Annotated in this window: 54 protein-coding genes, 1 tRNA gene, 1 rRNA gene and 1 pseudogene (1 of these 57 running past the window's edge); 40 read left to right on the top strand and 17 right to left on the bottom strand. The window is 28.9% G+C overall.

The genetic code is table 11. The annotated features are described in order from the left end of the window. Both rrf and AALI31_RS00010 read left to right on the top strand, forming a co-directional pair. Positions 1–101: ribosomal RNA gene (gene rrf, locus AALI31_RS00005) — 5S ribosomal RNA — on the top strand; the annotation flags it as partial. Continuing rightward, positions 102–177, top strand: a tRNA-Lys gene (locus AALI31_RS00010). Positions 178–206: 29 nt separating this feature from the next. On the opposite strand, the gene AALI31_RS00015 is transcribed toward AALI31_RS00010, so the two are convergent. From AALI31_RS00015 to AALI31_RS00025, 3 genes are read right to left on the bottom strand one after another with little or no spacing between them, the layout of a single operon-like run. After that, complete coding sequence (locus AALI31_RS00015) at positions 207–548, bottom strand: hypothetical protein (RefSeq protein WP_489884475.1); 342 nt, start codon at positions 546–548, stop codon at positions 207–209. A 3-nt stretch (positions 549–551) separates the two neighbouring features. After that, positions 552–1,784: a DUF1576 domain-containing protein gene (locus AALI31_RS00020; RefSeq protein ID WP_489884476.1), complete on the bottom strand. Its 1,233-nt coding sequence runs from the start codon at positions 1,782–1,784 to the stop codon at positions 552–554. Positions 1,785–1,800: 16 nt separating this feature from the next. Beyond that, positions 1,801–2,508: a 5'-methylthioadenosine/adenosylhomocysteine nucleosidase gene (locus tag AALI31_RS00025; RefSeq protein ID WP_489884477.1), complete on the bottom strand. Its 708-nt coding sequence runs from the start codon at positions 2,506–2,508 to the stop codon at positions 1,801–1,803. 125 nt (positions 2,509–2,633) lie between these two features. Between AALI31_RS00025 and AALI31_RS00030 the strand changes: the two genes are divergently transcribed. The 5 genes from AALI31_RS00030 (at position 2,634) to AALI31_RS00050 (ending at position 6,942) form a co-directional block, all read left to right on the top strand. After that, the gene (locus AALI31_RS00030) at positions 2,634–3,392 is read left to right on the top strand and encodes a tRNA threonylcarbamoyladenosine dehydratase (protein ID WP_489884478.1); all 759 of its coding nucleotides are present in this window, start codon (positions 2,634–2,636) and stop codon (positions 3,390–3,392) included. A 342-nt stretch (positions 3,393–3,734) separates the two neighbouring features. Further along, positions 3,735–4,718 carry a mannose/fructose/sorbose PTS transporter subunit IIA gene (locus AALI31_RS00035; protein WP_489884479.1) on the top strand — a complete coding sequence of 328 codons (984 nt, stop codon included), beginning with the start codon at positions 3,735–3,737 and terminating at the stop codon, positions 4,716–4,718. Between the two features lie 26 nt (positions 4,719–4,744). Further along, complete coding sequence (locus tag AALI31_RS00040; protein WP_489884480.1) at positions 4,745–5,554, top strand: PTS mannose/fructose/sorbose transporter subunit IIC; 810 nt, start codon at positions 4,745–4,747, stop codon at positions 5,552–5,554. A 22-nt stretch (positions 5,555–5,576) separates the two neighbouring features. Then, positions 5,577–6,494, top strand: coding sequence for a PTS system mannose/fructose/sorbose family transporter subunit IID (locus AALI31_RS00045; protein WP_489884481.1), 918 nt, complete (start codon positions 5,577–5,579; stop codon positions 6,492–6,494). A 55-nt stretch (positions 6,495–6,549) separates the two neighbouring features. Continuing rightward, positions 6,550–6,942, top strand: a complete 393-nt coding sequence (locus tag AALI31_RS00050) for a DUF956 family protein (protein ID WP_489884482.1) — start codon at positions 6,550–6,552, stop codon at positions 6,940–6,942. 78 nt (positions 6,943–7,020) lie between these two features. Here the strand turns inward: AALI31_RS00050 and AALI31_RS00055 are convergent, their stop codons facing one another. Continuing rightward, on the bottom strand, positions 7,021–8,370 hold the full coding sequence (locus AALI31_RS00055; RefSeq protein WP_489884483.1) for a lipid II:glycine glycyltransferase FemX: 1,350 nt from the start codon (positions 8,368–8,370) through the stop codon (positions 7,021–7,023). Positions 8,371–8,485: 115 nt separating this feature from the next. Here AALI31_RS00055 and rsmI point away from each other — a divergent pair, with 115 nt between their 5' ends. Then, positions 8,486–9,316 carry a 16S rRNA (cytidine(1402)-2'-O)-methyltransferase gene (gene rsmI, locus AALI31_RS00060; protein ID WP_489884484.1) on the top strand — a complete coding sequence of 277 codons (831 nt, stop codon included), beginning with the start codon at positions 8,486–8,488 and terminating at the stop codon, positions 9,314–9,316. Between the two features lie 48 nt (positions 9,317–9,364). On the opposite strand, the gene AALI31_RS00065 is transcribed toward rsmI, so the two are convergent. The 4 genes and pseudogenes from AALI31_RS00065 to AALI31_RS00080 all read right to left on the bottom strand — a co-directional run bounded on the left by AALI31_RS00065 (position 9,365) and on the right by AALI31_RS00080 (position 12,976). Then, complete coding sequence (locus AALI31_RS00065) at positions 9,365–9,604, bottom strand: AbrB/MazE/SpoVT family DNA-binding domain-containing protein (RefSeq protein ID WP_489884485.1); 240 nt, start codon at positions 9,602–9,604, stop codon at positions 9,365–9,367. A gap of 418 nt (positions 9,605–10,022) precedes the next feature. Beyond that, a pseudogene (locus tag AALI31_RS00070) lies at positions 10,023–10,757 on the bottom strand (M15 family metallopeptidase). A 100-nt stretch (positions 10,758–10,857) separates the two neighbouring features. Beyond that, positions 10,858–11,859, bottom strand: coding sequence for an LCP family protein (locus tag AALI31_RS00075; RefSeq protein ID WP_489884486.1), 1,002 nt, complete (start codon positions 11,857–11,859; stop codon positions 10,858–10,860). A 64-nt stretch (positions 11,860–11,923) separates the two neighbouring features. Then, entirely contained in the window at positions 11,924–12,976 is a 1,053-nt protein-coding gene (locus AALI31_RS00080; protein WP_489884487.1) for an acyltransferase family protein, read from the bottom strand. 181 nt (positions 12,977–13,157) lie between these two features. Between AALI31_RS00080 and AALI31_RS00085 the strand changes: the two genes are divergently transcribed. The 3 genes from AALI31_RS00085 to AALI31_RS00095 all read left to right on the top strand — a co-directional run bounded on the left by AALI31_RS00085 (position 13,158) and on the right by AALI31_RS00095 (position 16,849). After that, positions 13,158–14,273 carry a glycosyltransferase gene (locus AALI31_RS00085; protein WP_489884488.1) on the top strand — a complete coding sequence of 372 codons (1,116 nt, stop codon included), beginning with the start codon at positions 13,158–13,160 and terminating at the stop codon, positions 14,271–14,273. A 43-nt stretch (positions 14,274–14,316) separates the two neighbouring features. Beyond that, positions 14,317–15,429 carry a glycosyltransferase family 4 protein gene (locus tag AALI31_RS00090; RefSeq protein ID WP_489884489.1) on the top strand — a complete coding sequence of 371 codons (1,113 nt, stop codon included), beginning with the start codon at positions 14,317–14,319 and terminating at the stop codon, positions 15,427–15,429. Positions 15,430–15,676: 247 nt separating this feature from the next. Next, positions 15,677–16,849: a hypothetical protein gene (locus tag AALI31_RS00095; RefSeq protein ID WP_489884490.1), complete on the top strand. Its 1,173-nt coding sequence runs from the start codon at positions 15,677–15,679 to the stop codon at positions 16,847–16,849. 35 nt (positions 16,850–16,884) lie between these two features. Here the strand turns inward: AALI31_RS00095 and AALI31_RS00100 are convergent, their stop codons facing one another. Together AALI31_RS00100 and AALI31_RS00105 are read right to left on the bottom strand one after the other, a co-directional pair. Then, the gene (locus AALI31_RS00100) at positions 16,885–17,778 is read right to left on the bottom strand and encodes a DUF4214 domain-containing protein (protein WP_489884491.1); all 894 of its coding nucleotides are present in this window, start codon (positions 17,776–17,778) and stop codon (positions 16,885–16,887) included. A 53-nt stretch (positions 17,779–17,831) separates the two neighbouring features. Further along, positions 17,832–18,821: an LCP family protein gene (locus AALI31_RS00105; protein WP_489884492.1), complete on the bottom strand. Its 990-nt coding sequence runs from the start codon at positions 18,819–18,821 to the stop codon at positions 17,832–17,834. A gap of 140 nt (positions 18,822–18,961) precedes the next feature. Here AALI31_RS00105 and AALI31_RS00110 point away from each other — a divergent pair, with 140 nt between their 5' ends. The 9 genes from AALI31_RS00110 to AALI31_RS00150 all read left to right on the top strand — a co-directional run bounded on the left by AALI31_RS00110 (position 18,962) and on the right by AALI31_RS00150 (position 26,986). Next, positions 18,962–19,873, top strand: a complete 912-nt coding sequence (locus tag AALI31_RS00110; protein WP_489884493.1) for a YihY/virulence factor BrkB family protein — start codon at positions 18,962–18,964, stop codon at positions 19,871–19,873. 50 nt (positions 19,874–19,923) lie between these two features. Then, positions 19,924–20,997, top strand: a complete 1,074-nt coding sequence (locus tag AALI31_RS00115) for a glycosyltransferase (RefSeq protein ID WP_489884494.1) — start codon at positions 19,924–19,926, stop codon at positions 20,995–20,997. 12 nt (positions 20,998–21,009) lie between these two features. Further along, positions 21,010–22,317: a lipopolysaccharide biosynthesis protein gene (locus tag AALI31_RS00120; RefSeq protein ID WP_489884495.1), complete on the top strand. Its 1,308-nt coding sequence runs from the start codon at positions 21,010–21,012 to the stop codon at positions 22,315–22,317. Positions 22,318–22,387: 70 nt separating this feature from the next. Further along, positions 22,388–23,065: a sugar transferase gene (locus AALI31_RS00125; RefSeq protein WP_489884496.1), complete on the top strand. Its 678-nt coding sequence runs from the start codon at positions 22,388–22,390 to the stop codon at positions 23,063–23,065. 21 nt (positions 23,066–23,086) lie between these two features. Further along, entirely contained in the window at positions 23,087–24,118 is a 1,032-nt protein-coding gene (locus AALI31_RS00130; protein WP_489884497.1) for a mannose-1-phosphate guanylyltransferase, read from the top strand. 71 nt (positions 24,119–24,189) lie between these two features. After that, positions 24,190–25,044, top strand: coding sequence for a glycosyltransferase family 2 protein (locus AALI31_RS00135; RefSeq protein ID WP_489884498.1), 855 nt, complete (start codon positions 24,190–24,192; stop codon positions 25,042–25,044). A 25-nt stretch (positions 25,045–25,069) separates the two neighbouring features. Next, on the top strand, positions 25,070–25,939 hold the full coding sequence (galU, locus tag AALI31_RS00140) for a UTP--glucose-1-phosphate uridylyltransferase GalU (protein ID WP_489884499.1): 870 nt from the start codon (positions 25,070–25,072) through the stop codon (positions 25,937–25,939). Then, a complete protein-coding gene (locus tag AALI31_RS00145; protein WP_489884500.1) occupies positions 25,940–26,533 on the top strand; it encodes an isochorismatase family protein in 594 nt (197 codons plus the stop codon). Positions 26,534–26,638: 105 nt separating this feature from the next. Continuing rightward, complete coding sequence (locus tag AALI31_RS00150) at positions 26,639–26,986, top strand: single-stranded DNA-binding protein (protein WP_489884501.1); 348 nt, start codon at positions 26,639–26,641, stop codon at positions 26,984–26,986. Positions 26,987–27,118: 132 nt separating this feature from the next. Here AALI31_RS00150 and AALI31_RS00155 read toward each other — a convergent pair whose 3' ends face one another. Beyond that, the gene (locus tag AALI31_RS00155) at positions 27,119–28,375 is read right to left on the bottom strand and encodes an FprA family A-type flavoprotein (protein WP_489884502.1); all 1,257 of its coding nucleotides are present in this window, start codon (positions 28,373–28,375) and stop codon (positions 27,119–27,121) included. 309 nt (positions 28,376–28,684) lie between these two features. Between AALI31_RS00155 and AALI31_RS00160 the strand changes: the two genes are divergently transcribed. The 7 genes from AALI31_RS00160 (at position 28,685) to AALI31_RS00190 (ending at position 34,768) form a co-directional block, all read left to right on the top strand. Then, positions 28,685–29,038, top strand: coding sequence for a DUF6514 family protein (locus AALI31_RS00160; RefSeq protein WP_489884503.1), 354 nt, complete (start codon positions 28,685–28,687; stop codon positions 29,036–29,038). 17 nt (positions 29,039–29,055) lie between these two features. Beyond that, positions 29,056–29,436 carry a holo-ACP synthase gene (locus tag AALI31_RS00165; RefSeq protein ID WP_489884504.1) on the top strand — a complete coding sequence of 127 codons (381 nt, stop codon included), beginning with the start codon at positions 29,056–29,058 and terminating at the stop codon, positions 29,434–29,436. A gap of 69 nt (positions 29,437–29,505) precedes the next feature. Beyond that, positions 29,506–30,108 carry a germination lipoprotein GerS-related protein gene (locus AALI31_RS00170; RefSeq protein ID WP_489884505.1) on the top strand — a complete coding sequence of 201 codons (603 nt, stop codon included), beginning with the start codon at positions 29,506–29,508 and terminating at the stop codon, positions 30,106–30,108. A 20-nt stretch (positions 30,109–30,128) separates the two neighbouring features. Beyond that, complete coding sequence (alr, locus tag AALI31_RS00175) at positions 30,129–31,289, top strand: alanine racemase (protein ID WP_489884506.1); 1,161 nt, start codon at positions 30,129–30,131, stop codon at positions 31,287–31,289. 114 nt (positions 31,290–31,403) lie between these two features. Then, positions 31,404–31,703: a transcriptional regulator gene (locus AALI31_RS00180; RefSeq protein ID WP_489884507.1), complete on the top strand. Its 300-nt coding sequence runs from the start codon at positions 31,404–31,406 to the stop codon at positions 31,701–31,703. Then, entirely contained in the window at positions 31,660–32,013 is a 354-nt protein-coding gene (locus AALI31_RS00185) for a type II toxin-antitoxin system PemK/MazF family toxin (RefSeq protein ID WP_489884508.1), read from the top strand. Before AALI31_RS00180 ends, AALI31_RS00185 begins: the two co-directional genes overlap by 44 nt. Before the next feature lie 70 nt (positions 32,014–32,083). Next, complete coding sequence (locus tag AALI31_RS00190; RefSeq protein ID WP_489884509.1) at positions 32,084–34,768, top strand: alpha-N-acetylglucosaminidase TIM-barrel domain-containing protein; 2,685 nt, start codon at positions 32,084–32,086, stop codon at positions 34,766–34,768. A gap of 28 nt (positions 34,769–34,796) precedes the next feature. Here the strand turns inward: AALI31_RS00190 and bioA are convergent, their stop codons facing one another. The 6 genes from bioA to AALI31_RS00220 are packed head-to-tail and all read right to left on the bottom strand — an operon-like array spanning position 34,797 to position 40,230. After that, entirely contained in the window at positions 34,797–36,140 is a 1,344-nt protein-coding gene (gene bioA, locus AALI31_RS00195) for an adenosylmethionine--8-amino-7-oxononanoate transaminase (protein ID WP_489884510.1), read from the bottom strand. 11 nt (positions 36,141–36,151) lie between these two features. Then, positions 36,152–36,820 (bottom strand): dethiobiotin synthase, encoded by a 669-nt coding sequence (gene bioD / locus AALI31_RS00200; RefSeq protein WP_489884511.1) that lies wholly within the window; start codon positions 36,818–36,820, stop codon positions 36,152–36,154. Continuing rightward, entirely contained in the window at positions 36,820–37,800 is a 981-nt protein-coding gene (bioB, locus tag AALI31_RS00205; protein WP_489884512.1) for a biotin synthase BioB, read from the bottom strand. The genes bioD and bioB overlap by 1 nt, the downstream gene beginning before the upstream one ends. Then, positions 37,797–38,981 carry an aminotransferase class I/II-fold pyridoxal phosphate-dependent enzyme gene (locus tag AALI31_RS00210; protein ID WP_489884513.1) on the bottom strand — a complete coding sequence of 395 codons (1,185 nt, stop codon included), beginning with the start codon at positions 38,979–38,981 and terminating at the stop codon, positions 37,797–37,799. The genes bioB and AALI31_RS00210 overlap by 4 nt, the downstream gene beginning before the upstream one ends. Then, positions 38,974–39,756, bottom strand: coding sequence for a 6-carboxyhexanoate--CoA ligase (locus AALI31_RS00215; protein WP_489884514.1), 783 nt, complete (start codon positions 39,754–39,756; stop codon positions 38,974–38,976). The genes AALI31_RS00210 and AALI31_RS00215 overlap by 8 nt, the downstream gene beginning before the upstream one ends. Before the next feature lie 6 nt (positions 39,757–39,762). Beyond that, entirely contained in the window at positions 39,763–40,230 is a 468-nt protein-coding gene (locus tag AALI31_RS00220) for a hypothetical protein (protein WP_489884515.1), read from the bottom strand. A gap of 172 nt (positions 40,231–40,402) precedes the next feature. Between AALI31_RS00220 and ftsE the strand changes: the two genes are divergently transcribed. The 13 genes from ftsE to AALI31_RS00285 all read left to right on the top strand — a co-directional run. Beyond that, a complete protein-coding gene (gene ftsE / locus AALI31_RS00225) occupies positions 40,403–41,080 on the top strand; it encodes a cell division ATP-binding protein FtsE (protein ID WP_489884516.1) in 678 nt (225 codons plus the stop codon). Beyond that, the gene (gene ftsX / locus AALI31_RS00230) at positions 41,080–41,970 is read left to right on the top strand and encodes a permease-like cell division protein FtsX (protein ID WP_489884517.1); all 891 of its coding nucleotides are present in this window, start codon (positions 41,080–41,082) and stop codon (positions 41,968–41,970) included. The genes ftsE and ftsX overlap by 1 nt, the downstream gene beginning before the upstream one ends. Before the next feature lie 75 nt (positions 41,971–42,045). Continuing rightward, complete coding sequence (locus AALI31_RS00235) at positions 42,046–43,335, top strand: S41 family peptidase (RefSeq protein ID WP_489884518.1); 1,290 nt, start codon at positions 42,046–42,048, stop codon at positions 43,333–43,335. 203 nt (positions 43,336–43,538) lie between these two features. Beyond that, on the top strand, positions 43,539–44,018 hold the full coding sequence (locus AALI31_RS00240) for a hypothetical protein (protein ID WP_489884519.1): 480 nt from the start codon (positions 43,539–43,541) through the stop codon (positions 44,016–44,018). Positions 44,019–44,257: 239 nt separating this feature from the next. Further along, the gene (gene uvrB / locus AALI31_RS00245; protein WP_489884555.1) at positions 44,258–46,207 is read left to right on the top strand and encodes an excinuclease ABC subunit UvrB; all 1,950 of its coding nucleotides are present in this window, start codon (positions 44,258–44,260) and stop codon (positions 46,205–46,207) included. 17 nt (positions 46,208–46,224) lie between these two features. Then, positions 46,225–49,062, top strand: coding sequence for an excinuclease ABC subunit UvrA (uvrA, locus tag AALI31_RS00250; protein WP_489884520.1), 2,838 nt, complete (start codon positions 46,225–46,227; stop codon positions 49,060–49,062). 1,621 nt (positions 49,063–50,683) lie between these two features. Further along, entirely contained in the window at positions 50,684–50,872 is a 189-nt protein-coding gene (locus AALI31_RS00255) for a hypothetical protein (RefSeq protein ID WP_489884521.1), read from the top strand. Between the two features lie 470 nt (positions 50,873–51,342). Continuing rightward, the gene (uvrC, locus tag AALI31_RS00260) at positions 51,343–53,214 is read left to right on the top strand and encodes an excinuclease ABC subunit UvrC (RefSeq protein WP_489884522.1); all 1,872 of its coding nucleotides are present in this window, start codon (positions 51,343–51,345) and stop codon (positions 53,212–53,214) included. A 24-nt stretch (positions 53,215–53,238) separates the two neighbouring features. After that, the gene (murB, locus tag AALI31_RS00265) at positions 53,239–54,156 is read left to right on the top strand and encodes a UDP-N-acetylmuramate dehydrogenase (protein WP_489884523.1); all 918 of its coding nucleotides are present in this window, start codon (positions 53,239–53,241) and stop codon (positions 54,154–54,156) included. 5 nt (positions 54,157–54,161) lie between these two features. Next, complete coding sequence (gene rapZ, locus AALI31_RS00270; RefSeq protein WP_489884524.1) at positions 54,162–55,025, top strand: RNase adapter RapZ; 864 nt, start codon at positions 54,162–54,164, stop codon at positions 55,023–55,025. 19 nt (positions 55,026–55,044) lie between these two features. Beyond that, positions 55,045–56,037, top strand: a complete 993-nt coding sequence (locus tag AALI31_RS00275; RefSeq protein ID WP_489884525.1) for a gluconeogenesis factor YvcK family protein — start codon at positions 55,045–55,047, stop codon at positions 56,035–56,037. A gap of 19 nt (positions 56,038–56,056) precedes the next feature. Next, on the top strand, positions 56,057–56,968 hold the full coding sequence (gene whiA / locus AALI31_RS00280; protein WP_489884526.1) for a DNA-binding protein WhiA: 912 nt from the start codon (positions 56,057–56,059) through the stop codon (positions 56,966–56,968). A gap of 70 nt (positions 56,969–57,038) precedes the next feature. Beyond that, positions 57,039–57,671, top strand: the 5' portion of a protein-coding gene (locus AALI31_RS00285; protein ID WP_489884527.1) for a hypothetical protein. Its footprint extends 252 nt past the window's final position; the window shows 633 of its 885 coding nt (coding positions 1–633); the start codon lies at positions 57,039–57,041; its stop codon lies beyond the right edge, outside the window.

Here is a 57,671-nt window from a genome sequence, read left to right on the forward strand (position 1 = left end):
TGTAGGTAACACTCCTATCCATACCGAACAGGCCAGTTAAGCTACACAGTGCCAATTGTACTGCAGGGTTTCCCCTTCGGAAGATTAGGTCATCGCCAGTTGGTTCGTTAGCTCAGGTGGTAGAGCACATGACTTTTAATCATGGTGTCCGGGGTTCGAGTCCCCGACGAATCACCATTTGTTTTGACTAGTGGAGCATGGTTGCTTCACTTTTTTCTTGTGACTTCTATCTTTAGTGTTTTTGAGCTAGAGTCGATCTTTACTTTGTCGCTCATTACACCAACTAAAGATATCTCTGTATCTGTTTCTGTTTCACCTGCTAGATTCCAATAGTATTCTTCCATTTCTGTACATCTAGGAATATTTAGGAGTCTCGTTATTGTTTCTAATGTTTCATGAGTTATTTCTATATTTGTAGCTGTTATGGATATTGTTGTTTCATTATTATTGTCTTTTATGTTTAAATTTATATCTTTTGCACCATATTTATAGACAAATAATATTAATTCTTCAGCTATTCTTGCATTTCTTTGTCTAACATGTTTCATTTTTCAATCTCCTCTTTTAATTCCATCTATTATTGGTATTAATATCATTGCAACTATACCAGCGATAAATCCATTGTTATACAGATTTATACCACCACCTATATTACCTATGTTGCTTATTAGTATCAGATGTATTGCTCCTGAAAAGACTCCTGTTGTAAAACCAAATTTACCTGCAATTGGTGCAATAGACGTAACACCAATGGTTGATAATATAATTGATGGTTTATTTATTGGTATATTTTTAACTAATGATGCTAGTATTACTCCTAACATTAAAGGTGTAATGTTGAATGGATGCTTTCCCAATGATCCAAACCCTACTACTCCTAGTATCATAGCAGAAACTACTCCATTTAAATCTCCACCGACTATCAATATATAAAGCAGGAGCAAGAACCCTAGTATTCCCATGTTTAAAAATGCTGAACTATCATACATAATATAGTAATCTGTTACTGTCCTACCAGCATGCTTTAAGATTTTATTAAAGTTTGATACTGAGTTTTTGTTTATTCCGAGAATTATTAAAAATGTAAATAGAGAACTTAATAGAATTATGAGTTCAGTTTTGTAATTTGTACTCCATAGGAAATTTGTATTGAACTCGATTCCAAAGTATTTAAATATTGATATTATAGTCAAGGCTATTAATCCGTTAGCAAATCCAATATTATATAGATTGTAACCTTGATGTATTTTTAATGTAAATTTTGCTAAAGGTGGAAGTATTATTCCTAATGAAATTGAGATACCCCATGAAATAATAAATGTAAAATGTATGTTGATACTAAAGGTACTTAATATTTCCAGAGGAAGTGGAGCGAATGCAGTTGAGAGTACAGCTATTAAGATATAATTAGCAAACGGTTCATTTTGAATCTTAGAATAAACATATACACCTATTATTGTTGGCCATATATTTATAAAATTTTTACCCATCATAGAAAATCCTAATATTAACCATAATGATGCTATCATTGAACCATTTGGATTTATATTATTTATCTTGTAAAGATATAAAATGAGCATTGAAGTTATAGAAGAATTTAAAAGTGTTGCACTTATTCCATTAGTGTACATGTAGTCGGTTACTAGTATACTTTTGTTTAAAATTATTCCAACCATTTCTTGAATTATGTTGTCTGATCTGATAGTAAGTATACCAAATAAACCAACGAATAAAAAAATACAAAAATGAATCAGGTATACTTGATTATATTTTTTGGGCAACAATAAATTATTTACCTCTCTAGTTTATATTTTTGATAGTCTCTTTAATTATTAGATATGAATTTTTTGAAGATTCCTTAAGGAATCTACTAAATTCTTCTCCCGCAATAGTTCCACCATTATCAGATATGGATCGTATTATTAAAAATTTTATGTTATTTAGATAACACGTATGGGCAATCGAAGCACTTTCCATTTCACATGCTAAGGCATCAAATGTATTTTTAAGTTTTTCACATTTCAAACTATTTGATATAAATTGGTCTCCAGTCACAATTCTCCCTGTGTGGAATTTAAAGTTATTATTTTTATTAGATATATTTAAACAAATTTTTTCAGCTAATCTTACAAGTCCTTCGTCACTTTTAAATTCACACGTTCCAATATTTGGTATCTCTCCTAATTTATAACCAAAATGAGTTACATCAACGTCGTGTTCTATTAAATCTCTAGCAATTATGACGTCTTTAAAGTTAACCGAAGGATCTATGCTACCTGCAACTCCACTATTTAAAATTATATCGCATTTAAATTCAGATATTAGAATTTGAGTACATATAGCTGCGTTTACCTTACCAATCCCACAAATTACGCTAACAATATTTTTTCCTTCAATATCTCCAATTAAAAATTCTAAACTTGATTTTGTTATACTTTTTTCCAATTTAAATTCTTTTGATACAAGTTCAAATTCCTCTTTCATTGCACAAATTAGACCTATTCTCATATAAGCTTCCCCCATTTGAATAAATTACAACTATAATTATAGTGAAAAATTAACAATGTATACAAGAGAAATATATTTGTGTTACAATTCTATAGGTTAGTTAAATTTGAAAAGGAATGATGTTTATGGTTCAACATGGGCTATCAAGAATGGAGTTAATTGTAGGCACAGAAGCTTTAAATAGTTTGAGAAACAAGAAAGTAGTTGTACTTGGGCTTGGGGGAGTTGGATCTTACACTGCTGAGGCTTTAGTAAGATCTGGTATCGGGAATATAGTTTTGGTTGATGATGATACAGTATGTTTAACTAATTTAAATAGACAACTTCATGCTCTCTATAAAACAATAGGTAAATTTAAAACTACTGTTATGAAGGAAAGAATAGAATCGATAAGCAAAAAGGTAAGGGTCACAGAAATAATAAAGACGGTTACAAAAGATAATGTCGAAGATTTTATAGATAAGGATGTTGATTATGTAATAGATGCTTTAGATACGATATCTGCAAAGATTTCTCTTGCAAGATATTGTTATTTTAATAATGTTAAGTTGATTAGTTGTATGGGAACAGGTAACAAATTAGATCCGACAGGTTTTAAGGTAGCTGATATATATAGTACGAAAAATTGCCCATTGTGTAAAGTTATGAGGTATGAGCTCAGGAGAATAGGAGTTAAAAATCTAAAAGTTGTTTTTTCTGAAGAGATTCCCCAAAAACCTAGATTGAGTGAGGTTGTTAGTTGTATTAATGGATGTGTTTGTAATTTTGATAATGGAAGGAGTTGTACAAATAAGAGACAAATACCTGGAAGTATATCTTTTGTTCCTCCAGTAGCAGGTTTTATATTGGCTGGGGAAGTTGTAAATTCATTTTTAAATCTTTGATACTTAAAATGAATTTATATTTATTACATATACAATTAATATTTGTATTTTTTATAAATTTTTTAGAAATAATACTAAGTGAGAGTTATTTTTTTATTTTCTCAGTATTAAATAAGGGTTATATTAAAAAATTTTATAGCTTTAGTATTTTTGGATTTTTTATATTTATCTCGAAACGTTCTTTAGAGTACCAATTTGATAAAAATATCTTGAAATTACTTTAGTTATCGTTTACACTAAAATCACGTTCAAGTTTAACTTTACTGTACTTTATGTTGTAAGGTATGGGATTTGGTTTTAGGTAACTTTACTTAATAATTTAGATTAGGAGGAAAATTTAAAATGGTGGGAATTATTCTTGCTAGTCATGGTGATTTTGCAAATGGTATTTTACAATCTGGATCCATGATATTTGGTAAACAGGATAATGTTAAGGCTGTTACTCTTAGCCCTGATGAGGGACCCGATGATATTAAGGCGAAGATGGAAAAAGCAATTGCTACTCTAGATCGAACAGATGAGGTTTTGTTTTTGGTAGATTTGTTTGGAGGTACTCCGTTTAATCAAGCTAGCCTTTTGGTTAATGAGAGAGGTCCTAAATGGTCAATTGTAGCAGGGCTCAATTTGCCAATGCTTATTGAAGCTTATGCCGCTAGGTTGTCCATGGAGACATCTAAGGAAATCGCAAAGGGTATCTTGAAATCCGCACGGGAAGGAGTTAAGCCATATCCTGAGGAGCTTGATGAGTTTGAAATATCATCAAATGTGACTAACAAAAATTCATCTTCCATTCCTAAAGGGACAGTTGTGGGCGATGGTAAGATTAAGTTTGTGCTTGCACGAATAGATACTCGCTTGTTGCATGGTCAGGTTGCTACAAATTGGACAAAGTACGTACAGCCGGATAGAATTATTGTGGTTTCTGATTCCGTATCAAAAGATGATCTGCGTAAGAAATTAATAGAACAGGCAGCTCCTCCAGGAGTTAAAGCTCATGTCATTCCCATAGAAAAGATGATTAAAATTTCTAAAGATCCACGGTTTGGTAATACAAAGGCAATGTTGTTATTCGAAACCCCACAAGATGCACTTCGTGCCATAGAAGGTGGAGTGGAGATTAAAACGTTGAATTTGGGTTCTATGGCACACTCAACTGGAAAAGCCTTTGTTACTAAAACCGTTTCTATGGATAAGGATGACGTGAAGACTGTTGAGAAATTAATAAGCCTGGGAATTGATTTTGATGTGCGTAAGGTGCCGAATGATTCAAAAGAGAATATCGATTCTATTTTGAAAAGAGCAAAATCTGAGTTGAGTAGTACTTAGATTTTAAATAAAGAGGAGGATTTATAATGTCAGTTCTAACAATGGTCTTGATTATAATAATTGCTTTTTTTGCTGGTATGGGTGGAATATTAGATCAGTTTCAATTTCACCAACCAATAGTTGCATGTACATTAATTGGTTTAGTAAGTGGTCACTTAACTGAAGGAATTATTTTAGGTGGATCCCTTCAAATGATAGCTCTTGGATGGGCGAATATTGGAGCTGCTGTTGCACCTGATGCCGCTTTAGCTGCTGTTGCTTCTTCGATAATCATGGTTCTTGGTTTATCTGGTGGTTCTACTTCTGTGCCTATAGCTACTGCTATAGCTGTGGCTATACCTTTATCAGTTGCAGGGTTATTTTTGACAATGATTTGTAGAACGATTGCTATACCTATTGTGCATTTTATGGATAAGGCAGCTGAGAGAGGAGATATACGTTCACTTGAGGCATGGCAAATTTCAGGTATATTATTGCAAGGTATACGTATTGCTATACCAGCTGCAGCACTTTGTATAATACCAGCATCAACAGTTACAGATGTTTTAAACCAAATGCCTGCTTGGTTATCTAACGGTATGGCTATAGGTGGGGGAATGGTAGCTGCTGTTGGATATGCTATGGTAATAAATATGATGTCAACTAAAGAAACTTGGCCTTTCTTTGCTATAGGATTTGTTTTGGCAGCGATAGGACAGCTAACTTTAATCGCTTTAGGTGCGATTGGTGTATCACTAGCACTTATATATTTAGGTTTAAAAGGAAATGGTGGCTCTGGTGGAGGTCGTATTTCAGGATCTGGAGATCCATTAGGTGATATTTTAAATGATTATTAAAATATTGTAGGAGGTAATATATATGGCAGGAAAAGTTAAATTAACGAAAAAAGATCGTATGTCAGTTGCTTGGCGTCACCAATTTCTTCAAGGATCTTGGAATTATGAGCGTATGCAAAATGGTGGGTGGTGTTACTCAATAATACCTGCTATTAAAAAGCTTTATACCAAAGAAGAAGATAGAATTAAGGCTTTAAAGAGGCATATGGAATTTTATAATACACATCCATATGTTTCATCACCGGTTATGGGAGTTACATTAGCATTGGAAGAACAAAGAGCAAATGGTTCTAGTGTAAATGATCAATCTATACAGGGTGTTAAAATTGGAATGATGGGACCTTTGGCAGGTGTTGGTGACCCTGTGTTTTGGTTTACATTAAGACCTATATTAGGAGCGTTAGGAGCTTCTTTGGCTCTTAGTGGTAACATAATTGGTCCTTTATTGTTTTTCTTTGCATGGAATATAATTCGTATGGCGTTTATGTGGTATACTCAAGAGTTTGGATATAAGGTTGGTACTTCTATTGCTAAAGATTTATCTGGTGGTGTTCTTGGTAAAATAACAGAAGGTGCATCTATTCTCGGTATGTTTATTATTGGATCTTTGGTACAGAGATGGGTTAGCATTAGCTTTACTCCTGTTGTTTCTCGAGTTACTCAATCTGAAGGAGCTTATATAAATTGGGATGCAATTCAGTCAGGGGCACAGGGTATAAAGTCCGCATTGGAACAGTATAGTGCCCTAGGAGCGAATGGTTTAAATATAGAAAAAGTTACGACTTTACAGCAAAACTTAGATCAACTTATTCCAGGACTTGCAGCTTTAATATTGACATTAGTATGTTGTTGGCTTTTAAAGAGGAAAGTTTCTCCTATATTAATTATTATTGCTTTATTCGTTGTTGGTATAGTAGCTCACCTTGGAGGAATAATGTAATATAGTACAGGATGATAGGGAAAGGGTAATGTTTTGTTTAAGAGGTGATTTTTAAATGGTTCAGTCTTTTAACACTAGTGTAGATTTAAAAATTAGAGGAATATCTTATCTTGGGCTTTCTAATTATGGAGAGATATTAATAGGAGATAAGGCTTTTGAATTTTACAGTGATAGAAATATTAAGGATTATGTTCAGATACCTTGGGCTGAAGTTGATCATTTAGTCGCCTCTGTTTTGTTTAAGGGAAAGTGGATTCCAAGATTTGCCATTGTAACGAAGAGAAGTGGAACATTTTCTTTCTCGTCTAGAAATAATAAAATGCTTTTGAGGTCTGTAAGTAAATATATAAGTTCCGATCGTATGGTTAGATCCATTAGTTTTTTTCAGGTACTAAGAAGAGGAATATATAGTATTTTTAAATTTAGAAGTAATAATAAGAAAGTGTGAAATTTAGTTTTGAAAAAATCCCTCTAAGAGAAATTTAACTTAGAGGGATTTAATTTTTATAGAATCAATATTTAAAAATTAAGATTTATTTAGAAATGAGTTTCGAATTTCTTTAAACTTGGGAAATATTTTTCTGAAAAGAGTATAAATATTTTTATTGTTTATTAATGTATACTCACCGATAAATTCAACAAAATCTCCATTGAACATTTTCTTGAATTTATATAGACCATATAATGGATTACTTTCATCTAAATCTCCTGAAACTCCTCTAAAATCATATACTTTATTAAAATTATCTATACTATCTTTTATCATTTCATATTGCATAAAAAAATTGGGCATAGTATCTCTTAAGATATTATGAGAAGCTCCGTACAAATACCAAGCCTTTTCTCCCCAATTTATATATATAGATCCAGATAAATAAATTTCTTTATTCTTATAATTAGATATTACTAATAGTTTTTTTTCTAGCATATCTAATTGAGATTCGTTTAAGGAGATTTCATTTTTAAGCGAATTTATCTTTTTGTTTATCTTTTCTATTTTATTGTCTTCTAAGCTAGTATCTTTTAGCAAATCTTCAAAGTTTATTAATTTAATTTTGGCATTATCTATATTGGACTTGCACTTATTTATTTTTCTATATATATTGTTTTTGTCTATCTCATAAGAGTATTTAACAAGATATAGCGTACAATATGGATTTAAAGTTTTGAGCATGTTGTAAAAATAATCACGTTTTCTGACTATAAATTTATCCCTCTTGCCTGTTATATCCATTAAATTTTGGAATATATCGAGTTTATCGTCTGTGAGATTGTCAAATGTGTATTTTTCTATAGTGAGTCCACGCTCTATACCTAACTTTATATTGTATCTTGCTTTGCTCGAGAAGTATTTTAATATGTTTAGTTTAATATTTTCATTTGATTCACTTTCTGAACTTTTTGGGAGATTTAAACGAAAAACAAAGTTTGGTTGTATATTTTCAAAATTTTTAGAACTATTTTCTACATATCCTATTGATTTTAACGTGGAACATATATTAATACTACTTTCTACAGTTTTAGTATTTTCACTTAAGTGTATATCAGGATCTATTGTTATAAAAGCTATTTTATTTTCTTTGGAAAACTGTTCTAAGAAATCTGTGAACTCTTTTATTATTAACTCGTTTGTATAATCACACACAAAGCCACGAGGAATATATCCCATTTTGTAATTAATGAAGGGAAGTTTTCGTATTAGAATAATGCACGAAAGCACTATATTATTTTGTTTATCATATCCAAGGATAGATTCATGCAACCATTCAGTTTTAAAAAGTGCCCAATAAGAACTTTGGAAAATATGACCTTTAGGCGAATTAAACGAAAATTCATCTAAATCTTTAACGCAAACTTTTTTAAATACGTAGTTCACTTAAGTACTCCTTCTCAATTATAGTCAATCAATAGTATATAGGAAAAAAAAACCATTTTCAATAATGGTGTGTTTATAATATAATTTTCGTAGTTTGAATTGGGGGATATTTCATATGGTTATACATGTTATTGCTACACCGATTGGAAATATTAAAGATATTACATATAGGGCTGTTGAGACTTTAAAGAAGAGTGATATTATACTTTGTGAAGATACTAGATGTGCTTTGAAGCTGTTTAATTATTATGGTATAAGAAAGAGAGTTATATCTTATCATAAATTCAACGAGTATAAGTTGATTGATAGAATTGTCGATGAGATAAAAAACGGAGTTAATTATGCTATTGTTAGTGATGCAGGAATGCCAGGCATATGCGATCCAGGAAAGGATTTAATAAATAGGTGCATTGAGGAGAATATAAAAGTTGATGTTTTGCCAGGAGCATGTGCACTTATAAATGGATTTGTTTTAAGTGGGTTTAACAATAATATTTTTACATTTATAGGATTTCTACCGATTGATAATGTAAAATTAAGACAAATTGTAAAAATTATGAAAAATATAAATTCAATATTCGTGATCTATGAATCTCCACATAGGATTTTAAACACTTTAGAATTTTTAAAAAAGGAATTTGGTGAAAATGTAAAGTTATACATAGGTAGGGAGCTAACTAAATTGTTTGAAGAAAATTTTAGGGGTACGTTGAAAGAGGCAATAGAGTATTTTAAAGATCGAAAAATTAGAGGAGAATTTGTAATATGTATGGAGAAAGAAATAGATTATATTGAACATTTAGATGATGAGTTTATATTAAATGAATTTCTGAATAATAGAGATAGATTTAATCTAACCACTAAGGAAAATATAAAAAAGATATGCAATGATAACAATTTGAAGAAAAACTATGTATATAATCTTATAATTAAGAAATTTAACTAAAGCTCAAGAAACCTCACGTTCATTATAAATTGAGGTTTCTTGTTGTATTTATGTATTAATTTCGCTTGAGCAAAGTTTACAAATATTTTTGCCTTTGAAGTTGTTTATATCCTTTGCACTACCACAAAATATACAAGCAGGTTCATATTTTTTAAGAATTATGTGATCGCTTTCAACATAAATCTCAAGAGCATCTTTCTCACCTATATTTAAATTGCGTCGCAATTCTATAGGTATAACAATTCTACCAAGTTCATCTACACGTCTAACAACACCAGTTGATTTCATGATAAACACAATCCTCCTCAAACTACATTAAAAAGTAGAAATTCTAAAGTTTATACAGACATAAATATACATATTTTTCAAATAATTGTCAAGAATTTACAATATAAAAAGGATATGTGAAAAACATATCCTAATGCATTAACATGTCGAATGTTTAGAGGTAATTTTAAAATTAACTCCCAAGAATCCCTTTGAATGAGATATTGTAGAATCATCGAGGAAATCCTCAAACTCATTGTTTACAAGGAAAGTTATATCATTTACTACGATAGATATATCGTCATCTTTTATTTGTTCATCCAGAACAATAGAAAATGCAGGGCCTCCTCATCCGAATCCAGCCATATTTAATCTTACATATTTCTTTAATTTTTTTTCCAGCTGTGATTTTAAAAGATCACACGTATCCTTAGAAACATTAATTTTCAATCATTTCACCTCCTTCCATTTTATTTTGTACGGTTTTAGCATATTCACTAAGGGGCATATTGATTATGGGATAATTCAGATAATTTACATCATCAAAGTGCCACCATTCTGTATATATTGGTTTAAATCCGTGTTTTATCATTATATTTTTTAATAGTTCAGCGTTATTGATTTGTGTATTTGATGATTTTTCATAATTTCTATGTGCTGTTTCTGAAAATTCATCGAATTTTGAGGGCATATCTATTTCACTTCCATCTAAATTAGTTAATGTTATGTCTATTGCACAAGCTCTATTATGATTAGATCCATTAACATAAGGGTTTGCAATATAGTTGTTATCTGGGAGTATTTCTCAAAGTATTTTTTGTACGTAAAATGGTCTATAGGCATCCCAAATTTTAATTTTGTATCCAAGAGATTTAAATTCTTCGTGAGCTCTTAATAATTTTTTGAAAGTTTCCTTATGCAAGACACCAATATCGGCATCATATAAAACTACTCCTGTAAAATTATTTTTTGAAGCATAACGTATATCAAGTATCATATCGTTTGGGAGAGAACTTATTAAAACTAGATCGTTTATATAAGTTTTCATGCATGGGAGGGAAGAATCATTTTCTGAGTAATTACTTATTTGGATCTGGTTTGAATACCATGAACTATACTTTTGAATTAAGTTTATTTCTCTTATTGGAAATGAAAATATAAAACACAATACCATTATAAATACATTAATAATTAAATTCAATATAATCACCTGTATGTATTTTGTATTAAAAAAATAAAAACTATGTAAATTTTAAAATTACATAGCTTTACTTTTACGGAAGGATATCTCCGTATATATAGTTGTACAATTTTTCTCTAGTTCCATTCTCATCAAAAGGCAAATACCAAATATCATTTATAATTTTTCCGTATTCATTGAAATCGCCGTCAAATGGTATTCTAATTTGTTCAATTTCATAATCCCCTAGAAGTAAGTTAGCTCCTATTGATAGGATTTTATTTAAAGATAGACTAGTTTCTATCGAATCAATGTATTTTTCGACTAACTGAGTCAATTTTATGGGAGATAGAGTTTTAGATTTATCAATCATAGAAATTATAACTTTTCTTTGCCTATCAGTCCTTTCGAAATCTCCATCTCCAACGGATCTTATGCGTGCATAAGATAATGCTTGTATTCCTGATAATGTTTGAAATCCAGAGTTTTTTATTGTATGGTCTTCGTGTACTCCTAAAAGTCTTTGATTTTCCTTTATATATTTGTTTAGATTGCCTATCTCTTCAGGTTTTATCTCTATCTCGATTCCTCCCAACTCATCTATTATTCTAGGTAAACTGAAGAAATCTAGAGAAATGTAATCTTCTATGTTTAAGTTAAATGTGGTATTTAAAGTTTTAACTGAAAGGGAAGGTCCCCCATAAAAATACGCATGATTTAGTTTGTCATTTCCAACGCTATCTATGTTTACGTATAAATCTCTCATTACAGATACAAGTTTAACCTTTTTGCGAGAGGAATCTATGGTTATAAGCATTATAGCATCAGACCTTGAGTCTTCATTCAAGGATCTCCTATCTAATCCAAATGCAGCAATAGTAATTATCTTTCCGTTCAGATCTTTTTCAGAATTTAAAACATCCTGATTTATTCCAAGATCATCTTTATTTAATTTATTTTCTGTAGAGGATATTTTAGATAGGAGTTTTAAACTTTTTCCAGTAACAAATCCACCGACAAGCAAGACAATAATAATAATTATGTAGAAAGATGTTTTTAGTACATTTTTAACTTTCTTAGTATCCTTATTAGGCATAGTACTTACCTCTAATAATATTTGATTGTTAAAGTATATCACATAAATTTTACAAATAAAATTTCTAACTTATTCCCAGTATAAATTTTTTGAATATATCGTATTTCCTAAAGATAAATTTTGACATAACGATTGGTGAAAATCCAGATATTAACGATATTGTTATTACTAACCCATAGTTTAGATTCAATATTTGATAAAATACAATCCTACAAAATATTTGTGGAAACCAAGATAGCAAATATATATCAAAGCTATATTCTGAAATTAAATTTAATAAATTTGGTATAAACTTTATAGATTTTAATTTATAAATTAACAATGATGCTATAAAACACACATACACGCCTAATAAAGATTTTAATAAATAGAAAATATTGAATAGTATAACTACAACTATATTTTTATAATCTTTTGGTAAATGTATGTTGAACAAGAAAATCAAAACTGGAATTATAATAAATAAAATATATTTACTAGGTTTTATATTAATATTTAAAATAGTATTTCTGTTTTTCATATAAAAACTATTTAAATACAGACCTATAAAAAAGAATATAGAGTAATTGATAGTAGAAGTTATAGCCATAAATCGTATATCTGGTTTTGGGATGATATGCAGAATTACAAAGGTTATTAGCACCAATAACTTATTTAAGTTGACGATTATCGGAGAAAAAATAAAAATTACAAATAGTACGTATATGAACCAGAAAAATATTATTGGATTATTCCATGGATACATAAAGATATCTTTTAAAATTTCAGATATAACTAAAGGTCTCTCTGAAAACTTGTTTAGAACAAGTTTTATTGGTATGGTCAAAAAACTAATTGTAATGTAGGGTATCATTAGTCTGCGAAATTTACTATATATAAATATTTTGTATTCCTTAATTGATTTTATACTCATTATTTTTTGTGCAAAAAAACCTGATATTATCATGAAAAGTGGCATATGAAATGAATAAATAATGGAATGGATGTACTTGTATGTAATATTATTTACTTTATCTATAGAAGGAAATGAATGACCTATTACTACTAAACATATACCAATTGCTCTAAGATAATTAAACTCTAATAGAGTACTCCTAAAAAATTTTTTTTGACTCATACTTTATATACTCCGTTATTTGTTTTTAAATATACGATCTATTATAGTATTTGTTTTAGTATAATTTATATATATTTTTTGTAAAGATAATAAAAAATAATGATAAATATACAAAATATATTGTTTTTTTTATATAATTAAACAATACCAAGGGTTAATGTAAGAAAGTAGGATTGAGTTTATGAATATTGCTTTAATACATGATTGGCTGCCTTTTATGGGAGGAGCAGAGAGAGTTGTTACCAATTTTTTAGAGATTTTTGAAGGTGCTCCAATATATACCAGTGTTTATGATAATAATAATTTAGATGGGATATTGAAAAATTCTAATATAAAGGCATCGTTTCTTCAAAGTATAAAAAGAGCAGTTAAAGATCATAGAAAATTTTTTCCGCTAATGCCCATAGCTTTCGAATCTTTTAATTTAAATGAATATGATGTAATTTTGAGTAGTAGTTCTTCATGTGCTAAGGGAGTTATAACAAGTCCTAGTACTTGTCATATTTGTTATTGTCATTCTCCTATGAGATATGGATGGGAATTTTATTATGATTATCTAGGAAGTATTGGAAAAATAAAGCAAAAAATCTTAAAATATATAATGAGCTACATGAGAATATGGGATAGAGTTTCATCAGATAGAGTAGATTATTTTATAGCTAATTCTAAAAATGTAGCGAGAAGAATTTGGAAACATTACAGAAGAGATAGTGTGATTATACATCCTCCTGTGAGAAGTAAGTTTTTTAAAATTAGTGATCATCAAGATGATTATTTTTTGGTTGTGTCTAGACTCCAAGAATATAAAAAAATTGATTTAGTAGTTGAAGCTTTTAATGAATTAAAGTTACCTTTGGTAATAATTGGTGATGGTCCCATGAGAGTAGATATAGAGAAAAGAATTAGATCTTCTGCTATAAAAATGCTTGGTAGACAAACAGATGAGGTTATAAGAGATTACTATAGCAGAGCTAGGGGATTTTTATTTCCAGGTGAAGAGGATTTCGGCATAACTCCTTTGGAAGCTCAGGCTAGTGGAGTTCCTGTCATAGCTTATTCAAAGGGAGGGGCACTTGAGACTGTTGTTGAAGATGTAACGGGTATTTTTTTTGATGAGCAAACAGTATCGTCTTTGTGTAATGCTATACATAGGTTTAATAAAATGAGTTTTAATAAAATTCATATACGCAATCATGCTAAGAATTTTGATGAAGAAATATTTAAGGATAAAATACGAAGGTTCGTTTATGAAAAGAGCGATGAGTTTAAACGTATTGAAAAATGGAAAATTTTATAGGTTCTAGGTAATGAGATGGTGTGTTTTGGGAGAGAAGAAAGATATGATTTTGTTTAATGCACTTCAAAAGTCTATTAGTGCTGGAATAGGGAGGTATAGTTTTGAGTTGTCGAGGCATTTATATTTTTTACTAAGTAGAGATATTAAGATAGTAATAAGGGATGAAGATTTAAAAGATTATAGTTTTGCAGATAGGAATTCTCTTGTTGTAATTAAAAATATAAAAAACTCTAGAGATAGAAATATTTTTGAACAAATATATTTACCGAAATTGATAAATAGAAATTTTAAGGATTTTGTTATCCATTATCCTGATAGTATGGCACCTGTTTTTTTGAATAGTAACAAAATAGTTATAACAGTTCATGATTTGGCTTTCAAGTCACTTTCCAATGCATTTGTAGGTAAAACTGTTTTGTGGAAAAATTTAATAACAAACCTTTCTGTTAAAAAATCTAGAAAAATAATTGCTATAACTAATTTTTCGAAGTCTGAGTTACGTAGACATTATAAAAATGTTAGTACGAGAATAGATGTTGTTTATAATGGTTTTAATAGGCTTAGCAATTCTGATATTAAATCTGAAAATTTATCAGGAGATATACTAAATATTTGTTCTAATAAATACATACTTACAGTTAGTACCATATCTCCCAGGAAGAATATAGATACTTTAATTAAGGCGTTTGATATAATTAAAAATAAGCATAAGAATGTGAATTTAGTTATTGTTGGTTCTAAAGGATGGTTATATAGTGATATTTATGACCTGGTAGGATCTCTTAATCTCGAAAATAGAGTTATTTTTACAGGTAAGGTTAGTGAGGATGAACTTAAATATCTATATAAAAATGCAAGTATTTTTGTATATCCGTCAATTTATGAAGGATTTGGTCTTCCTCCTCTCGAAGCTATGAGCTGTAAATTAAAAACTCTAGTTTCAGATGTAGAATGCCTAAGAGAGGTATTAGGGAATAAATGTGATTATTTTGAGCCAAAAGATTACATACAACTTTCGAATATGTTGGATAGATTTTTTAGTAGCAATGGCTATGAAACAAGTTATGATTATGAAGAGATTTTAAATAGATACTCTTGGGAAAAATGTGCTAAGGAAACATTTAAAACATATGAAAAAATTTTGAAAGGAGTATAGGTATTAAATGTATTTTACATTTATAGGAATAGTCGTTTTAATAGTTACTTTATACCTCGTATTTTTCACTAGAACTAGGACTCTTTTTTATTTTATGTTTATTACATCTGCATTTACTTCAACTAGTATAATAAATTTCCCCAAATCAAAAAATTCAGTACTCTGTTTTTATATAGTAGGTAGTTTTCTGATCTTGAAGGTTTTGTATGAGGTTATCATTAAGAGGTATACTTTTAAGAGGATAAAAGTGTCGAATGGGATTTTGTATTTTTTAATATATGCCACTATATCCCTCATTTTGCCTTTTAGTTATTCATCAGGAACTTTAGTATTTACTCCTGATTCGCCGTATGATTACATATCTTTTTCATTTCAAAATGTAACTCAATATTTATATCTAGTGTTTGCATTTATTATTTATTTGTGTAGTTATATGGTTATCGTAAATGAAATTAAAGTTGATATGAAGAAAATTATTGATATAACCACATCTGTTGTTTTAGTTTTGGGATTTGTACAGTTCTTTATTTCTCATGAATATTTTGACTTTTTATTTAGAACGAATTATTCACATTTAGTTCAATACTTAGAAACTGGACTTACTCGTATATCTTCTGTTACTAATGAGCCTTCTATGCTTTCTATGTTTTTAACTCCAATTTTTATTTATTATCTAATTAATATCATTAATGGATTCAAAGTTAAAAAGGTAATCTTATTTGATATGGCTATGATCATCTTAATACTGATTACTTTTTTACTCAATAGGTCATCTAGTTTTTATTTAGCAATTGTAATAGTATCAGTTATTCTTTTTATTGATTATTCAAGAAGTATATTTAATTCTAAGAATATTAATTTTGTAAAGTATGTATTCAAAAATAAAATTATTGTATTTGTAAAAAAACATAAAATAAAATCCATTATCATATCTATTGTTACTTTTGTAGTATTGGCTTTAATATTTAGAATTGTAGGATTTAGATTTGCGATATTGGTCTTGAAGCTCTTAGGACTTGATGATTCTGGAAGTACTAGAGTTGAGTTATTTTCACATCATATGGGGGTGTTTTTGAAAAATATATTAACAGGGGTAGGGTTCGGAACTTTGAGATCTAATGACCTTTTATCTATGTGGTCTGCTCAGGTTGGTCTTATAGGAATGGTTCCTCTTATTTATTATTTTGTATCCAGAGTAATGTATGTTTTTAAAAATAGGGATGTAGGAGAGAATAGACAGGTATTTTATCTATTAGTTACAACTGTTATAATACTTCTTACCTCTGTTCCAGAACCTTACTATATATACACATGGATATATATAGCCATGTGTGAGAGTATATATAGGAAAAATGAAATATCGAATAAGACTATAGATAAATTGACTCAGCGTGATTACGGAATTGAAGTCGCAAAGTGAGAAAGGAGATGAATCGAATGATTCATCTCCTTTTTTTAGAATTTTAAATTTAATTTTAAAGCACGTTCTTCAAGCTCACTTTCATTGCACATTAGTAATATTATTCTAGACTTAGCATGCTTTGTATCTGTATTTTTTTGATATTCTATGAGTGTTGTGAGCCAATAATCGTATCCTTGTTGATCTGGATCTCTATTTACAATTATGGAGTACATAGATGTCACAAAATCCTCATTTGAAAGGTTTTTTTCTATAAATTCCTTTTCATTTAGTATGTTAATTAGAAAGTTTCTGACGGAATATTCTTGGGAAATAAGCTTGTTATACCAATAATTAAAACCGTATTCATCAGGATCTCTAGAAAATGTTTTCTTATAGACATCTGAAATAAATTCTCGGATTTCATTATCACTTTTGAAATTAGTAGTTTCTATATAGCGTGTAGATGATGAGGTATTTATTATGTTTAGATTATTGTCTATCATCCTAAGTCTTATGTTTGGAGTACCGATAAAAATATTATTGTTGGAGTTTATAGTGTTAAAGGCAATTTTACATTCTTTTAAGAGTTTTAATTTCAACTGAATAATTTCTAAATCTCTATTTGAGCTTATCCCTAAATTGTTACCTATAAAAGTTGCGTAAAAATTTAAAGTTTTGGAGTTTTCGCTAATATCGCTAAACCTCGAACTAAATTCTATAGGTTCATTATCAAAAAAACTTCCGGGATTGATTGATAATATTTCCACCAAATCTGTATTGAATTTAAAATCTAAAGACAATGAAAATAAGTTTTCAATTTCAGATATTTTAAAATATAATTTGATAGTATCATTTACGTTTACAAAATCAGAATCTGTTTCTATATACATTTTTGGATGAATTAAAATAGCACTTGTAGTCTTCGAAGATAATGTTAACAAAAACATGAGTGTCAAGAATTTAAAACATATTTTCAAAATAATCCCTGCCTTTTAAAAAATTATTTGCAGTTTGATTTTTCAGAGCTACCGTAAGGATGTATATCTTCGAATATATATTCTTGTATTAAATTCTTGGTTTTATCCTTATTAAATGTTAGATACCAGATATTATCAATAAGTTCTCCTCTGCAGTGTTCATCAAGAGGGAACCTCATCTGTTCAATTGTATTTATTCTATTAAATACAATATTCTTTGCTATAGAAATTACTTTTGAAGTAGAAATATTCGTTTCTATTAACTCAGGAGCCATATTTATGAATTTTAAATATTCACTATATGGTATAGATTTTGCCTTTTCATAAAGTGCCGTAAATATTCTTTGTTGACGTTCGCTTCTTTCATAATCGTCTCTTCCTACTTTTCTTATTCTTGCGTAAGCGAGTGCTTGCATACCATTTAGTATTTGATATCCTTCGTCTGTTATATATGTAGGTGTCTTAGATTGTATATGACTTGTTTCTTGTATACACTTATTCAAGTATGGGATCTCCTTTTTCTTGATGTCAATAAAAATTCCTCCCATTATGTCTATTATTTTTTCAACATCATAAAAATTTACTGTTATATAGTCCTTTATATTAAGTCCGTATGTCTTGTTTAAAGTTTTCATAGCTAAATCTGGTCCGCCAAAAGCATATGCATGATTTAATTTGTCATTTCCAAACCCATCTATTGAAACTAAGGAATCTCTCATTATAGAATTTAATTTTATCTTTTTATTTTGCTCATCTATAGTTATTATTGTTATGGAATCTGATCTTTTTGGTTCATGTTCATACCTAAAGTCTAATCCAAATAATGCTATATTTGTAATTTTTTTTCCACTAAACTTGTTCAAAACATTTTCTTCTATACCTAAAATTTCATTTGATATTGTATAATTAGCAGTATCATTAAAAAAAGTATTCTCAATAAACGAACAAAAATATCCTATAAATCCTAAAAAAGTTATGCATATTATAAAGAACTTATATTTTAAATTATACATACTGCACCTCGTAGAAAATATATAAAGCTAGTATGTTCATAAAAATTAGAAATATAAATAAATATTATTAGAAAAATAATAACTCAAAATTAATTTTTATTTGGTATAATTGTTTGTTATTTATATACTATAATAAACTAATGGTTATTTTACAAAAGGTAGGTGAGTTATTGAGGAAAATAATCGGTAGAATAATATTTTTTATTTATATATTGATGAAAAAGATGGATGATGATGAATTAGTTGCTTTATCAGCTCAACTATCTTACAGCTTTGTCTTGGCTTTTTTTCCATTTTTCATATTTCTAATGACTGTAATAGGGTTTTTAAGGTTAGATAGTCAACAGGTTTTGATCTTTTTGGAAGCTTTACTTCCAAAGGAAGCTTATAGTTTGATTCAAAATATTGTAAAATTTGTTATTAATTCACGTGAAGGATCTTTGCTATCATTCAGTTTATTTTTAAGTATATGGTCTAGTTCTGCTGGATTTAGGGGAGTTATGAGGGGGCTTAATAAAGCCTACAATGTTATAGATACAAGGAATTATATTGTAAGGGTTGTATTGTCAATTATTTATACTATAGGGCTTGTATTTTTAATAATTTTAATGCTTATACTCGTGGTTTTTGGAGGAGTTATTGGAGATTTTTTTGTTAGATTTTTCGTAGATTACATAGATGTAAATATAGTTTTAAATTCATGGTACATAATAAGATATACTTTTATGATTACGTTGATGGTCATTGTCTTTGCTATAATTTATTATTACGTTCCAGTAGTTAAAAATAAAAAGTTGATAGGAGTCTTACCTGGATCAATATTTGCTACTATAAGTTGGGTTGGAATATCTATGGGATTTACCTTTTATGTAAATAATTTATCTAATTATTCAGCTCTTTATGGAAGTATAGGTGCTGTAATAGTCCTTATGATATGGCTTTTTCTAACCTCTATGATAATACTCTTAGGTGGGGAGATTAACGCTATTTTATCTAGGAAAAATTTAGAGATAATAAAAATGAATAACAACAGAGGAAGTATCTTAAATTAATTTTGTTTGAGGTGGGAATTCTGAAAAGAGTTTTAATTTGTATTTATAATTTGCAAGGAGGGGGAGCTGAAAAGGTATTAATAAATTTTCTGAATTTGATCGATAGGGACAAGTTTAAAGTAACTTTACTAGTTTTAAAAAAAGAAGGAATATATATATCTAAAGTGCCTTCTCATATAGAGGTAAAGTATGTATTTAAGACTTTGTTTGGTAAGAAAATCTCAAACAAGGTCTTAAAGATTTTTAAGGGGGAGCTTTTACATAGAATTTTTGTAAAAGGTAGATATGATGTTGAAATTTCTTTTTTGGAGGGATATCCTACAAAATTAATAAGTGGTTCTAGATTTAATAGTAAGAAAATTGCTTGGGTACATGCAGATTTTTCCACTTATCATTGGACTAATAAATTTTTAAAATTAGAAGAGGAGAAAAAATACTATAAGAAATTTCATGATATAGTTTGTGTATCTAAAGAGTGTTCAAAATCTTTTAAAGATATTTTTGGATTTGAAGAAAAGTTAAATATAATTCCAAATGTGTTGGATAAGAATTTAGAAAGTTACAACAAATTTAATTTTAAAAATGTATTTAATGAATACCAAACAACAAAAATATTATTCGTGGGAAGATTAGAGAGGGAAAAGGGAGTCGAGCGACTTTTATGTGTTTTTAAAGATGTACTAAATAGAGGATATAAAAATGTGACACTGTTTTTCCTTGGAAGTGGATCTTTAGAGTGTAAACTTAAGAAGTTTGTTTATGAAAATAACATTTGTGACAACGTAGAGTTTATACCATTTAAAGAAAATATTTATGATTATATTCTTTCTAGTGATTATGTAATTGTGCCATCTTACTCGGAGTCTTTTTGTTTGGTTCTTGCGGAGGCTATTTGTTTAAATAAGATGTGTATAGCAACTGATACTGCTGGTGCGAGGGAAATTTTGGATAATGGGGAATACGGTTTATTAGTTGAAAATTCTAATGAGGGTATAAAAAATGGTATAATAAATGTGCTTGAGGATGAATCTATAAAGAGGGCTTATGAATCTAAAATTCCGAATTGGAGTTTTAATTTTGGGAATAAGTGTATATTGACAAAAATATATGAGTTGTTGGATTGAAAAAGAGGAAATATGATGAAGGTTAAAGATTTAGTGAAGGATAGATTTTTATCGAGTGATATTGTTAGAAATTTTTTAGTAGTTTTTTTAGGAGATGGATTTTCCTCCATTTTGACCCTTTTAAACCTAAGTATAATGATAAGAGTTTTAGGATTAAATGGAAGTTCAATTGTAAATCTGGTTATATCTTATACTTTAGTATTTGATACAGTGTTCAATTTTCAATCTTTTAATGCAATTATAAAATTCGTTCCTAAAGCAATAATTGACGGTAAAGTAGATATAATTAAATCTTATTTTAAACAAGGGTTTATGTTAGATATTGTTACTGCTATAGTATCGTTTTCATGTGCAAACTTGTTGTTAGAATTTCTGTGTTATATTTTTAATTGGGATGAAATAATAATAAATTTAATTAAAGTATATTCATTTTCCATACTTTTCAACACTACAGGAACAAGTATAGGTATAATAAGGATATACAATAAATTTAAATATTCCTCATATATAAACGTATTTATTAATTTTTTGAAATTTATTTTTTATATAATGTCGGTTGTTATAGGAGCTAGTATGTGGTATTTCATAGTTGTGGAACTCATATTAACTATGTTAAATACTGTTATATTACTAATTGTTACGCATTACATAATGATTGAAAATGGCATTAAAGGACTGTTAAAAAGTAGAATTGCTTGGAATAAGGATTTTCTTAAGTTTAATTTCTATTCTAATTTCATGACTACTTTGGATGTTCCTATGAGTCACTTGACTCCATTTTTAATAAATAGTTTTATTGGAACTGAGTTTATAAGTATATATAAGGTAATAGAAAAAATCGGTGGAGTTGTTGCAAAAGTTGCATCACCTTTAGTTAACATAATATACCCAGAAATAAGTACCAAGGTTTCTCAAGGTGATGAAATTTTAGCAATTAACTTAGTAAAAAGGTTGTTTCTTATAATAGTTTCATTTGGTATTCTAGTTATTGGAATTTTGGGTGTTACTGGTAAAATGTGGGTGAGCATTTTAGTGCCGGAAGGGGATAAATATTTATTTGATATTCTGTTTTATATAGTTTTTGTAGTGGTAAAATTTTCATTTGTGGGTATTTATCCTTTATTTATATCTCTGGGATATATAAAGTATAACATATATATAGTCGTTGTTGCGAATTTAATTTATCTCGGGGTTATACCATTTCTGTCATCTAAATTAAACATAAATGGGGTTATTATATCGCAATGTATACAGGTATTTGTAGTTGTTTCTGCTCAGATTTTCTTTATGAGAAAGAGACTTTTACATTCAGTTGGGTAGTGTTGTGATAGACTATAAAAATTTTATGTGCTAAAATTACAGTATGTAGTGTATTAAATGGAGGATTGCGTTGGATAACATATATTTATTAAATGATAATATGGATACTTATTTTATACAACGTTCTAGAAGATATAAAAAATCATTTACTTATGAATTTATCAAAAGGTTTACAGATATTTCAGTATCACTGTTAGCTTTAATATTTTTGTTTCCATTGATGTTAGTTATAGTTGTTTTAATAAAGCTTGATTCAAGAGGACCGGTGCTATTTTCCCAAAATAGAGTAGGTAGAAATGGTAAGATATTTAAAATGTATAAATTTAGGTCAATGGTTGCCAATGCTGAAGATTTATTGAGGGAGCTAAGAAGTAAAAATGAGATGTCTGGTCCTATGTTTAAGATAAAGTATGACCCCAGAGTTACTAGGGTTGGAAGATTCATAAGGAAGACTAGTTTGGATGAACTTCCACAACTTATAAATGTTCTAAAGGGAGATATGTCTCTAGTTGGGCCTAGACCTAATTTACCTGATGAGGTTAGGAAATTTGATAAATGGATGCTCGATAAGTTAGTTATTAGACCTGGTCTTACTTGTTTTTGGCAAGTTATGGGCAGAAATTCTATTGAATTTGTTCAATGGATGAATTTAGATGTCAAGTATGTTGAAAAAAGGACTTTTAAACTTGATATGGTTCTCATATTGAAAACTGTTAGGTTACTTTTTGGCGATGATTCTGCAAGTTAGTTTGGAGAGGGTGTAGATTGTATGCTGTGTGCACTTATAATGGCTGGTGGTAGAGGTACTAGGTTTTGGCCTTTGTCTACAGAGGAAAAACCTAAGCAATTTTTAAGTCTTTTGGGAAATGAGACTATGCTTCAAATGACGTATAACAGAATAAATAAGCTTGTACCTAGGGAGAGAATATTTATATCTACTGGAGTTAAATATAGGGATTTGGTTTTAGATCAATTGGATGATATATCACATGAAAATATAATAGTTGAACCAGAATCTAGAAATACTTCTGCATGTATTTGTTTGTCGAGTATGTTTATCAAGAAGCAAGTAGGAGATTGTGATATTGTCGTTTTACCGTCCGATCATTTGATAAAAGATGATAATGAATTTATAATAACTGTAAATGAGGCAGTAAGTTTTTTAAAGGAAAATAAAAATGGAATTATTACCTTTGGTATTAGACCTAGTAGACCTGAGATAGGGTATGGGTATATAAGATCAGATTTGAATTCTATGAGTAGAGTTAAAAGGGTGGATTGTTTTGTAGAAAAGCCTAATTATAATACTGCCATTGAGTATGTTAGAAATGGAAATTATTATTGGAACAGTGGAATTTTTGTTTGGAACGTTGATGTTATACTTAGTTTAATAAAAGAATTCTTGATAGATACATATAATGCGTTAAGTCCTATACTTGATATTTCTTCCGATAGATGTTTCGAGTTTGTAAATAAAAATTATAGTCTAACCGATAGTATATCTATTGATTATGGTGTCATGGAAAAGTATAATAACATTTTTGTTGTTGAGGCAAGGTTCGGTTGGGATGATGTGGGAAGCTGGTCTAGTGTAGATAGGTATGGTGAAAAAGATAACAATGGTAATGTTTTGAACTCTGGTGGTATTTTAATGAAATCGAATAACAATATAGTTTTGACCAAGAAGAAGATTTTGTTAAATAATGTTGATGATTTAATAGTTGTTGAAACTGATGATTGTATTCTTGTTTCATCTAAAGAGCATGCACAAGATATAAAGCTTGCTAGAAACTATATGTAGTCTAAAAGAGTTAATTGTTTTAATTAACTCTTTTAGTTTATCTTTATAATGATTTATTTGGAGTTGATCTTATGAAATTTTCACTTATAATGGCTACTTTAGGTAGGAGCGAAGAGATAAAAATATTTTTAAATTCTCTAGATCTTCAGAATTACAGAGATGTTGAACTTATCATAGTGGATCAAAATGATAAGGATATTTTAAAGGAAATTATACATGAGTATGAGGGGAAATTTTGTATAAAGCATATTAGGATAAAAGAGAAGGGATTGTCATTAGCCAGAAATATTGGTATTAAGTATGCGACTGGTGAAATTATCGCTTTTCCTGATGATGATTGTGCGTACAGTAAAGGTATACTTAAATTTATTTCCGAGTTTTTTGTAAAAAATGAGGATATAGATTTTGTAACTTTCAAATTGAAGGATGGTGAAAGTGGAGAGGATTCTAATTTAAGGTGGTACGATAAAAATGTAGATATAACATATAGTAACGTTTTCAGAACAGTAATAAGTCCATCTATATTCATAAAGTATAAAAAATTAAAAGACATATATTTTGATGAGAATTTAGGAGTTGGAAGGAAGTTTGGTTCAGGTGAGGAGAGCGATATGGTTCTTGAACTCTTACATAGATCTTATAAAGGAAAATATTTGACAGAGTTTGTAATATATCATCCAAATAAGGAAGACTCAATTGAAAAAATATATACATATGGTTTAGGATATGGTGCTACAATAAAGAAACATGTTAGACTTAGAAATGGAAGATACTTTATACTAAATTATCTATTAAAAGATTCCATTTTAAAACCAATGGTTGGAATAATTGTAAATGCAGTTAAATTTGATTATCATGGAGTTAAATTTTATACTAAGAGGATGGTATCTAGGATTAGAGGATATTTAGAATATAATATTACATGAAAACTTTAAAAATGGAGATGAATGTATGTCAGCTATCACTAAAGCTATAATACCTGTAGCAGGTTTTGGAACTCGGTTTCTTCCTGTTACAAAATCTATACCTAAAGAAATGATACCAATTGTTGATAAACCAACTATACAGTATATAGTTGAGGAAGCCGTGGAATCTGGTATTACTGATATATTATTTGTAACTAGTAAATACAAAAAATCCATAGAGGATTATTTTGATAGTTTTAAGGAACTGGAAGCAGTATTGGAGCATTCTAAAAATTATAAAATGCTTGAAGTTATAAAAAATATATCTGATATGGTTAACATAGCTTTTGTTAGACAAAAGGAACAGAAGGGTTTAGGTAATGCAATATATCAAGGAAAAACATTTGTAGGGGATGATCCATTTTGTATACTTCTTGGAGATGATATAGTTTATAATGATGATAAACCTTGTTTAAGACAATTGATTGATTGTTATGAAAAATATGGTTCTAGTATATTAGGAGTACAGGAAGTGGAATACAAAAATGTTTCTAAATATGGAATTGTGGATGGGGAATTTATATCAGAAGATATTTACAAAGTGAAAAATTTGATAGAGAAACCTAGTATCGATGAAGCACCTACAAATATTGCTATACTTGGAAGATATATTATAACACCTAAGGTTTTCTCATATTTAGAAAATAGTGGTCCTGGAAGAAATGGTGAAATACAATTAACGGATTCAATATCAGGTTTAATTTCTGAAGAAAATGTTTATGCATATAAATTTAAGGGTACTAGGTATGATATAGGTGATAAAATTGGATATTTGAAAGCAACTATAGATTATTCGTTAAGAGATAGCAGGATAAAGAATATTATTAGAGATTATTTAGGAGAGAGGTTAAGGTGAATGTTTAAAATTAATGTTAGTAAAAATTTCATTATAAATTATAATAACAGTGTCTTGATAATTATTGATATGATAAACGGTTTTACTGATTTAGGACCATTGAAGAGTAAGTTTATAAAGGACATTGCCTATGATATAAGAAATGTGTGTGATAAGTTTTCAAATATTGTAGCTATTAATGATGAACACAACAGATATGATTGTGAATTTAATAATTATCCTGAGCACTGTTTAATGGGTACCAATGAGAGTAAGATATGTGAAGAATTATCTGATGTAAGCTTTACTCATATTTTAACTAAGAATTCAACTAATGGCTTTTTTTCTAATAATTTTTTAAAAATATTTCAAAAATATTTAGATAATAGTTATGATTTTTTTGTAGTTGGGTGTTGTGTAGATATTTGTATATTGGAATTTTGTTTGACATTTAAAGCATACTTAAATTCTATAAATAGGGATCTAAATATAGTAGTTCCAATAAATTTAGTTGATACTTATGATGCTGAAAATCATATGAGGGATAGCGTCAAAAATATTTCGTTATATTTGATGAATAATTCAGGTATAAAGCTTATAGAAAGTATTTTATAATTTTATAATAATATTCTAAAAAGCCGTGAAAAATTGTATAAATTGCTCATAATTAGAAATAATTCATGTAGAAGGATTTATTTATAATTAGGAGGAATTTTAAGATTGAATAAAATATTGTTAGTTGGAAGACTTGTAAAGGATCCTGAACAGAGAGTTATTGAGGATTCTCAAAAAATATTGACAAAAATAATTATTGCAGTGAACAGAGATTATAAGGAACCTGACGGAGAAAGGAAGGCTGATTTTATACCTGTTTCTTTCTGGGGTAAAAAGGGAGATATAATATTTAAACACTTACACAAAGGTGATTTAATAAGTGTAGGAGGGAGACTTAGGATGGGATCATATGTGGATAAAGATGGTAACAAAAAATATATAAGCGATGTTGTTGCAGAAGACTTTAAATTTGTACGTAATCAATTTAGAATACCTGATATTAAAGTTCAGTAATAATTATTATAGTGATTAATGAACAGGAGCATTAGGAGAATTCTTTGTATATTTCAAATATATATAATAACCGGTATAGATTATATGCATTCTATACCGGTTATTATTATCATAGTATAAATTTCAGGTATTTTATTTTTCAAATTGATCTAGTATTTTAGCATTTTGCCTATCTAGTTTTTTCAAAGTTACAAGTAGCTTTTCTCTAAATGCACATCCAAAATTTTGTGAGTGTTCGAGTTCTTCTTTTGATGGTTTAAAATTAATTTTGAGTGATGGGCTTAAAAGTTTCATATTTAACTCTTTAAGTCTTGATTCAGTATTTGGTATTCCTTCACCACTCCATCCGTAAGAACCGAATACTGCTGCGACTTTACCTCCGTGGACAATTGGATTTAAGTGAGTTAAGAGATCTCTAATAGGTTCTAGCATGTCTGAATTTATAGTTGGTGTACCAAATAAGATTCCGTCTGATGTTGATATCTCATTTAGTATTTCTAATTTATCAAAGTTTATAACATCGTACATTTTAAGTTCTATATCACCATATTTACAAATTCCTTTAGATATTTCTTTTGCTAAGTTCGCAGTATAACCGTAAGCTGAAACATAACAAACCGTTACTTTAGGTTTTTCGCTTTTTGTTGATGGGGTACTCCAAGACTTATATAGTGATATGACTTTTTCAATATCTCTTCTTAAAATAGGTCCATGTCCAGGGCATATATATTCTATTTCTAAATCCTTAATTTTATTTATGGCATCCAACATGTAGGATTTAAATGGACTGAAAATACAGTCATAGTAATATTTTAGTGCATCCATGTAATTATCATAATTTTCGACAGAATCATCAAAAATATTATTTGTCGAATAGTGAGCGCCGAATGAATCGCAGGTTAGAAGAGTTTTAATTTCTGGTACATAAGTGTAAATTGTGTCTGGCCAATGAAGAAAAGGCGTAGATATAAATTTAAGAGTCATATCTCCTAATGATACTGAAGAGGAATTAGCTACTTCCATGTATCTAAACTTTTTGTTAGTTATTTTCTCTAAGTACTTTACAGCTATAGGGGATGCGACAACGGTTATGTTAGGACACATTTCGAGTATTTTATCAACAGACCCAGAGTGATCTGGTTCAGTGTGACTCACAACTAAATATTCAATACTGTTTAGATCTATACCTGATTTTTTAAGTCTTTCTATATATTGATCGAAAAATTGAGTTTTAACAGTTTCGAACAACACGGTTTTTTTGTTACCTGTTAGTATATACGAGTTATAGGTGGTACCATATGGCGTATTCATTATTATATCGAATGTTCTAAGATTTGGGTCAAGAGCACCAACCCATATTAGATTTTTTTGTATTTTATAACTTTTCATAAATAGATCCTTTCTAGTTTAGAAAATAAAACTTAACATGTAATTTAGATTATATGTAATATTATAAATTTTAAATAATATTTTAGTCAAAATATTATTTAAAATAAAATATAAATTTATTTAAATTTGTATTTTATAAAAAATATAAATTTAAATAAAAAAAAGAATATAAAAAATATTTAACTGAAATAAATGTCGTTTTTAATATAGATATTTTTATTGAAATTTCTGAAATAATGACAAATTATAAAAATTTGTTATGTTAGAATCACATTTATGTTATATTTATTTTATTGAGAGGTAATTGCTATGAAAGTTATAGAAGTGATGAAATCAAGGGAGTACAGCTTAGATGAAATAATAGAGTATTACTACAAAATAATTGAAAGTGAAGTTATTATAGAGGATATTAATACAGATAATAAAAACATAGTTTATGGTATAGAAATAGATAAAATTTTAATTAAAAAAAATGGAGATCAAACTATAGAGAGTGAAAAAGTTGAAATAATTAGTTGTAATTTACAGTTAGTTAAGAAAATTTGTGAAATTCTTCATGAAAATTTGGTGTCTCCAATACATCTAATAGATGTATTAGAAGACAATATGGGTGAAATGTTTAATTTAAGTTCAAAAATCAAGTTTGTAGAAAGTGTTGTATAATTATTGGGGTGTTCTTGGTGATAGATAGAATTGGGTGTGATATTTTAAATATAGATAGGGTTTGTAAGCTTTTGGCTTATAAAAAATTTCTAGTCAAATATTTTACAGTAAATGAAATAAAATTGTTTAACTTAGTAAAAACAAACAAGGAAAATTATATAAAAAAAGTAGCTTCTAATCTTTGTGTAAAGGAAGCTTTTTTTAAGGTAGTTTCGAATAAAATAAATAATTTTAGATTTTGTGACATTGAGGTTTTAAGAGATTACCAAGGTAAACCCTATGTTGATTTATACAATGAATTGATGTACATTAAAAAACATTTTAATGTACATATTACTATATCTAATGAGAGAAATACTGTAGTATCGTTTGTAATTTTAGAGAGGATAATAATATAGTAAAGTAATAAAAAAATATAATCAGAATATGTATTATCGAGATTTATAAATCTAGGAGGAATATATATTTTGAAAAAAGTTGTTTTGGTAGTTATTGTATTTTTGATTTTTGTTGTTTCATGCAAATCTAGCAAGATAGAGAGTTCAGAGCAGGCATTTAACTATGTTAAGAGTATAAAAAATTATACATCTGACATAAAGGTTACTTTTTTAAATGATAAAAATAGTGAAATTATTTTTTTAAGGCAATATGCTAGTTCAAATTATGGATATAGACTAGATTTTGAAAATGAGAGAAAGTATTTTTATAGAGATAATAAGATATATATTAATGATGTAAGAAATAATATCGAGTACTTTGTTGATGAGAATTTTGATGAAATATATAAATATTGTTTTTTAAATGAATACATAAAATTGATTTACTCGATGGATGAAGTTGATTATTTTATACAATTAATTGCAAGTGATGAGAAAGTTGTTTTTGGATCTAGAGTTGATCTTCCAACGAATAATTCAAACATTAGTTATGCTATCTTATATCTAAGTGGAGAAAATTATCTACCACTACAGTTCGAAATATTTGATAACAAGGGTCGTCAAAGAATTTTAATTGAGTATCTTACTTTTGATGTTTTAAATGACATTGATTCTAAATTATTTGATTATTAAGATTGGAGATAGTAAGTTAAGTGAAGTTTTATAGAAACGTTTATTCTGAAATAAATTTAGATAATTTGGTACATAATTTGAATATCATAAAAGCGATTGATATGAGTAAAAAAATTATAGCAGTAGTTAAGGATGATGCTTATGGACATGGAGCTGTTGAAGTTTCAAAAAGTCTGATTAATAATGGCGTTGAAATGTTAGCTGTTGGATATGTTGGTGAGGCTTTAGAGCTTAGAAAATCTGGAATCAATATTCCGATTTTGATCATGGGAATAACACCTTTAGATTATTTAGATGAACTTTTAAATTATGGGTTTATTCAAACTGTGGCTAGTTTTGAGTATGCTATTTTATTATCTGAAGCTCTTTCTATCAGAAATGAGATATTAACAATTCATTTGAAAATTGAAACGGGAATGGGAAGAGTGGGATTATTTGCAAGTGATGAAAATTATAAAATTGTAAATAATATATTCAGAAATCCCTTTTTAAAAATTGAAGGAATTTATACTCATTTATCAAATTCAGATGATATTAGTGACGACTATACATTTAGGCAATACGAAGTATTTGAATCATTTTGTAATAGTTTAGGCAATTTAAAACTAAATATTAATTGTATACACATATGCAATAGTGCAGGTATCTTGAATTTTAAATTTGATATAGCAAATTGTGTCAGGCCTGGGATTTCACTATACGGGTATGGTAATAGTGGGAGTTTTGATTATGGTTATTTGGATTTTAAACCTATTATGAAATTGAAGGCAAGTATTGTACATATAAAAAACGTAAGAGAAGGAGAATTTATAGGTTATGGTAAATCTTATAAGGTGGATAAAGAAAAGGTCGTTGCTACTGTAAATGTTGGGTATGGTCATGGGTATCCAAGATATTTATCAAATATCGGTAAGGTCATAATAAAGGGTAAGTATTGTAAAATAATTGGTATTATATGTATGGATCATTTTATGGTTGATGTTACAGAGATAAAGGATGTAAAGCTTTTTGATGTTGTTACATTAATGGGGGAAGATGATGGTAAAAAGATAGATGCAAATGACATAGCAAACATGGGAGGAACGATTTGTTATGAGTTCCTTTGTGGTATAAGGAGGAAGGTTCCAAGGATTTATATAAGTGATAATGATATTGTAAGTATAAGGGATTGCATGATCTAGAAGTATATATGGTATATTTTATATAAAGTTGTAAATCTGTATAAATTGTTATATAATTTAGGAAGTACGTAATTAAATTATAAGTTTGATTATAGTTATGGGGGTACTTCCGAAGTGAATAGATCAATAGGTTCTTTTTTGAAGCCTTTCTCCAAGTCTGAAGTTGTTAATGTAAAGTTGATACGAAAAGGTAGCACAAGTTGTAAAGATATCATACTAATGTTTATAAAAAGAAAAAATTGGGAAACGATTGGAAAAGAGTATAAGGCGATGGGAGAAATAAACATGGAATTATCTGAATTTGGATTTTTCTCAGTTTTCGAAGAGTTAGTTAAGTATGAGAGAAGGCTTTCGGAGAGTGATAGTTTAAATGACTACGATGGTAGTAAGAAGAGGGGACATATTCTATGCTGATTTAAGTCCTGTTATAGGATCGGAGCAAGGAGGAATAAGGCCCGTCATAATAATTCAGAATGATGTTGGGAATAAGTATAGTCCAACTGTGATAGTTGGGGCGATAACATCACAGATTAACAAAGCTAAATTACCCACTCATGTAGAAATATCATCAGAAGAGTATGGGTTAAATAAGGATTCTGTAGTTTTACTCGAACAAGTTAGAACCTTAGATAAAAAGAGGCTTAAAGAGAAAATAGGTCATATGACAAGGAGTGATATGAAAAAAGTTGATAGGGCATTATTTATTAGTTTGGGACTTGTATAGTTATCAATTTTATTATGGGTGTATTAATGGCATTTTTGTATGCCATTGATCTTTTTTGGAGTAAATGTTTATGATGATTATTAGAGTGGTACTGGTAGTATTGATATGTTTAAACTTTATTTTAATTTTTCCTAATGGAAAACAACTAATTGGTACCGATTATATACATAGTTTTGATTATGATATAAATAATTTAATTGATAACGATGTGGATACTTTTTTTACAATAGGAGATTTTGGTAATTATTTGGAGTTTAGGTTAGAATCCGGTAAAAATGTAGAAAATATTAAATTTATTTTTGATAGTACTAGTAATGACTATGAGTACAAGATATATTCAAGTAATGATGGATATAGATATAATAATGTTGAATTTGCTAAGTGTATATTTAATTATACTGAGGAAATTGTAAATGTTAGTATAGAAGATGAGTTTATAAGGATATTTATCATTTCTAGTGGTAGTGACAATTTTGTTCACATAAAGGAAGTTATTTTTTATGATAGGTATGGAAATAGGATAAAGAACGTCGAAATACAGAAGGAGGATCCTGTAATTGATAACGTAATTTTTGATGAGAATAATAAGAGTTATATTGAGTCACTTGAGGGTTTAATTTCTAGGACTTTAGGCGAGGAGTATATTGAGTTTTTTGATATTGTTATTTTACCAAATAAGTTTGATAAGAATTATTTTAGACTTTATAGTAACAACGGTAGAATAACTATTGCAGGTGATAATGTAAATTCAGTTGCTGTTGCTCTCAATTATTATTTTGAGCATTATTTAAATCAAACATTTAGTAGATTTGGGGATTCAAGATTAAATGTTTCTTTTCCGTTGCCAGAAATAAATAATATTGTAGAAAAAAAGATAGATATACAATACAGATTTAATTATAATTATGTGTCTTATGGTTATACAATGGCTTACTGGGATTTTGATGATTGGGAGAGAGAAATAGATTGGATGGCACTCAATGGGTTTAATATGGCGTTAAATTTAGTAGGTCATGAAGAGGTGGTAAGAAGGTTTTTAAGTGAGTTAGGATTCAGTTTTTCAGAAATTGTTACATATCTTACGTCTCCAATATATTTACCTTGGATGTTTATGGGGAACATAAGTAGAATAGGAGGGGATATTACTCCTGAATGGTTTGAAGATAGAGCTAGGCTTTCTATAGATATACAAAATAGAATGAAGGAATTTGGAATAGAACCTGTACATCAAGCTTATTTGGGATATATTCCATTTAAAGAAGACTTCAAATTTGAAATTTTACAAGGTGGATACTGGAGCAAGATAAAGGGACCTGATAGGCTTAGTTTTAAAGATGAAGGTTATGAGGTATTGGCTGAGTTATTTTATGAAAAGCAGAAGGAGTTGCTAGGTAGGAGCAAATATTTTGCAGGAGATATGTTTCACGAGGGATATAATCTTTATAGTTATGATGTAGAGTATGTTTCAAATAAAGTATTGAATGTCTTAAAAAAGAATACTGGAGATGATTCTATATGGGTAATGCAGTCATGGAGTCATAGTCCGTCTTCTGAGGTCATAGAGAGTTTAGATAAAAGTAGTATATTGATACTAGATTTACATTCTCAACTTAATACTAAATGGAAAGGTCAGGCTAAGTTTAATGGTATGAGTTGGACTGAAAAAGAATTTAATAACTCTTTTTGGATTTTTGGGGTTCTCAATAATTTTGGAGGTAGAAGTGGATTATATGGTCATGGAATTCACACAATTGATCAGTTTTATGAGGCAAAAGATAAAGCTGAATTTTTAGTTGGTATAGGGCAAACATCGGAAGCTATAGGGTATAATGATTTTATAGATGAGCTTGTAACTGAGCTTATATTTGAGGATAAGTTGGACATAAATGAATTTGTAAAAAGGTATGTTATTAATAGATATGGTGCTTATAATGAGAGATTAGTTAAAGGATTTCATGCGATGGTGAATACGGTTTATAATGCACCCAAGGATATTTATCATGAAGGCGCATCTGAATCTGTGATAAATGCTAGACCTTCTTTTGATATAACTAGTTCTTCCAAGTGGGGGAGTATACATAAAGATTATGATTCTAGTATTTTAGAAAGTGCCCTTGAACAGTATTTATATGTGTATGATGATTTTAAACATAACAAAAATTATATAAATGATTTAGTTGAGATAGCTAGTCAAGTTATTTCAAATCTGGCAAATGATTATTATGGTGAACTTAAAGCTTCTGAAAATTTAGACGAAATTAGAGTTCTTAGAGATAAATTTTTATATTTAATAAATCTTCAAGCGAATATACTTTCCCATAATGATAGAAAGGATTTGAATAAATTTCTCGAGAATATTTACGAGTCTCATTATGATGATTATTTTAAGGATACTTTGATTTATAATAAAAAAATGATTTTAACTACTTGGTATGATAAACTTGTATCTGAGGATGATGGTCTTAGAGATTATGGTAACTCAGATTTTTACCAATTAGTTGGTAATTTATATTACGATAGATGGAAAAGGTTTTTTGATAGTATTTTGTATGATAATGAGATTGTGAGAGACGAGTATGATGATTATAAATTCGATTTGAAATGGGTTTATGGAGATGATTCTTTAGAGTTTTTTAGGAGTGATAAAGATCTTAAGGAGCTTGTAGAACTTGTAATAGTTGATATATCAGCTAGGAGAAGTGGGTTTTCATTTGTGTTAGATATTATTTATTCAATAAGTTCCTTATTCAAATAAAAATGGAAGTAAATATTTACTTCCATTTTTATTTGAAAAATTTATTATATGAGAAAAGAGCTCTATTAACCATCTCATCAATTTCATTGTTTGTAATTATGTAAGGTGGCATAAAGTATAGTACATTTCCAAGAGGTCTTAATATAAGAGAATTTTCTAGAGCTATTTTGTAGATTTTGTATCCAATCCTATCTTTAAAACTAAATGGATTCTTTGTTTTTTTATCTTTTACCAGTTCAATGGCAGATATCATACCAATAGATCGTACTTCACCAACATATTTTAGAGGTTCAAATGATTTTTTTATAGAATTTATTAAGTATTTTGATTTGGTTTCAAGGAGTTCTATGATGTTTTCATCTTTGAATATATTTAATGTTTCTACTGCTGCTGAACAAGCTAAAGGGTTGCCTGAGTAACTGTGTGAATGTAAGAAGGATTTTAATTTTTCATAATCGTCATAAAAGGCATTGTATATTTTATTTGTTGTAATAGCTAGCGATAGAGGAAGATATCCGCCAGTTAATCCTTTTGATACGCACATTATGTCAGGAGTAATATTTGCGTGGTTTACACCAAAAAATTTTCCAGTCCTTCCAAATCCAACAGCAATCTCATCTGCAATTAAATTTATATCATATAAACGTGTTATTTCCCTTAATTTCCTTAAATATTCTTTTGGATAGATTTTCATACCAGATGCACATTGAACCATGGGTTCTATAATTATAGCTGTTATATATTCATGGTTATTTTTAATGGTGTTTTCCATGTGTGTGAAACATTCCGTATCGCAGTTATCCCTGTTTTTAGAGTAAGGACATCTGAAACAGTCTGGAGAGGGTACTTCTATAGTATTTAGTAGTATCTTATCATAGGTTTTGGAGTATAGAGGGTTTTTCGAAACAGAAAGTGCTCCCAGAGTTTCTCCATGGTATCCATCTTTGAGAGATACGAACTTTGTTTTATTTTTAAATCCTACTTGTTTATGATATTGAAAACTAATTTTAAGAGAAATTTCAACAGCGGAAGATCCATTATCACCAAAGAAAATTTTTGATAGTCCTTTTGGACAAACTTCTAATATTTTTTCTGAAAGTTCTATCGCTGGTTTATGGGAGAAATTTGAAAATATAACGTGTTCAAGTAAATCAATCTGTCTTTTTAGAGCACTATTTATACGCTTGTTATTGTGTCCAAAAATATTAACCCACCAAGATGATACAGCGTCTATATAAGGTTTTTCATATATATCATATAAATAAATTCCATCACCACGTTCTATTATAATGGGTGGAAAATCTTCATAATCTTTCATTTGGGAACATGGATGCCAAATATTTTCTAAATCCTTTTTTTGAAGTGGGTGCAACTTAAGTCCTCCTATACATTTTCAATAAACGTTAATATATTTTTTGCATCTATATCTAATGACTCTTCTGCATATGGAATGGTTAGAATATTGTTTATTTTTGTATAATTTTTTATAAAGTTTATGGTTTCATTTGTGTAATAGGTTTCCTTGAATTTATTAAATACAATTCCAGATACTTCTATTTTATATTGCTTTAGTAAGGAAGCCGTCATAATGGTTTGATTTATTGTTCCTATCTTTGAATTTGTAACAATTATTGTTTTTAAATCAAAATCTTTTATTAAATCAATGATGAAATAACCATTTTCGTTGATGGGGGTGAAGATTCCCCCAGCTCCTTCTACCACTATATTTTTAAATTCGTTTTTAATATTTTTATAATCATTTTTGAGTTTATTTATATCTATTTTTACTCCCATCTCTTTCGAAGATATGTGAGGAGATAGAGGTAGGATTAATGAATACGAACAAATAAAATTATTGTTAGCTTTATAGTGTGAATTATTTTTTATAAATTCTAAATCTGGAATAAATAAATCTTTTCCGTTATGTTCACATCCTGTTTGAATGGGTTTATAATAACAACTATTTTCCCCCAGACAATTAAATAATATTGAGCTTACAAAAGTCTTACCAACATCTGTGTTTATTCCAGTGACGAAGAACCTCTTCATCATTATATAGAAAACTCCAATCTTTTAGCTAAAATTTTGTCACTTTTAATATCGCTTCCTGTGGTTGTCAAGAAATCACCAGTTAACATAGCATTGATGCCAGATTTTAATCCAAGCTCTTGAAGCTCCTCAAGTTGCATACGACCACCTGCATATCTAATCTGAGCTTTCGGAAGTATGAATCTGAATACAGCAATTGTTTTTATAACTTCCATTTTATGTACAGGTTCGTTATTTTCAAAAGGAGTACCTGGAACTTTTGTTAAAATATTTATAGGAACAGAATCTACATCCAAATCCCTAAGTTCAAATGCTAAATTTATTCTGTCCGTTTGAGTTTCTCCCATACCTAAAATTCCACCACTACAAACTTTGAGTCCAGCGTTTTTAACTAATTTAATTGTGTTTATTCTATCTTCAAATGTATGAGTTGTACATAAATTTTTGTAAAATTCTCTAGAAGATTCTAAATTATGATGATACATTTTTACGCCACATTCTTTTAGTTTTTCTGCTTGTCCTTCTTTGAGTATCCCAAAAGAACCACATAAAGAAATGTTTGTTTCCTTTTCAAGTCTTTTGTATATAGAACATATCTTGTTTATTTCGTTGTCATCAGGTCCTCTTCCACTTGAGACCATGGAAAATTTATGTGCTCCTTTTTTTTCAACATCTTTCGCTCTATTTATGATTTCATCTTCTTTTAAAAATTCATATGGAGTTATACTTGTTTTGTAGTGTGCAGATTGGGCACAGTATTTACAATCTTCCGAACAATTTCCATTTTTAACATTCATAATGGTGCATAAGTCTAAGCTGTTTCCGGAAAAAAACTTCCTTATTTCGTTGGCTGAACTAGTAAGAAGTTTCATAGAGTTTAAGTCATTTACGTGATCGATCTCAATTAAATATTTTGCTTCATCAAATGTTATTTTATATCCTTCAAGTATCTCGTTTTTCAACTTAATTATTTTTTCTGTCATACAATATCTCCTTTAAGTTTAGTTTCATATTTTAAGTAAATCTCTTTGAGGTTGTATATTAAATAATTTATTTCCTCATATGTGTGTTCACAACATAAGGTTATTCTAATTCGACTTTTATTTTTAGGAACTGATGGTGGTCTTACTGGAGTTACGAAAATATTTCTTTTAAGTAACTCGTCTTGAAACTTCATACATATTTTTTCATCCTTTAATATTATAGGGACAATAGGGGTTATACCATCTACTGTAATAAAGCCGATATCTTTAAGAGAATTTCTTAAATAAATCCCAATATCTTTTAAATACATTCTTTCATTTTTATAATTTTTACATTTCTCAATAGAGTTAAGGAGAGAATTAGCATTTTCGGGAGTTTGAGATGTAGAAAACATAAATGTTTTTGAGGTATTTTTTAAATAGGTTATGACTGAAGAGGTTGAAGAAATAAAGCCTCCTACACATCCTAAAGCCTTGCTCCCCGTTCCCATAAGTATAATTTTATCATCGTGAATATTGAAATACTCACATACTCCAGCACCGTTTTCTCCCAATATTCCAGTTGAGTGTGCGTCATCTATGTAAAGATAAGAATTGAATTTATAGCAAAGTTCCATTAATTCATTTAGATTACATATATCTCCATCCATGCTAAACACTCCATCGGTTATCACTATTTTCTTAGGATGGTTCGAATACTCCTTTAGTTTTTTTTCAAGATCAAACATATCTGAGTGCTTGTATATGACGCATTTCGATTTTGTGAGTTTAATGCCGCATATTATACTCGAATGATTTAATTCATCAGAGAAAATTATAAAATCTTGGTAGAATAAAGAAGAAATAGATCCTAGGTTGCACAAAAATCCTGAGCTATAAAGTATGCTATCTTGTTTACCTTTAAAGTGAGAAATTGCATTTTCACATAACCTATGAAGTGAAGTAGTACCCGTCGTTAATCTAGATCCACCAGACCCTATACCAAACTCTTTTATTGTTTCTATAGATCCTCTTTTAAGATCTTCATTTGCACAAAGCCCTAAATAATTATTTGATGAAAACAGCAAAAATTTTTTATTGTTTAAATTTATAGTTGTTTTTTGTGCTGAAGAAAATTCATAAGATCTTCTCATAAGGTTTCGATCTTCAATATCCTTGAGCTTATAATGTAAATCAAACATTTAACCACCTTAAATTTTTCCTAATTACTGGAATTGAATTTATAATTACAATAGAATTTTTAAGATAGTCTATTGTTGAGTCTATCTTATTTTTATCTTTTATGAAAATTATTCGTCCCCCATATTTGTGATCTTTGGGCTTAAAGTTTTTTATTCTTATGTATCCAAGATCCTTACTCGCAATATATCCTGTTGTGTAATTTTTATCATCGGATATACAAATTTCACAAAGTACATTTTCATTTTTGCATATTTTACTACTTATGCATAAAGCATCTTTTAAATATTTACCTAAGAAATTATTTTTCTGTAGGAAACTTTTTAAATCTTGTTTGATTTCAATGGCATAGTCCATATTTGTACATCTAACTATTTTTGAATGAAATTCCTCAAAATCATCAATAGAAATTAACAAAGCTCCCCTCAGGTTTTTTAATTTTAAAAGAGTAGTTAGGGATTTTGAAATTTTGTCTTCGGAGAATCCAAGACTTTTTAAAATTAGATTTGGATACATAGGATTATCATTTTTGTCTATGGTCGTAATGGGAAGAGGGGTTACATATTTTATTTCATCTGGATTGAGTATTTTCTGTATTGAGATATTAATAAAGTCAGCTTGTCCTCTACTATGATTCAGAGCTCTATCTACCAAACCTAAAGTTTCATGCTTGAGCATTTCCTTATTTGTTATGAGTTCTCCGCCTGATATATGATTTCCTCCAAGCTTATGATCTACGGGTGATGATGCCCTCATTTTAACTGAGAATAAATCCATATACTCTTAAAACCACCTTTTTCTAATTATTTTTTTAAATAATCTTGTAATGGGATAAGCAGTCATGAAAGTGTATATAATACCAGGTATTGAAGGTATTAAAATAGATATGAAATTTGCGTTTAGCAAAATTGAAATCAAGAATCTCGATGCAATGGAACCCACCGGTCCTGCAATTGATATGGAAAATATGTCTTTACTTGAAAAGTGAATTATTCCACCAGCAACAATTCTAAATATGAATGAATTTAAAATATTTATCGTATTATGAGTTCCAATAAGTAATGTTAAAAAACTCGAAATGATTCCGGCTAAAATGTATTTCTTAAAACCGAAAATAACACATATGCAAATCGCAACCGGAGCTGAAACTTGAAACTCTGTGCCTGGTATTAATCCGGGGAATTTTATGAAACTGAAAATTGTCATTATTGAACTCAAAAAACTCAACTCAATTACTTTTCTAATGTTCATATCTTAAGGCTCTTCCTAAAAAAGATTATTTCTCTAGAATTATAATTATAAAATAGAAATATCAAAAGTACAAATTGTATTTTTATGTACACATGTATTAAAATAAAGTGAAATATAAAATTATTAATGATATAATTAATCTACATTATGCGAAAATGGGAGAAATATCAGTATGATTGATTTTATAAAGGTTTCAAAAACATACGAAAAAAATGTGAAAGCTTTAATTGATGTAAGTTTGTCTATTGAGCAAGGTGAATTTGTTTTTTTAGTGGGTTCAAGTGGTGCAGGAAAGTCAACTTTTATAAAAATGATTTTAAAAGAAATAAAACCTACAAGTGGTAGAGTTATTATAAATAATAAAGATTTAAGTCTTATAAAAAGAAGAGAGATACCTTATCATAGAAGAAGTATTGGAATGGTTTTTCAGGATTTTAAGTTAATTTCGAATTTAAATGTTTACGAAAATGTATCATTTGCAATGAGGGTCGTAGAAGCGGATGAAAAGGAAATTAGAAAGAGAGTACCTGTTGTTTTGAGTTTAGTCGGGCTTTCAGATAAGTACAAAGTATTTCCACATGAGCTATCTGGAGGGGAGCAGCAAAGAGTTTCTCTTGCGAGGGCTATGGTTAACAACCCTTCAATATTAATAGCAGATGAACCTACTGGAAATTTAGATCCAGATACTGCTCTTGAGATAATGGCTTTACTTCAAGATATAAATAGAGGAGGGACTACGGTTTTGATGGCAACTCATGCAAAGGATATTGTAGATAGGATGAAAAGGAGAGTTATTGCTATCGAAAGAGGAATGTTACTGAGAGATGAAAAGAGAGGTAAGTACGAATAATGAGGATTTCTAGTTTTAGAGGATTTACTTTTGATGCTATAAAGAGTTTGTTTAGAAATAAGACTATAGGTATAGCTACAGTAGCTAATATTATAGTTACTCTTACCATCTATGGGATTTTTCTAATTCTCATGAATGTTATAATTACGAATGTCAATGATGTGGAATCTAAACTTCAACTTAAGGTTTATTTAAAGGATTCAATAACTTTGGAACAGCAAGAGTTGATTAAACAGGCTATAGAATCCGTGGACGGAGTGAGTGATGTATATTATGAGAGTAAGAGTGATGCAATAAATAATTTCAAACAACAACTTAACGACTATGCCTGGTTGATAGAAGGTTATAATGAAACTAATAATCCCCTTCCTAGTTCTTATGTTGTTAAAATAAATAATCCTATGGTTTCTTATAAGATAGAGGAAGAGCTACGAGATTTTGATGGCATTGACGATATAGGAAGTGATAAAGTTTTGGTAAGAGAGGTTACTAAAATATCTTCATTTATAAGGGCGGCTTGGATTGTACTTTCTTTTATACTAATTGTTGTATCTTTATTTTTGATAATAAATACTATAAAGCTTACGATTTATTCTAGGAGAAAAGAGATTTACATAATGAAGTTTGTTGGTGCTACTGATTGGTTTATAAGGTGGCCTTTTGTGATAGAAGGTGTAATTTTAGGAGCTGTTGGATCAATTTTTTCAATAGTGATAGTTTACTATGCATATTTTTCAATGTATAATTTCTTGGTTGATAAGAATTTATTTTCATATTTAATCTCTCCTAATTCTATTTTAGTCAAATTAATGGTTCATTTTTTACCAATAGGTATCTTGGTAGGAATAGTTGGGAGTTTAGTTTCTTTAAGAAAGTTTTTGAAGGTTTAGAGTTTTTGGGTTGAATATTTATGGTTACTAAATGGAAGAATACATTTAACCGTCAATTATTTTTTGGAGGAAAGTATGAATATTAATGACAACAATAGCAGTGATCTTTACGATAAAAGCGATGCTTCGATTAAGTTATCCGATAATGTGTCAAGTCAAAATAGAAGGTATGTATTGATTGGTATACTCATCTTGATTGTGTTTGTTTTAACAAATGTTGTTTCGTATCTGTTTGGAATGAATTTTGTCTTTGGTTCTAGTGGTATAAGCTCGTTATCTAGTAGTATTAACGATAGTAGGAAAGTTTCTTTAATTAAAAACATACTTAAGGAAGTATATAACGGAGAAGTTGATGAGAATGGTTTAACTGATGAAGCTATAAAGGGTATGGTTAGCTCTTTAGGTGATCCTTATACTGTATATATGAGTGAAAAAGAGTTTGAGGAGTTCAATGTAAGTAGTAAAGGTGAGTATGTTGGTATTGGTATACAGGTAGCTTATAGAAATAATTCTATAGCTGTTGTCTCTGTATTTGACGATTCTCCTGCGTATAAATCTGGTATACATCCGGGAGATGTTATAGTTAGCGTAGGGGGGGAGAAGGTTAGTGATATAGATATTGCTATTGACCGTATAAGAGGGGAAGAATTTACAAGTATTGATATAACTTTACTTAGAAAAAATGAAGAAATAAATGTGAGTGTTATAAGAGAAAAAATAATTATGATTCCTGTGGAATATAGGAACGTAGATGAAAAAATTGGTTATATAAAGATAAATTCCTTTGATGAAAATTCTTCTGAAGGTGTTAGGGAAGCAGTTGAGAATTTAAAGTCTGAAGGATTAATAATAGATTTAAGAGGTAATCCTGGGGGGCTTTTAAATGAGTGTATAGATATTGCTTCTGAGTTCTTGGAAGAAGGGTTGACTATTCTTTCGACCGAGGATAAATATGGTACTGCCGAAGTTTTTAAAGCTAAGAGGGGAAATGCTGAAGATACTACAATAGTTGTTATGGCAGATTCGAGTAGTGCCAGTGCGTCTGAAGTTTTGGTGGGAGCCCTAAGGGATAATGACAGGTCAATTTTTGTTGGAGAGAAGACTTTTGGCAAAGGGCTTGTCCAAAGTGTTTTTGATATTGGGGATGGAAGTGGTCTAAAGGTAACTGTTTCAAAGTACTATACTCCAAATGGAGATTATATAAATGAGGTAGGTATTAATCCGGATATTGAAGTTAAGTATTCCCAAGAGGAATATATTAAAAATAGGGAGATTGCCAATGGTGATGTAGAAGTTCTAAGTAATTTAGATCCTCAGTATCAAAAGGCGCTAGAAATCATAAAAGAAAAGGTACATGGAAGTTGATTTTCGTTTGTTTGTGTGCGTTTATTTTAAATTTTAGAAACTTTTTTAAATACAGAGGGCAGAGGAGCTCTCTTTTTTTAATATTAAATCGAGTATTTTGTATAAGTATATTTAATATTATTTTTTACTATTTTAGAATCCTATTTGGAATATCATTTTCTGATTTTAATCTCTTTATTTTTATATGGATCATTAGTTTGGTTATGTATTTTTTAAAGTTTAGATTTATGTGCATAACTTATAGTGGGTTTATTTATTATATCTTAGGTCTTGTTTTTGGTTATCATATTGAATTTAAAATCACAATATTTCTAATTGGAATTTTACATTTATTTGAAGGTATGTACGTAATTTTAAATGATATAAATTTGTTTTTATATGATGATTATAAATTTGGGAATTTGGATTTATATTTACCAATTTTTTTAGATGGCTTTGTATTTATATTTTTGATATTTTATAGAAGAAAGGAATTTTATTTAAGAAACTTTACATGTTTCAAAAATTTTTCTGGAGGAATTATCTTTTTATATGGATTGATAATACTCATTACGTGCATCTTGAATCTTAATTTTATATTTTGTAGTTTACAATTCATATTTATAGTCATATTTCATGAAATTATAACTAAGTTAGATGGATTTTTTTATAAGAACATTTTAAATTTAAAAGACTGGTTTTGAAGAAGATGTGGAGTACATAATTTTTTAGTTATATGATTTTTGATATAAAATTATACAGAGGAATTAAGGGTAGAAATTACCAGTTTATTTTAATTATAGTAAGTAAGGTATTAATGAGTTTATTTTATATATTTTGGTTAATGAGATTAAAGTGTTTAAGAGGTATTTATGTGTAAATTTTTCATGAATGGAGGATGAAATAAACATTGGAGTTTCAAATTAATTCTGATTTTGTACCTATGGGTGATCAACCGAAAGCCATAGATATACTAGTTGATTCTATAAATAATGGAAATAAATATCAGACACTTCTTGGAGTTACCGGTTCTGGTAAAACTTTTACTATGGCAAATATTATACAAAAACTTCAGAGACCTTCCATAATTCTTGCTCATAATAAAATTTTAGCTGCTCAATTATGCTCTGAATTCCGCCAATTTTTTCCATATAATGCAGTTGAGTATTTTGTATCTTACTATGACTATTATCAACCTGAGGCTTATGTACCTCATACTGATACTTTCATTGAAAAAGATGCCTCTATAAACCAAGAAATAGATAAATTGAGGCATTCAGCCACAGCATCATTAGTAGAAAGGAGAGATACAATAGTTGTAGCTTCTGTTTCTTGTATTTATGGACTTGGTGATCCTAATGAGTATAAAAACCTTGTACTTAATTTGAGAGTTGGTATGATTAAGGATAGAGATGATGTTATAAAAAAACTTATTGAGATACAATATGAAAGGAATGAGATAGATTTTTCAAGAGGTACATTTAGAGTTAAGGGGGATGTTTTAGATATTATCCCCGCTTCTACTTTTAGTGTAGGATTGAGAATTCAGTTCTTTGGTGATGAGATTGATAAAATAACTGAGTTCGATATTCTTACAGGTAAAAATTTTTCAGAAATTTCCCATGTATCAATTTATCCTGCGTCGCATTTTGCTACATCAAGAGAGAAAATAGAGATTGCTATAAATGAAATAGAATATGAACTGAATGAGAGAATCAAATATTTTGAAAAGAATGGAAAATTATTAGAATCTCAGAGAATTAGGGAGAGAACGAATTATGATATAGAAATGCTGAGAGAAATGGGATATTGCAATGGTATTGAAAATTATTCGAGAATTATGGATGGTAGAACTGCAGGTAGTATGCCTTATACTTTGTTTGATTATTTTCCTGAGGACTATCTTCTATTTATAGATGAATCTCATGTTACTATACCTCAAGTTAAAGCTATGTACGCAGGAGATAAATCTAGGAAAGATTCTTTAGTTAAGCATGGATTTAGGTTACCATGTGCTTACGATAATAGACCTCTTAAATTTGAGGAATTTGAAACAAAAATCAATCAAGTGGTTTTTGTTTCGGCCACACCATCTAAATACGAATTAGATAAACAGCAAGTTTTAGCTGAACAAATAATACGACCTACGGGACTTTTAGATCCAATAATTGAGGTTAGACCTACTAAAAATCAAATTGATGATTTATATTCTGAAATTATTAAGGTGATTGATAAAGGAAATAGAGTTTTGATTACTACACTCACAAAAAAAATGGCTGAGCACTTAACCGAATATTTGATGAATCTTAATATTAAGACTGCATATATGCACTCAGATATAAAAACAATTGATAGAATGGAAATTATAAGAAATTTAAGAATTGGAGAGGTGGATGTTTTAGTAGGAATAAATTTACTCAGGGAAGGATTAGACATTCCAGAAGTTACTTTAGTTGCCATATTAGATGCAGATAAAGAGGGTTTTTTAAGATCTGAAAGTAGCTTAATACAAACTGTTGGACGTGCCGCTAGAAATTCAGAGAGTAAAGTTATAATGTATGGTGATATTATTACGAAGTCAATGAAAATAACTATAGATGAAACAAGGAGAAGACGTGATATTCAGATTGAGTATAATAGTAAAAATAATATTATACCTAAAACTATAGTTAAGGGAATAAGGGATGTTATACAAGCTACTAAGGTTTCTAAATATGACGGTAAAGGTAAAAAAGATAAATTTAAAGTAGAAATTCCGGAGGATTTCAAAGATAAGGTTAGTTTAATTAAAAAATTGGAAAAAGACATGAAAGAGTATGCTAAAAATTTAGATTTTGAAAATGCTATGAGAATAAGAGATACTATAAAAGAAATAAGGGAATCTATATTTTGATTTTAAGGTGATTTTTTATGGATTATATTGAAATAAAAGGAGCTAGAGTCAATAATTTAAAAAATTGCAATGTTAAATTTCCCAGAAATAAACTTATCGTATTCACAGGTGTTTCAGGATCTGGGAAAACTTCTCTTGCTTTTGATACGTTGTATGCTGAGGGGCAGAGAAGATATGTTGAATCTTTATCTACATATGCAAGACAGTTTTTAGGTCAAATGAATAAACCCGATGTTGATAATATAACTGGGTTATCTCCGGCTATAGCTATAGATCAAAAAACAAAATCGAAAAATCCAAGATCTACAGTTGGTACGGTGACTGAGATATATGATTATTTAAGATTGCTATATTCGAGAGTAGGTATTTTACACTGTTATAAATGTGGCAGAGAGATTAGACGTCAAACGATAGATCAAATTGTAGATAGCATTTTAGATATTGGTGAAGGTGTAAAAATACAGATACTTTGTCCGATTATTAGAAATAAGAGGGGAAAGCATGAAAAGTTAATAGAAAACATAAGAAAACAGGGGTTTATGAGAGTTCGTATTGATAGTAAGGTTTATGACTTATCGAGTGATGATATACATATTGATAAAAATAAAAAACATTTTATAGATATAGTAGTAGATAGAATTTCTATTAAGGCATCTTATAGGAGTAGAATATTTGAGTCTGTGGAAACTAGTTTAAGATTTTCAGATGGGATTGTTTTAGTAGATGTTATAGGTAAGGAAGAGATGCTATTTTCCGAAAAATTTTCTTGTGTAGATTGTCAAGTTAGTGTGGATCAGATTGAGCCTAGAAGTTTTTCATTCAACGCACCATTTGGAAAGTGCAATGATTGTGATGGGATGGGTGTAAAATTTGAGATAGATTCCAAGTTAATTATCGAAAATGATGAACTTTCTATTTTAAATGGTGCAATAAAGATATTTGGAGAAAATTCTTTTAGGGAGGGGAGTTGGAATTTAAGTGTATTTAAGGCATTGAGTGAAAAATTATCATTTTCTTTAGAGACGCCGTTTAAGGATATAGATGAAGATACAAAGGAGAAAATATTATTTGGTATTGAAGATTATATTTTTGTGAAGTATATTCGTGAAGATATAGAAAATACATATAAACATAAATTTGAAGGATTAGTTAATAATCTTAAGAAGCGATATAATGAAAGCAGTTCTGATTACATAAAGCGAGATATTGAAAAATATATGATTAACAAGTTTTGTCAAAGTTGTAAAGGTGCTAGACTTAGACCTGAGATTCTATCAGTTAAATTTGGAGGAATTAATATTTATGAGCTTACTTGTATGAGTGTTAGTGATTCCCTTAAATTTTTCGATAATTTAAAATTAAGTGATAAAGATTTTATTATTGCAAAGCCGATATTGAATGAAATTACCAAGAGGCTATTATTTTTAAACGGTGTCGGATTATCATATCTCAATTTGGCTAGGACTGCATCAACTTTATCAGGTGGAGAATCTCAGCGTATAAGATTGGCTACTCAAATAGGTTCAAGTCTTGTTGGAGTATTGTATGTTTTGGATGAACCTAGTATAGGTCTACATCAAAGGGATAATGATATGTTGATTGAAACACTTAAAAATCTTAGAGACATTGGCAATACTGTAGTTGTTGTTGAACACGATGAAGATACTATAAGAGAGGCTGATTTTATAGTAGATGTAGGTAAATATGCTGGTGAACATGGTGGAAATATAGTGTACCAAGGTGATTATAATGGAATTTTGAAATGTAAAGATTCCGTTACGGGTTCTTATTTAAGAGGCGAAAGTGTAATAAAAGTTCCAAAAGAAAGAAGGTTAGGTAATGGAAATTATATAAAAATAATTGGTGCTGAAAAAAATAACCTGAAAAATATATCAGTTAAAATACCGTTGGGAACTTTAACTTTGGTTACAGGTGTTTCAGGATCAGGTAAAAGCACTTTTGTAAATGAAATACTGTATAAAGGATTAAATGAGCATATATCTTTGAGTAAAGTGAAATCGAATGAATTTAAAAGAATAGAGGGTATTGAAAATATAGATAAAATTATTGATATAGATCAATCCCCGATAGGAAGAACTCCAAGGTCAAATCCTGCAACGTATATAGGTGTTTTTGATATTATTAGAGAATTATTTTCAAATACAAATGATTCAAAGATTAGAGGATATAAGCCTGGTAGATTTAGCTTTAATGTTAAGGGAGGTAGGTGTGAATTTTGTCAAGGTGATGGAGTGATAAAAATAGAAATGCAGTTTTTATCTGATATATATATTACTTGTGAAGTTTGTAAGGGTACTAGATATAATAAAGAGATTTTAGAAGTTAGGTATAAGGGTAAGAATATATCTGATGTGCTTAATATGACTGTATCTGATGCATTAGAATTTTTTAAGAGTATACCTAGAATACATAACAGAATACAGAAATTAGAAGATGTAGGGTTATCTTATATAAGACTTGGACAAAGTTCTACAACCTTGTCAGGAGGAGAGGCACAACGTGTTAAATTAGCTAATGAGTTATGTAAAAAGGGAACTGGGAGAACCTTATATGTATTAGATGAGCCTACAACAGGTCTTCATGTTTATGATGTCAGTAAATTGATCGATATATTTAAAATTCTAGTTGACAGTGGGAACACAGTGATTGTGATTGAACATAATTTGGATGTCATAAAAAATGCAGATTATATAATAGATTTGGGTCCTGAAGGAGGTGTTGATGGAGGGAATGTGGTAGCCTTAGGAACACCTGAAGAAATTTGTTTGGTGGATAAATCTTATACTGGTAAATATTTAAGGAAATATTTATATAAATTTGATAAATTAAATTAATATGGTCTTAGAATTGGAATCAAAGTTTATTTGCATTATTTATTAAACATATTTTTAGTGACAAGATTTATAGATAATAAATTATTATTTATGATGCTCATATATTTATTTTTATAATGATACTCATTAAGTATATTTGACTACACTATTTAGTTTTTATAATTTTGTCTTTTTAATTGGAAGCTATGTAAATGGATTTTAAAGTGATATATCATTAGCTGAAATTACATTTCAGCTATCTGAATTTATAAAAAATTTTCGGTCCTATATTCTATATCAATATTTGAAATACCAAAAATAAATATATGATTATATTTGTTTTTTTTGATAACATTTCTGTTTTTTACAGAGTGACTTAGGTACAGTAGGTTATAGTTAACATACTTATATTTATGTACTGTACGGAGATTTCAAAATATTAATATATATTTTTGAGTTTTCAATATTTAAAGTTTTAATATGTGATGATTATAGTTATGTATTGGTTAAATCATAAATTAGATACATGTGTTAAATCTTGTAAAATTCTTCAACTTTTTTCCTAGGAGTTGGGAAAAATTTTTATAGAGAGGACTTAGAATTTGTACCTAAATTAATCATATAGATTATATATTTACATCAATAGTTCAGTAATTTGAAGTTATTAATGTATCACTACATTGTATATTTAAATTTAGAGTTTTTATGATTGTAGTATATTCATTTTATAAATTTAAAGAGCATTCGCTATTATTTGGAGTCAGTTTTATTGATTTTAGCAAAATATTTTTGACACTTGGAGGAATTAATTTTAAATTTGTTGCCTTTAATTGGTGTAACGTTAGCTTTTATTAGTTACGAGAGTAGTTTTATTGTAAGTATGTTTATAATGTTTGATGGAACTCAAAAAAATTTTAAAAAAATACGACTTCATAGATAAAAATATAAAAATGATTCTAATTATACTTTAAACAGTATTTTTAATTAATTTATCCTCTTTATTATATTTTTTAATATTCGAATGTGATAACTATTCCAAATATGGAATAAATAGAAGATTGTGTAAAAACAAATATGTAGGAGGTTAAGTAATTATAAGAGTATAAGATTTTAATATGCACTGATGATGTCAGTGATAAATAAGAAAATTATGGGGAATATTTTGTGCTCCACAGGATATTATAGTGGAATACAAAGCATGTTTGGAGTTGAAAGATATGGATAAATATATTAAGTAATCTAGAGAGTTTTTTTATCGAGTTTTTTGAAAATTTTTAAATTATAATAATTTATTAGATGCGAGTATCAAGTTTATACATATACACATCCAAGAATATGGTCACTTCATTTTATGGAGTAATAAAAAAGAGCAATTTTGATTTTAAATCTTTTTATGAGATGGATATAGTCCGTGATTAACAAACTTTTTTGATTTCAATTGCGTAAATAATATTTAGAAGGAAGTTTATAAAAGTAAAGATTCTCTTTTTAAAAGTAGATCTACAAAGGTTATGTATGTCCTAGAATCAATTTTTAAAATTATAATTTCAGCAACGGTTGAAATATAGTTAGAGGTCTATTTTATTATGGAAAGTTTTCAACGATAATGAAAATTTAGGGAACTAAGAATTGGAAAATGTAGATGAATACATTAATATTGAGAAATGTCTTACTGGTTCCAGTAAGACATTTTTTAATGCTGTTTTCCATAAAAATGAAAGAATATAATAAAAAGTTTTATTTTAATAAAGATATAACCTTAGATGGAATAAGGATTTCGAGAAGTTACTTTTCAGAAATTAGGGATAGTGAAGTTGTGTTACAAGCATAAATTGTAAATAATTCAGTTACCGTTAATGTTCATTCTTATTTTGATTATTATGGTTTCAAGTGGTATTGTTAATGATTAAATTTTGAATATTCCTTATATTATTAATTTTTTTTGGATACTTTAGATTATAAAGGAAATACGTTAAAAAAGTTCAAATCTCAAGATTTGATTAGGGTCGTGAGAATGGTATATCGAAGAAAATATAGAATCTTATATGAGAGTGTATTGTTACTAATAATTTATTTCACATTGTTAAGTCAATGTAAATGAGTATATATGGTGAAATAGGCATATAAGATCATAAAAAAGACGGTTTGGATGACAGTTCTTATTCTTGGGTTTTTCCCTAGCTGTTATAGTTGAGTACGGTAGAGAGGGAAGGAATATAACTTAAAACATAGTTGATGAGGTGATGAAAAAAGATATTGATTTATTAAATTAGATCTTAAAAGATTTTTGGGAGGTATAAGATGTTTGATATAAAGTATAACATTAGTATTTTGCCTAATTTACCAGGTGTGTATATGATGAAAGATTTTGAGTCTAAAATTATATATGTTGGTAAAGCTAAGGATTTGAAGAGGAGAGTGTCTCAGTATTTTCAAAACTTTCAAAGTCATAGTGAAAAAACTAAGGTTCTAGTGAATAACATTAGCGAGTTTGAGTATATAATTACACAAAATGAGGTTGAGGCATTAATACTTGAAAATAATTTAATAAAAAAGTATACTCCCCGATATAATATTCTTTTAAAAGATGATAAAACTTACCCTTTTATAAAGGTGACTACGAATGAAGATTTTCCTAGAGTATTTTCAACTAAAAATTATGTAAAGGATGGAAATTTGTATTTTGGACCATTCGCATCTGGTAGTGCGGTAAATGATATCATAAATACGATAAAAAATATATTCTCTATTAGAAGTTGTAAGATATTAATAAAAAGTGGAGTTATATCTTGTAAACCATGTGTTTACTACCAGATTAAAAAATGTGATGCACCTTGTTATAATCTCATATCTAAGAAAGACTATGGTAAAATTGTTAAAGATGTTATAGATGTTTTATCAGGTAAAAATAAACATAAGTTAATAAAAAATTTAGAGGAACAAATGAATTTTTATTCTGAGAATTTAGACTATGAAAAAGCTATATTAGTTAGAGAAAAAATTTTTAATATAAGTTCAGTTTTTGAGAAGCAGAGGATATTTTTAGGTAACTATGGATTGGAGGATTATATTAATATATTTAAGGATGGTAATTATGCTTGTGTACAAGTCTTTTTTGTCAGAGATGGCAGGGTAGTTGGAAGAGATCATTTTATATTAGAGAATGTAAAGGATGACACGTTGGAGATTATGACAGGACAATTTATAAAAAGTTTTTATGGAGGTACTGCTAAAATACCTAACTATATATATTGTCCAAACTTTTTTGATAGAGATAATATTGAAAAATGGATGAATATAAGGTCAGGAAAGAAGGTTAAATTTATAACTCCTAAAAAAGGTGATAAGAAAAAATTATATGATTTAGTTGGTGTAAATGCTAAGATGATGCTTAAAAGATTTAGTCTTCGAAAAATAAGTAATTTTATTGATAACAACAATGAATATTTAAGTGAATTAGCAAATATTTTAAATATAAGATCTAACTTACATAGAATAGAAGCATATGATGTATCCAATATTATGGGTTTTGATTCTGTAGGTAGTATGGTAGTTTTTACTAATGGATTGCCGCACAATACTGAATATAGAAGATTTAGGATAAATAATGTTGATAGAAGTAATGATTATGAAAGTATTAAACAAGTTGTATATAGAAGATTTTATAGAGGTATTAAGGAAGCGAATTGTATAAATGAACAGGAAATTCAAGATAAAGTGGGTAAGTTTCATATTTTTCCGGATTTAGTTTTGATAGATGGTGGACGAGGACACGTTAATGTAATTGAAGAATTATTTAATGAAATGGATTTAAATATTCCAGTTTGTGGTATGGTTAAGGATGATAAACATAGAACACGGGGAATTATATATAAGAATGTAGAAATAGACGTAAATATAAATTCAATTGTAATGAAGTTTATAACTAGAGTGCAAGATGAAGTGCATAGATATGCGGTGGCATATCACAGAACTCTTAGGGATAAGAGAGGGTTTGCATCTATATTAAGTGAGATTCCCAATATAGGTAGCAAAAGAAGGAAAGAGCTATTACTGTATTTTAAAAATATTGACTCCATAAAAAATGCATCTTTAGAGGAACTTATGAAGGTTCCAAGTATGGATATAAGGTCCAGTTATTCTCTTATAGAATTTTTTAAAAATAATAAATAAATTGGTTAGGAGAGTACATTAGGTATGGAAGACAAATGTAGAAATTTAGTACGTTTTCTGAAAGAATTTTTAAAAGATGATAATATCAGAGAAAATGAGCTAATGGCAAATCATACAACATTTAAGACTGGGGGACCATGTGATATAATGGTATTTCCGGAAACTGAGTTTGAATTTGTAAGTATTATAAAAAAAGTTATATCGGAGAATATACCATATTTTATATTGGGGCTCGGTTCCAATATTATAGTTAAAGACGGTGGGATCAGGGGCATAGTCATAAATTTAACAAAATTAAATAATATATCAGTCAATGAAAATATTATAAGTGTTGATGCAGGAACAAAACTATGTGATATTTCTAATGTCGCTTGTGAAAACTCACTAAAGGGATTTGAGTTTGCTTGTGGTATACCTGGAACTATAGGTGGGGGTATAATCATGAATGCAGGGGCCTATGGAGGGGAAATTGGTGATGTTGTACATAAAGTTAAGGTTATTGATTCGATGGGTAATATTCATTCTGTCCATAGAGATGGTATAGAATTTGGTTACAGAAAAACCATAATATTTGGTATAGATTATTTCATAATTAGTTGTGATATAATACTTGAGTTAGGTAATAAATGTGAGATAAGGAAAAATATTGATGATCTCATGTATAAGAGAAATCTAAAGCAGCCTCTTGAGTATCCTTCAGCAGGGAGTGTGTTTAAAAGACCTAACGGATATTTTGCGAGTAAACTTATACAAGATTCAGGACTTAGGGGATATACGCACAAGAATGTTATGGTTTCTGATAAACATTGTGGATTTATAATAAATAAGTCAGGAGCTAATTCAAAGGAAATTTTGGAATTAATTGATATAGTTAGATGTAAGGTTTATGATGTATTTAAAGTTAAATTGGAGCTTGAAGTTAAAATTGTGGGGGAGGACTAAATCGAGTGGAATTTGTAATAGTGACTGGGCTGTCAGGTGCTGGTAAAACAGAAGTCATACGAGTTATAGAAGATTTAGGATATTTTTGTGTTGATAATATGCCATTACAATTTGTGCAAAAATTTGGAGAAATTTGCAAACAAGCTAATGGGAATGTTACTAAGGCAGCTTTTGTTACAGACATACGGGGGAGGCAGTTTTTTGATTACATAGATAATATTTTAGAATGGTTTAGAGTTAATTTTATAGATTGTAGGATACTATTTCTCGATTGTTCAAATGAGGTTTTGGTCAGGAGATTTAAAGAGACACGTAGATTGCATCCTTTGTCTTATGATGGTAAAATTCTCAATGGTATTTTAAAAGAGCGTAGTAAGATTGAGTTTTTAAAAAATAGATCAAACTTAGTTATAGATACTTCGAATTTAAAGGTTAGGGAATTAAAGGAGAGAGTAAAGCAATTTATATTAGGTGAGTATATTGATGATACCTTTATAATAGAGGTAATATCATTTGGGTACAAATATGGTATACCTATAGAGTGTGATTTGACTTTCGACGTTAGGTTTATAGAAAATCCATTCTATAAACCTGATCTGAAGGACTTTTGTGGATTGGATAATAATATAAGAGAATTTGTTTTAAGTAAAGAAACATCGAGTATTTTTTTGAACAAGGTGTATGATTTAGTAGAGTTTTTATTACCGAACTACGTAAAGGAAGGTAGGAAACATTTGGTTATAGGTATAGGTTGTACTGGTGGTAAGCATAGATCGGTTGTTATATCTCAAGAAATTTATTCATATCTGGAGAAATGTGGAAAGTATAAGTTGATAATTGAACATCGAGATCTAGAAAGAAACTTATAATTATTTTGGGAGACTTTAAGTGGATTTAGTTAGTAATTTAGATAATGAGTTTAAAATTGTAGTTATTGGTGGGGGAACTGGAATATCAAATATTTTGAGAGGATTAAAAAAGATAACGAGCGATGTAGTGGCTATTGTTACGGTTGCTGACGATGGAGGTGGTTCTGGTGTGTTGAGGGATGAGCTTGGAATACTTCCTCCGGGTGATATAAGAAGTTGTTTAATATCTTTAGCCAATACTGAACCTATAATGAAGGAACTTTTGAGATATAGATTTACGGAAGGTAATCTTAAGAATCAAAATTTTGGTAATCTCTTTATAGCTGCAATGATTGGAATTACAGGTAATTTTGAAGATGCAATTAAGAAAACTAGTGAGGTTCTTGCAATAACAGGAAAGGTATTGCCGGTTACTACGGAAGATATGATTATAAAGGCAGAACTTCTTGACGGTACCTTCGTCGAAGGTGAGTCTAAAATACCTTGTGAGGTACTGAAAAAAAATACGGGTATAAAAAACATATTTATAGTCCCAGATATTATAAAACCTCTGAAGGATTGTGTTAATGAAGTTTTAAATGCTGATATAATTATATTAGGTCCTGGAAGCCTTTATACAAGTATTCTACCTAATTTAAAAATAAAAGAAATGTGTGATGCGTTAAATAAAAGTAGGGGATTGAAGGTTTATATATCAAATATAATGACTCAACCTGGTGAAACAGATGGTTATACGTTGTCTGACCATGTCGATGCTATATTCAGGAATACCAATATTTCCAGTATTGATTATGTGATAGCTAATGATAGAGTGTTAGATGAAGATATCTTGGGAAAGTATGAGTGTAATAATTCAGAACAAGTGGTTTGTGATTATATCAAATTAAGTAAATTAAATATAGTTGTTGTTAAAGATGATTTGGTAAAGTTAGAGAACAATCTTATACGTCATGATCATAATAAACTTGCATGTATAGTGAAAGATATCATAAACTCTAATTTGTATTTTTGAATGATTAAGGTGATATTTTATGACATTTTCATCCAATGTGAAAAATGAACTTTATGATTGTATTCCAAAATTTTATAATAATGCATTAGGTGAAGTTGTAGCTATTTTGAATGTTTTAGATGTATTTATGACACGAGGTGTACATGAGATATATTTTAGAATTGAAAGTGAAAATAAGAATATAGTAAAATACATTGAGAGAATTTTTTCTGAGCATATAAATAAAGAAAATATTTTATATAGTAATGGATGCAATTACTTTTCAGAAGATAGCAAATATGTTTTTGAAGTTTGCTCTAATGTTAGAGATTTTTTTCTCAGTGCATTAGTAGAATTAAGTACGTTAAATATGGAAAATGTTGGTAGTTTAATTGATGGTAAGAGTTTTATAAAGGGAATCTTTCTTGTATGTGGTAGTGTGAGTAATCCTCAAAAGGGTTATCATCTTGAGTTTGTTTTTCAAGATGAGAACTTAGGTGTGAATTTTATGGGTTACTTGAACCAATACGGTTTAAATAGTAAAATTATAAAGAGAAAAAAGTGTTATACAGTTTATATCAAAGAATCTGATAATATTTCTAAAGTATTTAGTATTATGGGAGCTCACAATGCAGTTCTGGAATTTGAAGATATCAGAGTTAAAAAAGAATATAGTAACAACAAAAATAGGATTAAGAATTGCATTGAGGCTAATGAAGATAAAATGATAATAGCGTCGGTTAGACATGTTCAAGCAATTATGCTCATAGACGAAGTTATTGGTATGAATAAATTGCCTAAAAATTTGAGAGAGATTGCGGAGATTAGACTTAAGCATAAGGAAATGTCGCTTAAGGACTTGGGAAAATTTTTGATTCCCCCTATAGGTAAATCCGGTGTATCTCATAGACTTAAAAAAATTGAACAAATAGCTGGTAAACTTAGAAGATAAATTTGTGTAAGTGTGTGACTTTTAGAATAGTTAGTATATGATTTATATTTTAAATCACGTGGGAGTTTTTATGGATAAATTGAATATTTTGGAGATAAGTTATAGGAATTATGGAAAGTGTTTGAGGATAGCAAATGATGTGGTTGAGATTATTGTAACTATTGAATATGGACTTAGGATTGCCAAATATGGATATATTGGGGGCAAAAATCATTTCAAAGAAAGTGAAATTCTTAGTAATTTAGATGAGGAGATTAATATAGGTATAGGTGGTCATACATTAGAGTATGCGACTAATAGTAAAAGTTTATTGGTATCAAATGATGGGGAAGTTAAATATGAATTAATTCCACATGGAGTAAGGTTTATACAAGCTGTTGAAAGTGATACTAAAACTCAGAGGGTTATGGAAGTATATTTTGAATTTGAGTCATCTAAGATAGTTGTATTACATAGAGTTTATTCTTTAAATTTATTTGATATCGACGTATCCATATCTGGCGTCACATCAATGAATAGGGAAGGTATACAAATTATTCCCATATGCAAAAGTGGCAATATGAATTTACCTAGGTCGTGTTTTGTGCTTTGGCCTTATTCGAATTTGAAGGATTCCAGAGTATATTTTGGAGAAAGATACGTTGCTATGAAAACTTGTGAAGATAATATAAAAGATTTTAGGATAGGTTTTAATGACAGTTTA

The organism is Anisomitus miae (SeqCode) (assembly GCF_054906395.1).

What these genes read in the sequence shown, in the direction of transcription:
- AALI31_RS00135 (WP_489884498.1), top strand. Translation starts at nt 24,190, where the DNA reads ATGAAATTTTCACTTATAATGGCTACTTTAGGTAGGAGCGAAGAGATA.
- murB (WP_489884523.1), top strand. Translation starts at nt 53,239, where the DNA reads ATGGAAGACAAATGTAGAAATTTAGTACGTTTTCTGAAAGAATTTTTA.
- ftsE (WP_489884516.1), top strand. Translation starts at nt 40,403, where the DNA reads ATGATTGATTTTATAAAGGTTTCAAAAACATACGAAAAAAATGTGAAA.
- AALI31_RS00040 (WP_489884480.1), top strand. Translation starts at nt 4,745, where the DNA reads ATGTCAGTTCTAACAATGGTCTTGATTATAATAATTGCTTTTTTTGCT.
- AALI31_RS00080 (WP_489884487.1), bottom strand. Translation starts at nt 12,976, where the DNA reads ATGAGTCAAAAAAAATTTTTTAGGAGTACTCTATTAGAGTTTAATTAT.
- galU (WP_489884499.1), top strand. Translation starts at nt 25,070, where the DNA reads ATGTCAGCTATCACTAAAGCTATAATACCTGTAGCAGGTTTTGGAACT.
- whiA (WP_489884526.1), top strand. Translation starts at nt 56,057, where the DNA reads ATGACATTTTCATCCAATGTGAAAAATGAACTTTATGATTGTATTCCA.
- AALI31_RS00220 (WP_489884515.1), bottom strand. Translation starts at nt 40,230, where the DNA reads ATGAACATTAGAAAAGTAATTGAGTTGAGTTTTTTGAGTTCAATAATG.
- AALI31_RS00045 (WP_489884481.1), top strand. Translation starts at nt 5,577, where the DNA reads ATGGCAGGAAAAGTTAAATTAACGAAAAAAGATCGTATGTCAGTTGCT.
- AALI31_RS00030 (WP_489884478.1), top strand. Translation starts at nt 2,634, where the DNA reads ATGGTTCAACATGGGCTATCAAGAATGGAGTTAATTGTAGGCACAGAA.
- AALI31_RS00235 (WP_489884518.1), top strand. Translation starts at nt 42,046, where the DNA reads ATGAATATTAATGACAACAATAGCAGTGATCTTTACGATAAAAGCGAT.
- AALI31_RS00075 (WP_489884486.1), bottom strand. Translation starts at nt 11,859, where the DNA reads ATGCCTAATAAGGATACTAAGAAAGTTAAAAATGTACTAAAAACATCT.
- AALI31_RS00015 (WP_489884475.1), bottom strand. Translation starts at nt 548, where the DNA reads ATGAAACATGTTAGACAAAGAAATGCAAGAATAGCTGAAGAATTAATA.
- AALI31_RS00105 (WP_489884492.1), bottom strand. Translation starts at nt 18,821, where the DNA reads ATGTATAATTTAAAATATAAGTTCTTTATAATATGCATAACTTTTTTA.
- bioD (WP_489884511.1), bottom strand. Translation starts at nt 36,820, where the DNA reads ATGATGAAGAGGTTCTTCGTCACTGGAATAAACACAGATGTTGGTAAG.
- AALI31_RS00190 (WP_489884509.1), top strand. Translation starts at nt 32,084, where the DNA reads ATGATGATTATTAGAGTGGTACTGGTAGTATTGATATGTTTAAACTTT.
- AALI31_RS00215 (WP_489884514.1), bottom strand. Translation starts at nt 39,756, where the DNA reads ATGGATTTATTCTCAGTTAAAATGAGGGCATCATCACCCGTAGATCAT.
- AALI31_RS00185 (WP_489884508.1), top strand. Translation starts at nt 31,660, where the DNA reads ATGACTACGATGGTAGTAAGAAGAGGGGACATATTCTATGCTGATTTA.
- AALI31_RS00035 (WP_489884479.1), top strand. Translation starts at nt 3,735, where the DNA reads ATGGTGGGAATTATTCTTGCTAGTCATGGTGATTTTGCAAATGGTATT.
- uvrA (WP_489884520.1), top strand. Translation starts at nt 46,225, where the DNA reads ATGGATTATATTGAAATAAAAGGAGCTAGAGTCAATAATTTAAAAAAT.
- AALI31_RS00110 (WP_489884493.1), top strand. Translation starts at nt 18,962, where the DNA reads ATGGTTATTTTACAAAAGGTAGGTGAGTTATTGAGGAAAATAATCGGT.
- ftsX (WP_489884517.1), top strand. Translation starts at nt 41,080, where the DNA reads ATGAGGATTTCTAGTTTTAGAGGATTTACTTTTGATGCTATAAAGAGT.
- rsmI (WP_489884484.1), top strand. Translation starts at nt 8,486, where the DNA reads ATGGTTATACATGTTATTGCTACACCGATTGGAAATATTAAAGATATT.
- AALI31_RS00090 (WP_489884489.1), top strand. Translation starts at nt 14,317, where the DNA reads ATGATTTTGTTTAATGCACTTCAAAAGTCTATTAGTGCTGGAATAGGG.
- bioB (WP_489884512.1), bottom strand. Translation starts at nt 37,800, where the DNA reads ATGACAGAAAAAATAATTAAGTTGAAAAACGAGATACTTGAAGGATAT.
- AALI31_RS00050 (WP_489884482.1), top strand. Translation starts at nt 6,550, where the DNA reads ATGGTTCAGTCTTTTAACACTAGTGTAGATTTAAAAATTAGAGGAATA.
- AALI31_RS00210 (WP_489884513.1), bottom strand. Translation starts at nt 38,981, where the DNA reads ATGTTTGATTTACATTATAAGCTCAAGGATATTGAAGATCGAAACCTT.
- AALI31_RS00025 (WP_489884477.1), bottom strand. Translation starts at nt 2,508, where the DNA reads ATGAGAATAGGTCTAATTTGTGCAATGAAAGAGGAATTTGAACTTGTA.
- AALI31_RS00145 (WP_489884500.1), top strand. Translation starts at nt 25,940, where the DNA reads ATGTTTAAAATTAATGTTAGTAAAAATTTCATTATAAATTATAATAAC.
- AALI31_RS00160 (WP_489884503.1), top strand. Translation starts at nt 28,685, where the DNA reads ATGAAAGTTATAGAAGTGATGAAATCAAGGGAGTACAGCTTAGATGAA.
- uvrC (WP_489884522.1), top strand. Translation starts at nt 51,343, where the DNA reads ATGTTTGATATAAAGTATAACATTAGTATTTTGCCTAATTTACCAGGT.
- AALI31_RS00085 (WP_489884488.1), top strand. Translation starts at nt 13,158, where the DNA reads ATGAATATTGCTTTAATACATGATTGGCTGCCTTTTATGGGAGGAGCA.
- AALI31_RS00155 (WP_489884502.1), bottom strand. Translation starts at nt 28,375, where the DNA reads ATGAAAAGTTATAAAATACAAAAAAATCTAATATGGGTTGGTGCTCTT.
- AALI31_RS00120 (WP_489884495.1), top strand. Translation starts at nt 21,010, where the DNA reads ATGATGAAGGTTAAAGATTTAGTGAAGGATAGATTTTTATCGAGTGAT.
- AALI31_RS00100 (WP_489884491.1), bottom strand. Translation starts at nt 17,778, where the DNA reads ATGTTTTTGTTAACATTATCTTCGAAGACTACAAGTGCTATTTTAATT.
- AALI31_RS00255 (WP_489884521.1), top strand. Translation starts at nt 50,684, where the DNA reads ATGAATACATTAATATTGAGAAATGTCTTACTGGTTCCAGTAAGACAT.
- uvrB (WP_489884555.1), top strand. Translation starts at nt 44,258, where the DNA reads ATGGGTGATCAACCGAAAGCCATAGATATACTAGTTGATTCTATAAAT.
- AALI31_RS00240 (WP_489884519.1), top strand. Translation starts at nt 43,539, where the DNA reads ATGTATTTTTTAAAGTTTAGATTTATGTGCATAACTTATAGTGGGTTT.
- AALI31_RS00065 (WP_489884485.1), bottom strand. Translation starts at nt 9,604, where the DNA reads ATGAAATCAACTGGTGTTGTTAGACGTGTAGATGAACTTGGTAGAATT.
- AALI31_RS00130 (WP_489884497.1), top strand. Translation starts at nt 23,087, where the DNA reads ATGCTGTGTGCACTTATAATGGCTGGTGGTAGAGGTACTAGGTTTTGG.